Here is a 57671-nt window from a genome sequence, read left to right on the forward strand (position 1 = left end):
CCCATCCGGGTGGCCTGCCCGGCGGAACTGGCCATTCACGATTTTGTGCCCTAAAATCGAGTGGCCCTTCTCAACGCACTTTGTAGCCGATGCCCTCCAGAATTTGGCGGGCCTCTTCGCGCTCTTCAGGGGTGGCAAAGCCCATGCGGATGGCCCCCCCTTCGTCGCGGATGGCCAGAACCTCGAAATTTTTAATGTTGACCCCGGCGTTGCCCAGCGCCGTGGAGACCGTAGCAATCTGCCCTGGTTTATCGGGTACCTGAACCACCAGCTCATTCATCACCGGCAGCAGGCTGCGTTTGACGATGGGCAGCGAATCGCGGGTGCGTTTGGCCTCCAGGGCGGTCTCTAGCAAGGCTTCGGGGGCCTCGAGCTGGTTTTCCAGCTCCAGCATGACCGCCCGCAGGTCTTCGATGGCCTCGCGCAGGGCCTCTTTGTTGGCCACCACCATGTCCCGGCTCATGCGGGGAGAACCTGAGGCCACCCGGGTCAGGTCGCGAAAGCCGCCTGCGGCCAGGAACATGAGCAGGTCTTGATGCGGGTCCTGCGCAACCAGCCGGTTGAGCCCCACCGCCAGCAGATAGGGCAGGTGCGAGATGCGGGCCACCAGGCGGTCGTGCAACGCAGGGGCGATTTCCAGGGGGTAAGCGCCCAGGTTCTGCACCAACTCGCGCAGTTTGCACAGTGCAGTGGGGTCGGTGTTGCCATGAGGGGTTATGACCCAGACGGCATTCTGCAACAACCCCGCATGGGCCGCCTCCACGCCGGCTTTCTCGCTGCCCGCCATCGGGTGCGAACCTACAAAGTTGGGCAGCACGCCCGTAAGGGCCTCCACAACCGGCCCCTTGACGCTGCCCACATCGGTCCAGAGGGTGTGTGGGCCGGAAAAGCGAGCCAGCTTCTGGCCCTCGTTTACCAGTACCCCCACCGGGGCAGCCAGCACCCCCAGGTCAAGTTCGCTCACCCACTCACCCAGCGAGGCGTGAACCTTGTCCACCACCTGAAGAGCCAGGGCGTCCTCGAGCGCCCGGGGGTCGGGGTCGTAGGCATGAATCTCTTCGGCCAGGAAACGCTCGCGCATTCCCAAAGCCAGGCTGCCGCCCAACAAGCCGATGCCAAAAATACCGACTTTGCCAAACAGAGGCTTCATCATAAAAATGTCGCAAGTTCAGGGTCAGAGGACTGGGGGCAATGGGTAAATCGCTATTGGCGGCGGTTCAGGCGGGCTCGAGTTCCTGTGTCAACCGGCGCCCCAGGGCAGGCAGGAGGGCCCTGACCTTGCGCATCATATCGGCGAACTGGCTTTCGGTGAGTTGCTGGGCCGCGTCGGACTGGGCTTTTTCGGGCTCGGGGTGGGTTTCCACAATCAGCCCATCGGCCCCGGCGGCCAGGCCCGCCAGCGCCAGCGAAGTCACCCAGTCGCGCTTGCCGGCTGCGTGGGAGGGGTCTATCCAGACCGGAAGGTGCGTCCAGCTCTTAAGCACCGGCACCGCCGAGACGTCCAGGGTGAAGCGGGTGGACTTCTCGAAGGTGCGGATACCGCGCTCGACCAAGATGAGCTGCATGTTGCCCTGGGCCAGCACGTACTCTGCCGACATCAAGAACTCCTCCAGGGTCATGCTCATGCCTCGCTTGAGCATGACGGCCCGCCCCGACCTGCCCGCCGCTTGCAGCAGGGCGAAGTTCTGCGCGTTGCGGGCGCCAATTTGCAGCACATCGGCATAGGTGGCCACCAGCTCTACCTGCTCCGGCGAAACCACCTCGGTCACGATGGGCAGACCAGTCTGGCGACGGGCTTCAGCCAGGATTTCCAGCCCTTCTTGGCCCATGCCCTGAAAGCTGTAGGGCGAGGTGCGGGGCTTGAAAGCGCCGCCCCGGAGCATCTGGGCGCCGTGCTTCTTGACATAGCGGGCAGCGGTAAGGGTTTGCTCCAGGCTTTCCACCCCGCAGGGCCCGGCGGCTATGAGCACCTCGCCCCCGCCTGTAGCGCCGCTGTTCCAGCGCAAAACTGTGGGCCTGGGCGAGACCTCGAGCGAAGCCAGCTTGTAGGGCTTGGAGATGGGAATCACGTCCTGCACGGCAGAAAGTGCGCGAAAATGATCCAAGAGCTCCGGGGTAGGCCCCTTGCCGATGGCCCCAATCAGGGTGGTGTGCTCGCCCTCAGAGACGTGGGGCCGGTAGCCGACCCGTCGCACTTCTGCCACCACCGACTCGATCTCCTGAGGCCCCGAACCATGTTTCAGAATAATTAGCATTGCTTTTCCTCCTTGCACACAAAAAACTTCCGGGGATTTGGAACTCCCCGGAAGCATGGTGCGCTAAACGCCTACACAGACCCCACGGGGCGAATGGGCCAATAAAAATACCCAAAAAAGCAGGTATTTTGTCTGGCGAAACCCCTCGAGGTCTGCATATGCCGATGAGTGTAATGGGGTTCGCGCAAAACTGTCAATCCTCAGCGCATGGGTGTAATGGCCAGGGTGCAGCGCGAGATGCAGACCAGACGCCCCTCTTGGTCGCGGATTTCGATGCTCCAGACAGCGGTGGTGCGCCCCGAGTGAAGAGGGGTTCCGGTAGCCGTCACCTTGCCGGACTGCATCGAGCGCAGGTGATTGGCGTTGATTTCCAGCCCGAAGCTGGTGTAGCCCTCCGGTGCAGCCAGGTAGGCCCCAATGCTGGCGACGGTCTCGGCCAATGCCACCGAGGCCCCGCCATGCAGGTAGCCGAAGGGCTGGTGCAGCCGGGGGGTCACCTCCATTTCGGCCACCACTTTCTGTGACGATGCTTCTAGAATCTGAATGCCCAGGGTCTTGACCAGGGTGTCGCGCTCTAACCGGGTGGGGTCTATCTTGCTCATGGCCCTAGCCTACCCAAGAAGCTAAAAACCTGCTACAATAGCTAGTTGCCTGGGGGCGTTCCGGTTTCGACAGGGGCTCTTGAAGGCAGTACGGCGTGTCGAGGTAGCCCATGGCCTCGTAAAAATGGGCAAAGCCATAACTGGCAACGCTCGTAGCAACAGCTACGCCCTCGCTGCTTAAGTCAGCGACGTTCTTCAGAAGCCCAGCCGATGGCGTGCTGAACGAACGACCTAAAGTCGGCTAGCTCGAGGCAAGGCGCCGTAGCCAGGAGCGAAATCTATACGGTGCTGGGTTCAGGCCCGCTGTTGGTGGCGCAAGCCTGAGCGACAACCAACCACCAACTACACACGTAGAAGTCTGCTGGATGGGTCTTTGGACAGGGGTTCAACTCCCCTCGCCTCCACCAGAACCGCTCTGCCAACGGCAGGGCGGGTTTTTTTTGCCAAATCGTGTTCATGATTGTTGCAACAAACGGGCGTTATATCAAATCCACATGAACCCCTGGCCTTCCCGGAGGGAGAAGGTGGCGACACCCCGACCGCACTATTTACAAACAGCGATAGGAACACGCTCGACTGCACCTAGGGTGTCGGCGGTTGGGGGCGCTTGGGGCGAGCCTTAAAGCTAAGTGTCCAAGTAAAGTCGGTATTACACTTCCCGCTAGCGCATCTGCGGCGCTACTCGCATTTGTCTAACCGCGTACCTCCGATAATAGGTCTGTGCTACTCGGGTTGCGGGGTGCCATTATACTTCTCCTGCTGCTGGCTTTCTGGGGGCCCAGTATTCCCGTGCAGCCGGTTCGGACGGTGGTTCTGCTGGACCAGAGCCCATCGGCACGGGAGGCGGTGTGGAAAGCGGCGCCGCAACTTGTGCTGCCCGGCGCGCAATACATCGCTTTTGCCAGCGGCGCGGTTCAGGTGGCTTCTCCGACCGCGCGCAGGCTCGACTTGGGGGAGGGCACCCAGCTGCGCGAAGCCCTCCGCAAGGCCCAGGAACTGAACCCCGACCGGATTGTGCTGGTATCAGACGGTCTGTTTCAAGACCGGGCTGAGCCCATCGGGATTCCAATTTTTAGCCTCTACCGGCCCCCCAGCCCCAACCTGTCACTGTCGCTGGTGGCTCCTGCCTTACCAAGCAAGGGCGAGACCATTGAGGTGCGGGCGGTGCTGGAGTCTACAGCCAGCCTCAAGGCCAGACTGACCCTGAGTGGGCCCTCAGGGCGGCTCGAGCGCGAGTTGCAATTGGAGCCCGGTCGTAGCAGTGTGGGGTATCGTTTTCGCTTGGAGGAGCCCACTATGGTGACGGCACAGCTCGAGAGCACCCTGGGCGTTGAACAGGCCCGGCTCGAGCTCAGCCCCGCAGGCATCACCCGGGTCTGGGTGCTGGGCGACACATCCCTGGCCCGCTACCTCGAGGCCCAGGGCTTCGTGGTGGAGGAGCGTGCGGAAATTACCTTGCCCATCCGGGCCGAGGTGGTGGCCTTGGGGGTTGGGGCGCGGGATTTATCGGCGGCCGAACTCGACGCTCTACAAACCTTTTTGAACCAGGGGGGCAGCCTGCTCTGGACGGCCACGCCCAGAGGGTTGTTTTTTGGGGGCTGGGAACGCACCAGCCTGGAGGCCAGCCTGCCGGTGGAGCCGGTGGAGGAGCCGGGCGGGGTGGGCCTTGTGCTGGTGCTGGATGTCTCGGGCAGTATGATCGAGGCCGATAAGCTGGGCCTGGCGGTGGTGGGTTCGCTCGAGCTCATCCGCTCGGCGCGTCCGCAGGACTACATCGGGGTGGTGGTTTTCTCCGACCGCCCGCGCTGGCTCTTTCGTCCGCGCCCAATGACCGAGCAGGGCCGCAAGGAGGCCGAAAACCTGCTGCTCTCCACCACAGCGGGGGGCGGCACCATGATTCGCCGGGCCTACCTCGAGGCCCTGGACGCCTTGGAAAATGTCCCCACCGATTCCAAACAGGTGATCGCCCTGACCGACGGCCTGGCCGCCGATGTGACCCCCGGCCTGCTGGATGCGGCCCGCGATGCCAGCCCCAAAATCAAGACCAGTACGGTTGCCCTGGGCGCCGATGCCGACCGCCAGTTTTTGCGCGAGCTGGCCCAGGCCGGCGGGGGCACCTTCTGGGACGTCCCCAGCCCGCAGGATCTGCCCCGTTTTTTTCTAGAGGAAGCCCAGCGGGCCTTCCGGCGTGAGGCGCTCGAGGGCCGCTTTCCGGTCTCGGTGCGCCCCCACCCCATCACCCGGGCTACCAACCCCCCGCCCCTCTCGGTCATCCTGCCGGCCAAAAGCAAACCCTGGGCCCAGACCCCCATCAGCTCGGGTGACCTGGCTGTGCTCGCGGTAGGGGAGAGCGGGCGGGGCCGGGTGGCGGCTCTGGCCACCGACCTCTCGCGTTCCTGGCAGGGCTGGCAGGGCACGCCTGCACTGATGGCCGAGCTTACGCGCTGGCTTTCGCAGACGCCCGCGAGACCCAGGGTTCAGGCCATACGCGAGCCCGAGGCACTGCGGGTGCTGCTGGAGGGACAGTTTGAGCGCCCAAGTATACGGGTAGGTGGCCTGGAGCAAACCCTGGCCCCCACAGGCCCCCTGCGCTACGAGGCCCGACTGCCCAGAGAAACTGTGGGTCAGGCCGTAGTTCTGGAGAACGACCAACCCCGTCTGCGCTTGCAGTTGCCCACCCTGCCCGAGTGGCGCATGGAGGATGGTCGGGCCAACCTTAAAAGGCTGTCGGAAGCCAGTGGGGGCCGCCTGCTGGACAACGCCACCGAGCTGAAAAACCTTTCGGCCCGAAAAGCTCTACCTTTGCAATGGCCCCTAATTGCGCTGGCGGTGCTGCTGTTTTTGCTCGAGCGTTACCTCGAGCGCAGACGCGTTATGGCGGTTTTTGGGTCAAATCTGGCTTGACGAAAGCTGGAGCAGCGTTAGTGTGAGGAAGATGCGGCTATATCCCCTGTTGTTGGTTTGGCTGCTGATGGGCTGCTCGACCCACAGCACCCTGGCGCCTGGGTTTACCCACAGCATTCCGGGCGAGGTGGTGATGGAGGGCCTCGAGGGCACCCTTACCCTACGGGTCGGCTCTAATGTGGCCTGGCGTATTGACTCATATAGCAGTTGGCTCACCGCCAGCCCGCAGAGTGGGGTCGGGCCCAGGGTGGTAAGGCTCGAGGCTGATTTCAGCGGTGAGATTCTGAGCCAAGCAGAATATAGCGGCACCCTCAGCATTTCCGGGGATGTCGAGACGACTGTGGTGGTGCGCTTGCCGTTGGTGCGGGTAGTGGGCGCGGTAACGGATGCTAGCCTGACAACTGTTGCGAGCCTCGCCCAGACTGACTCACAGGGATTACGTTCAGACACGCTTAGCAAAGCCAGTGCGAAGCCCGTCGAAATCCTGGTCAAGTACCGCCGCGACCTGCGGAATGTGGCCTTGCCCCAGAGCAGTCGGGTGCTATCGTACGACCAGATTAGCCGTCTGACCAAGCTGCAGTCCACCAACCCCGAAGCCCTGCTGCAACGCCTGCGCCTCGACCCCAGCGTAGAGTGGGCCGAGATCAACGGCACCGTCAGCGCCCAGGGCGAGCCTACCGACCAGTTCTACCCCCAGCAGTGGTACCTGCGCAGCACCGGCGCCCGCTTTACCTATCTGCAAACCTACTCCACCCCCATCACGGTGGCCGTAGTGGACACCGGGGTGCGCTACGACCACCCCGACCTAGCCGGACGGCTCTGGCTGCCAGGCGAGGGCGCTTACGACTTTGTGGGCGACGCTGCCCCTCCCGCAGAATCCGGACAGCCTTACGATCCTTGCGGCGATGCGGCCCCGGGCACCCCTGGCGACCCCGACCCCACCGACCCCTGCGATCTGCTTTCGCGCACCGGCGGCAGCCACGGCACCCACGTGACCGGCATCGTTGTGGCGGGCAGCGGCACTTTCACGCCAGCCTGCCCCACCTGCACCAACTCCGGCATCGTCGGCATGGCCCACAACGCGCCCATCAAGGTACTGCCCCTGCGGGTGCTTGATTCAATGGGCAATGGAACTTTCGAGGACGTGGCCCTGGCCGTGCGCTACGCTGCTGGTATCCCGGTGCAGAAGGCTGGCCAGACCCTAAACAACCCAAGGCCAGCGCAGGTCATCAACCTGTCGCTCGGCTCGACGTCTTTTTCCAACCTGATGTGCGAAGCTGTTGCGGATGCTGCGGCCCGGGGTGTTCTGGTGGTGGCTGCGGCGGGCAACTTCCAGACCCGCAATCCCGGTGCAATGGTCTACCCGGCGGCCTGCCCGGGCGCCATTTCGGTAGCTGCCACCGACCAGAACAACCAGGTAGCCTTTTACAGCCAACAAAACAGTGAAGTAGACATTGCTGCCCCTGGGGGCAACACTTCGCAGACGGGCGGCGGGATTCTCTCGAGCACCTGGAACTACAGCTCCAACCTACCCAACTACACCTTTTACATGGGTACTTCCCAGGCCACCCCCCAGGTAGCTGCGGCGCTGGCCATGATGTTATCCGGGGGCCGTGCCTCCAATGGGGCCCAGGCTTGGGCCCTACTCCTATCCAACCTCACCGATTTGGGTGCTCCGGGCCGGGACGATGCCTACGGCCATGGCCTGCTTAACCTGCCGGGTGCTTTTGCCTGGACATTGCCCAGGGGTGATTTCCTGATGAGCTTTAGTGGCCCCAGCCCCCGTCAGGTGCGGGTATTGAATGGGCTGTTTGAGACCTACCTGATACCGGGTCGCTACGCCGTCACGGCCTGCCGCGACGACTCGGGCAACAACCTCTGTGACTTCGGGGAGCCGAAGCTGGAGCGCCTGTTACAGGTAGGCGGCAGAAATACACTGGATCTCGGCACCATGAGGGTGGGGCCGTAAATGAGGCCTTAACGTTATACCGGATTCTAAAAGATAATCATCCAAACCAAAGACCCCCAGAGGCTGTCTTTTTGAATCCTAGAGCGCACCCCTCCCGAACGGTCGGCGAAGAAAGCGTCTCCTTTCCAAGGGGCTTACGCCCTCCGCTACGCGGATAACTTCCAAGGGGCGGTATCGCCCTCCGCTACGCGGATAACTTCGGCCCTGTTAGTTCGCCGCCATCCGACGCCGAACTAGCCGAATCTGGTATTAGAGCCCATGATGACGAAATTTTTTATGCAGCGAGTGTGGGCCAATCCCTCGAGCTGCCCCTGGCTGGACGAGTCTATTCCCCCCCAAAATACTCTGGTAGCTGGTCGCGGGTAATCAGCACATCGCGGGGTTTGCTGCCCTGGTGCGGCCCCACAATGCCCATGGCCTCGAGGGCATCTACCAGCTTGCCCGCCCGGGCGTGGCCCACCGAAAGGCGACGCTGGAGCCGACTCACCGAGGCGTAGCCCTCCTCGATCACAATTTCAGCGGCTTTCTTCAGGAGAGGGTCGCCAAAGTCGATATCCCCGGCGTCGCCGCCTCCGCTGCCTCCTAGATTCAAGGGGCCTTCGAAGTCGGAGCCGTACTGCGCCACAAAGGCATCTTCGAAGCTCTGCTCGCGCAAAAACCCAGCAATGCGGTGAACCTCAGTTTCAGAAAGGAAAGGTCCTTGCAGGCGTACCGGCTTGGGCAGGCCGGGCTGGTGGAAGAGCATATCGCCCTGGCCCACCAGGCGCTCGGCTCCGTAGGTGTCCAGGATGGTGCGCGAGTCGAAGCCAGAAGAGACTGCGAAAGCCATACGGGCCGGGATGTTTACCTTGATCAGGCTGGTCAGGATGTCCACCGAGGGGCGCTGGGTGGCCAGAATCAGGTGCATCCCGGTAGCGCGGGCCATCTGGGCCAGGCGCAGAATGGCCTGCTCCACCTCTTTTGGCGCAGTAATCATTAGGTCGGCCAGCTCGTCAATCACGATGACCAGGTAGGGCAAGGTGGGGTCGCCGACGGCCCGCATCTTCTGGTTGAACTGCTCGAGGTTGCGCGCCCCCACCTGGCTCATCATCTTGTAACGCCGCTCCATGTGGGCCACCGCGCCCAGCAGTACCCCAGCAGCATCGGCGGGGTTGGTGACCACCGGGCGCACGAGGTGCGGGATGCCCTCGTAGGGGGTCAGCTCGACCATCTTGGGGTCAATCATCAGAAAGCGCAGCTCGGTGGGGAGATATTTGAACAGCAGACTGGTAATCAGGGTGTTCACCGCCACCGACTTGCCCGAGCCAGTGGAGCCAGCGATGAGCAGGTGGGGCATGCGGGCCAGATCCTTCACCCAGACTTCACCGTCGATGCTTTTGCCCAGCACCATGGGCAGGGTGTCCTTGCTGCGGGTAAAAGCGCTGGACTGAATGGCCTCGCTGTAGCGCACCAGTTCACGCTCGGCGTTGGGCACCTCGAGGCCAATAACGCTCTTGCCGGGAATGGGTGCCTCGATGCGCACCGACCCGGCGGCCAGGGCCAGGGCCAGGTCGTTGTGCAGGTTCTGCACCCGGCTGATTTTTTCGCCGGGGGCGGGCTCGAGCTCAAAGCGGGTAACGGTTGGGCCGCGCGACCAGCTCACCACCCGGGCTTCCACCCCGTGGTGTTGCAGGGTGTTGTTGATGAGCTCGACCTGTCGCTGGGTGATGATTTCCAGGGCCTTGGGGTCGTAGCGCGGTGCTTCGGGTTTGTCGAGCAAATCGAAGCTGGGGAGCTGCAGCGCAGTCGAGGGTTGGGCTGTGGAGCCGGGCTGGGGTGCGCTGCTCCTGGCAGGCTTGCCAGTTTTGGGTTTCTCGGGCGGCGGAACTGTTTTGTGAGCGGCCTCCACCTTGTCTGGCTCGGGAAATATAAAATCGAAGTCGAGCAACGGTTCGGTGGGCGGCTTGGCCGTTGCCACCGCAAAAGCAGGGGGCTCGGCCCGCAGGCCCTTCTCGAGCAGGGCCCGCAGCCCCGCCGGGTGGGCTTCTGCCGGAGCCGACTCCACCCACTCGGCCCAGCGCAGCCAGCCGTCTACCCGCTCCTCCAGGCCCAGCGTCAGCTCTTCCGACTCGCGCCAGCTCGCCAGGCGGTGCTGGTGCTCGTCCAGGGCGGCCAGCAAAGCCCGGGCGGTGGGGTTGCTCAGATTTTTGGCGGCAGTCTCGGCCTGGCGGGTAAGGGCCTGGGTTTTGGTCAGCAGGGTGCCGATTTCCAATACCAGCGCGGCGCGGCGCTCCTCGAGGGCCTGGGTTAGGCCGTCGCCCTGGAGGGGGGCTGCCAGGGCAGCCGCCAGACGTTCCAGGCGCGTCGGCAGGGGCCGGGGCTCGGCAGCCAGCTTTCCGGCGAGTTCCTTGGCCCTTTCACTTTGGAAATCGTCCAGCAGTCTGGCAAACTCGATAATGGCTTCGCCGTCCTGGGGGTTGCGCCGGAAGGCCTTGAGGTCCTCTTGCAGGGTATACAGAGCCTTGTGCTCGGGGTATCGCTCGGCCAGCGCCCGGGCTTCGTGCAGGAGCCGGGTGGCGGTTTGGGAAAGGGTATAGGCCCGGTACAGGCGCTGTGCGGCCAGCACCACCCGCCGGGTGCTTATGCCCAGCAGGAAACCAGGTCGCTGACGCAGGGCCAGGTCGGCTATAAAGCTAAGCACCAGCAAGGGAATCAGCAGGCCGAGGTTACCCAGGGGGCCTGTTAGCAAGGAATGGAGGGTTTGACCAAGGGCGCCACCCAGCGGTTTGGAGGCATGGGCGACCAGCGGTAAGCTGACCAGACCCCCCGACAGGGCGATGGCAGTAGCCCTGATAAAGCCCCCCAAAGGGCGATCCAGCAGCAGCCAGACGCCTAGGAACGCCAGCGTGGGCGGCACCAGCCAGGCCAGATACCCCAGGTTGCCCCAGAAAAAATTTTGCACCGCGCTGCCCAGCTGTCCGGCCAGGTTGGAGCCAAAATAGATGGCGGCAGCCAGTAGCACTGAGAGCCCCATAACGAGCAGAGAAAAAGCCTCGAGGTCGCGCTTTCGTTCTGTGGGGGACGCTTTTCTTGTTTTATCGCCTCTAGATTTGCCTCTGGCCATCGTTTACGATTCTAACATATCGGCAATTAAGCTTGACCCTGACAATAAACCAACCCAGCAAGAGTCCATAGTCTGTAGTCGATAGCCTAGTGTTAGGGTTTCGCTGAGAGTGTTGCTGCCATATCAGAGCGCTGAAGGTTGAGCATTTGTCAGAGCCGCTTCATACCAGATTCGGTTAGTTCGTCACTGAAGAGTGACGAACTAACCCGACTGAAAGGAGTGCTCTGGGATTCAAAAAGATAGCCTCTGGGGGTCTTTGGTTTGGATAATTATCTTTTAGAATCCGGTATCAATCAACCTTCGCAACAGAAAACAGGCGTGGGCTATTTACCCACGCCCAATATGGTTTGGTTTTTGACTACTTGGGCAGCGCCCGAACTACGGCGTCGGTGATCTCGAGCTCGTCGGCGGCATAGACCACCAGGCCACTGCTGGCGGCCACTTTCTTGTCCAGGACAATGGCAAAGCCTTGCTGCTGAGCCACCCGGGCAATTACCTGGTCAATCTCTTCGGTGATGGGTTTCAGGACTGCATTGCTGCGCTCGGTCCACTTGCGCCCGGCTTCTTGCAAGCTTTGTGCCAACACACGGTAATCCTGCTGCTCCTTCGCAGTGGCGTTTCCAGCCCGCAGTTTGGCTTCCAGGGGTTGAAGCTGGTCGCGGAGGGGCTTCAGCTCGCGCTCGGCCTGGGTGCGTACATCCTGTACCTTTTTGAAGTCCTTGTGCGCTTGCACCACTTTTTCGGCATCCACATAACCGATGCGGGTAGGGGTCGGGCGGTTCTGCGCGATGAGCGAACCCCCCAACAGCAGACCTGCCAGCATAACTACAAACAACCAGTTTCTGTTCATCCTTTCACTCCATAACTTGGCCATCACTTGGGCCATTACTTAGGCAAGCCCCGCAAGATGGCCTGGGTAATATCGAGCTCCTGTGCGGCGTAGACCACCAGACCGCTGCTGGCGGCGACTTCCTGATCAAGCACGATAGCAAAACCCTGTTCCCGGGCTACCCTGCTGACGAGTTTGTCGATGTCTTCTGTGATGGGACGCAGGGCTTCGTTCTGCTGGTCGGTCCACTTCTTGCCCGTTTCCTGCAGGTTTTGAGCCAGGGTACGGTAGCTTTGCTGCTCCTGGGCCGTAGCGCTTCCGGCGCGAATTTTGGCTTCCAGGGGTTGAAGCTGGTCGCGGAGGGGTTTGAGTTCAGCCTCGGCTTTAGCCTGGATCTCTTTTATCCTGGGAAACTGTGGATGGGCTTCTACCACGGCCCTGGCATTGAGGTAGCCAATTTTGGTAGCCGTGGGTTGGTTTTGTGCTACCAGCAGGCTGCTCAGCAGCAGCCCAGCCAGTATGGGCACAAATAGCGAAAAACGCTTCATACGCGCCATACTGTAAGGGCTAGCCCTTAGCATAGCGTGAGAGCCAAGCCACTGGCGATTTAGGCCGAGCTGGGCTATGGTATCGCCTGTGGGGTCTCTGACCTCAAAATCAGAGGTGTGTGTCATGAAACGTTTACCTGTCTTGATCTTTTTGTTGCTGCTTGCGTTTGCCTCGTCCGGTTTTGCCCAACGGGCCTTTCAGCTTCGCATCTCAGTGCCTGCGCCCAGCCTGGGGTTTGGCCTCGAGGCCAACCTTCAGCGTGATCTGGTGGCCCTGATTTATGGGGATGTACTGTTTACGGGCCCCCGTTTCCTGATTGGAGGTGAGGTGCTCTTCAAGCCCGACCTCGGTCAGTTCGATCGCGACCTGCGCGGTATTAAGCCCTACTTTGGCGGTGGTCTGGGCCTGGGGCTTCCCAACGCCAGTTTTGCCCTGACCCTGGATGCCGGAATCGAGTTTGCCCTCGACCGCGATACGGGGTTGTTTATTGGTGGGCAGAGCATCTTCCCCTTCAGCAGCTCACCTTCGGCCCGGCTGTTGTTTGGCGCCACCTTCCGATGAGCCCTGGTATATACCGGGTGCACTTTTTGTTAGCGTTAGACCCCCCTGCCGTGTGCGGGGGGTTTTATACCTGTCTGTGAAACTGTGCCACAAAAAATGTCGACCGTAGCCCTGCCGATCTGCATTTGTGCAAACTTCAGTGTAGCGTTCTGGTCAGGTTTCTTTGAGAAGACCCCAGCTTGTAACTGCGGGATATGAGCCCAGCACCTTTACAAACGAAGCCCGACGCAAGAGCGTCAGCAGGGCCTGAGAGGGACCAGGGTCTTCGGCGTGACCCTCGAAGTCGGCATAAAAAATAGGGGAGAAGGGGCGTTCGGGATCGCGGCGGGGACGGGACTCGAGTTTGGTCAGGTTAATGCCCTGGTCGGCAAAGGCTTGTAAAGCCGCCAGCAGTTCGCCGGGCCGGTGGCGGGTGGTAAAGACCACCGAGGTCTTGTAAGGGCCTTCCCGGCGGGGCAGATCCTCGCGCGAGAGTACAAAGAAGCGGGTGTAGTTGCCGCTGAAGTCCTGGATAGCTTCGGCCACAATACTCAGCCCATAGCGCTCGGCAGCGCGGCGGCTGGCAATGGCGGCCAGGCCGGGCTGGGGGTGCTCGGCCAGCTCGCGAGCGGCGCCGGCGGTGTCGTAGACGGGCTCGGCCTCGAGTTTGTACCGGGCGATAAAGCCATCGCACTGGGCCAGGCCCTGCGGATGGCTCTTGACCTTGCGGATGTCCTCCAGGCGGGTTCCGGGCGGGGCCAGCAAGCAGTGTTCGACCTTCAACACCAGCTCACCCACCACATGCAGGTCGGTTTCCAGGAGCAGGTCGTAGGTCTGGTTGATGATGCCGGCGGTGGTGTTTTCCACCGGAACCACCCCTAGATCTACCTCGTTGTTGGTCACCGCAGAAAAAACCTGATGAAAGGTGGGCAGCCCAATGGTTTGTGCGCCTGGGAAAGCTCGTAATGAGGCTTCCTCACTGTAGGCTCCCTCAGTTCCCTGGAAGGCAATTCGCATCACGCGGCCCAGTATAAGTTCTTCTAGTTTTCTCAGGTAGTCCAGCAAAAAATCCAGACCCGCCCAGCTTCGATACGGCATAATGGTAAAGCGTGTTGAGACTGGAACCCATTACTGACCCAGCGGCCTGGAATCAAATGGTTGCTTCATTGCCCATCACCAGCGCCTTGCAGTCGTGGGGCTGGGGTGAGGTTAAGAAGCTCTCCGGCTGGCAGCCGGAGCGCGTTGCGGCCTACGAGAACGGCGAGCTAATCGCAGCCGCACAGCTTTTCCGCCGCAAATTTGTGGGCCCAATCTCGATGCTCTATGCCTCCAGGGGCCCCGCACTACGCGATATACGGGATTTGCCCAGGGTGGTAGAGGCGCTCAAACAACAGGCTGGAGGTGCGGTCTATCTGAAGCTCGAGCCCGAGACCGGCCAACCTGCGCAGCAACCGGCTCCCGAATTTGTCCAAATGCAAATAGAGGAGACCATCCAGCCCGAGTACACCATCTGGCTCGACCTGACGCTGGGGCGCGACGGACTTCTGGCCAATATGGAAAATATGCACCGCCGCAATACCAGGCTGGCTGAAAAGCGTGTGGTGACGACCATAGAAGGTATGGAAGCCTTCGAGGAGTTCTGGCGGCTTTTTGAAGAAACTAATCGACGGGCCAGGCTATTGCAGCACGCCAAAGCCTATTACCAAACCGTACTCGAGCAGATGAATCAACCGCTGGGGCAGGCCTTTATCTCGGTTGCACGCCTGGACGGCAAGGCGCTGGCGGCAGGTCTATTTGTGGCTTTTGCCGGCAAAATAGACTACCTCTACGGCGGTAGCAGCCGCGAGAACTCCAATGCCAAAGCGCCCAACGGCATGCACTGGGGGGCCATTAACTGGGGTATCGAAAATGGCTACCGCATCTACGACCTGTGGGGCGTGCCCCGTCAAACCCAGGGCAGCCATGCGGCTGGGATTGATGCCTTCAAGGAAGGCTTTGGTGGCCAGCGGGTGCGCTTCCCGGCTTACGACGTCAGCCTCTCACCGCTTTACGGTGTAATCAAAAAAGCCCTGCGGCTTCGCAAGAACTGGGTCAACTACCGCACCCGCGGCACCACACGGGACGTCTTGTAAGCTGCTTAAAAATCGAATGATCTGGATTTGTCTTCCTGAACATCAGCGTTTTCGAAGTGGCGCGCTCGAGCTTCTGCTCCGGCTGGCCGAGCGGCTAAAGGACGACCTGCGGGTCTGGGAAGCCTTGCTGGCGCGCCTGCCCGAGCAAGACCCCCGCTACCCCGCGGCCCGATCCTGGGTCAAGAGGCTCAGCGCCCGGTACCGCTAGGCCCGCCTGAGCGCACCACCCCTGGGGGCAGGCAGTCGGGGCGGGTGCAGGCGTAGCCCAATTCCTTCCAACCCAAGGCCAGCACGAGCAGCAACAACAAAAACCACCTCACCCTGCGCATACCCTCACCCTAGCAAGGGTAAGGTAACCAAAACCGTCAAAAGGTAACCAATATGAGAGAGAAGGTAACCAAAATGAGTTAAGAAGGTAACCATTCTGAGAGGGGGTTTGGTTACCTGGGGGGTGCTAGGGTGGAAGTGCCCTAGGGACTTCAAGCGCAAGGGGGTGAAATCGTATAGTGCACAATAAATTATGACAAAGAGCATGGTGGCAAACGAGATACGACAGAGAGGTTTGGTGCATATGGAAACCGTAAAGGATCTCGAGGCTAAAATGGCGGTTGCGACTGACCCGGCGAAACGGGAGGCAGACGAGCTTTTAGTCGAGCGCCTGAAATTCGACCATGAGTTTGTTACACGCTTGCTTCTGAATGCTGATGTCAAGGGGCTTATCGCCGAGGCAGGCTTTGAGCCTTCGCCCAAGATGCTCGGCTATGTCGAAACGGCCATTAAGAAGATCCGCACCTACATCACCGATCAGGTTCACGGCCTGGAAACTAAGAAGGAACAAATCCATTCCACAGTAGCCGTAATTAACAGCGGCAACAGTGCTGTTGACTGGTGAAAAAAAGTGATGGTGTTTATGTAGTCCAAGAATAGGGCTCACCAACAGTCCATTCTTGGACTACATATTGGCTCCTTGGGAGCCAACGTCCGATGAACAAAGAGGTGGTCATGGACGAAGTGCTCTACTACCCCGAACTTGTGCGCCTAGATGCTACCTGGCGCTGCAACCTTCGCTGCAAGCACTGCCAAACTGGTATGTTCCGTGAGCCGGGAAGTCACTACAGCGACCTTTCAACTGAGGAACTAGAGGAATTATTCAAGCAACTAAGTCGACTGGGTACCAAACAGGTCGGATTCCTTGGCGGGGAACCCCTGCTTCGGCATGACCTGGTGAGCTTGGCGAGAACCCTTCACAGCTTAGGTATACGTCCTTCCATCACCTCTAACGGATGGTTGATCAATGATCGTATAGCGTACGTGCTAACGCAGGAGGTACCTGTAGACATAGCTGTGAGCCTGGACGGCCCTGACCACTCAAGGCACGATAACATTCGTGGTAAAGGAAGCTTTGAGAGAGCCGTCAAAGCGCTTCAACGATTGGTTAAGTACCGTGGGAGATCGCGTACGGTCTTAATCGGCATCAGTGCAGTTATCCATCGATATTGTCAAAGTAACGTCACCGGATATCTCGATCTAGCTAACGAACTCGGCGTGGACTACATGGTGATGGCTATTGTGCATCCAGTGGGTACTGCTAAGCAATACTGGGATGAGCTGAGTATCGACCAGGGACAGATTCTCCCTCTGACCCGCACTATTTTGAAGTACTTCCAGTCAGGCGAATTCAGCTTTTCACTGCGTCTTAACTTTCTTACCCCCGCTATGCGTGATGTGCTGAGCGGTGAAGGCTGGTCCTTGGGAGGTATTGCACCTTACTACGACCGCGCCGGCTTATATGAATGCTATGTTCAGTGTGACGGTCGGGTTTTCCCTTCACAGAAAATATCCGAGATGGTTCCAGAAGCACTAGCCTCTGCTGCTCATCTTGGCCTCGACTTTTCGGATAACTCGATTCGCAAAAAGTCTATGCAGGCTATCTGGTTCGGTCCTTCCTTTGAGGCTTACCGTCGACTGGTTCTAAGCAAGGTGCATATTGCCAACTATCAGTCCTGCCAGCGTTGTCCATTCTCGCAAAGTAGCTGTTTCCCCACAGCCGTGCCGTTTTTAGAAGGCGCCCCTCATGCGCAAGATTTTTGCGCATACCTCTATAACTCAGGTCTCGGTCCGTTTCGCTCAAAGGTTGCATGAACGGTGATCCTCGCTACCAGATAGCCTACTCATCAGGTATGGCTTTCCTCAACCCGCATGACCCGGATCTGTGGTTGCTGAGGCTGGCCAAAAGATTGCACCACGGAGCTACCGTGCTAGAGATTGGATGTGGTGAAGGGTTCGAGGCATCTGCGCTGGCTCTGCTGGGGCTGGAAGTTATCGCTATCGACGCGAGTCCCTGGGCAATCCGTCGTGCGCAAGAAGCTCACGGCAACAGCAGAGTGCGTTTCCAGGTCGGACTCTGGCCTGATGACCGATCAACCCTCGGTAAATCTTTTGACCTTGTAGTGGACATCGGCTGTCTACATACAGTCGAAGTCTCCCTAGAACGTGAGCGATACCTTAAGGCTGTCGGTGATGCACTCACACCTAAAGGCCAGTTCTACTTCCGCATCGGTACCGATGAACTTACTGCGAACGCGAACTCTGTTCGACGCCGCCCTCCCTCGCTGCCCGTATGGTGGGAACTGCCAACTGGAGAGACCTTTGTGCTGCCAGCGCCCGCTAGGGGCTGGCGTCCGTCCCAGCATGAGTTGGAGGCGGTCTTTGCGGATGCGGGTCTAAGGATTTTGAATTTTTCGCTTGTCCGGGGGATCACGTACCCCTGGGAATATGCCGGTATTGCGGTTAGAGAGCCTTTTAGCGAATCGGGGGTCTAACTTGAGAGCAAATCCCATCCGTGCCTGGTTAAACCGACACTACCCTGCGCTGGAGCATCCCCTGTACGTCCGGCTGCTCTGGGCCACCGCTTTCTCGAGCCTGGGCAGTCAGTTCACGGTACTGGCCCTGAGTGTGGCGGTTTTCACCGCCACCGGGTCGGTGGCCTCGCTGGCTGGCGTATGGGCGGTGCGGGTAGCCTCGAGGCTCCTGATCCAGCCTTTCACCGGCGCCCTGGCCGACCGCTGGGATCGGCGCCAAACCCTGGTGGGGGGCTACCTGCTGAGCGCGCTGCTCTCGGCCAGCCTGATCCTGGTGCTCATCGAGCCCCTGCTGGTCTATCCCCTGGTCTTCCTGATCCAGAGCGTGGAAGGCCTGGTGAGCCCCACCATGGCTGCCGTGGTACCCTCCTTGGTTCCCAAAGAGACCCTGGTCTCGGCCAACGCCCTTAGGGTGGTTCTAACCAAGGTTACCGCCTCGCTGGGCCCAGCCCTGGCCGGCCTGCTGTACGGCCTGGTGGGCCCGGTCTGGCTGTTCATCTTCGACGCCCTCACCTTTGCCGGTGTGGCCTACGCTGTGCTCGGCCTACCGTCGGCCCTGGTTACAGTTCCCAGCCGACGCGGCGCCTCCGTTTGGGCCGAAGCGGCCGAGGGGGTACGTTTTGCTGTGACCCGCCGAACAGTAGTCATAATTTTGGCGCTCTCCATGCTCACCTCCTTGTTCTGGCGGGTGGTGGAGATCGTGATGGTGCCCATCTCACTGGAGGTGGCCCAGATTGGGGCCGCGGGCCTGGGGCTCTTGTATACCAGCCTCACCCTGGGGGGCGTGGTCGGGGTGGCCACTCTGGGGGCCCTGAAGAAGGGCATACCCGGCCTTGCCTGGGTCGTCTTGCTCAACACCCTGCTGGCTGTACCCATGCTGCTGGGAGCGACCTTCCCCACGTTTCCGATGCTTCTGGCGGTTTTCTTTTTGAGCGGTATCCTGTTTGACATATCCGGCGTGGCCACCCAGTCGTTGTTGCAGGCGGTAGTGTCCAAGCATTTTCTGGGGCGGGTTTTCAGCCTGGTGAATGTGAGCCTGGCCCTGGGCGTGCTGCCGGTACTGGCGCTGGTAGATCCGCTGGTTCGTTGGCTGGGCTCTGCTGGGGCCTTGCAAATCACTTCGCTCGCTGTTTGCAGCCTGGGGGTTGTGCTGTACATTGCTGCAAAGGTTCGTGACGGTTCGGCAGAGAAAATGGAGGAGCCTGCATGATGATCACGACCCGCCAGAAGTGTGTGCAGCTGCGGCCCGTGGATCTCAGCGATGCCACTGCAATCCAGAGGTGGTACGCCGAGCCGCAGGTGGTGGAGTATGCCATCATACAGCCATTCCTGGGCTATTCCCTCAGTGAGGTACAGGATCTGATTAAGAAGTGGCTTGGTCGCGATGACCGCAAGCTATACGTGGTGCAAGCCTTGAAGCAAAATTGTGATGCAGGCCTGGTATTTCTAGAACATATTGACTGGAAAAACCGGGCTGCGAAAATTGCCTTGCTCATAGGCGAGCCCGAGCTGCGGGGGCTTGGCTTAGGCCAGGCCGCGCTTCGCTGCGTGGTTCAACTGGGTTGCCACGACTGGGGGCTCCATCGCTTGGGAGCTAACTGCCTAGCCACTAACCAAGCCATGATCCGTTGTCTCGAGCAGGTGGGTTTTGTTCAAGAGGGTGTGATGCGAGAGGCGGTATTCCGCCATGGGCGGTACCAGGATCTGCGAATATACAGCTACCTTCATCAATGAGCCTCACAGAAACTGGTGCCTTGTATGGTTCATCCGGCAGCATGGGGCATCACAGCACCAATGTTCCATACAGAGGTCTAGCGTTAGCAAAGTCGGGACAGGCTCTTCATACCAGATTCGGTTAGTTCGGCGCCGTATGGCGGCGAACTAACCCGACCGAAGTTATCCGCGTAGCGGAGGGCGATACCGCCCCTTGGAAGGGAGTGCTCTAGGATTCAAAAAGATAGCCTCTGGGGGTCTTTGGTTTGGATGATTATCTTTTTGAATCCGGTATCAGACCCTAATCACAAATCTTCCATACGGAGCTAGCGCCTCATCCACACTCATCAGCCTCAGCCCCTCGACGGTGGCCTGGGCCAGCAGGATGCGGTCGAAGGGGTCGCGGTGATGCCACGGCAGGCTTTGTACGGCCAGAGCGTGCAGCGGCGTAATGGGCAGGTGGGTGAACCCCTGCGCCTCCACCACCTCCAGGAAACCCTCCGGCATCCGCAACTTGCCCAGCGCAGCCTTCACCGCCAGCTCCCAAGTGGTTGCGGCACTCACAAAGACCTCGTCGGTCCGCTCAATCAACCGGCGGGCCTTGCGAGAGAGCCTTTGATCATCGGAAAGCCACCACAGCACGATGTGGCTATCGAGCAACAGGTTCAACCGGACCTTCCTCCACCCTCCGGGCAATCTCGGCGTTAGGTTCATCAAAGTCTGGGGCAATCCAGATCTTCCCCTTCCAGACCCCCGGCACCCGCCTGGGCTTGGGAGGGGCCTCGGGAGGTACCAGCATGGCCACCACCCGGCCATACCGCCCGATAAGTACCACCTCCCCCCGCTCGACCCGCTCCACCAACCGGGAGAGCTGGGCCTTGGCCTCGGCGATGTTGACCAGCTTTTTGTTCCAATCAGCAGCCTTGGGCATTGCGAACCCCTCTCTTGCTACGCAATGATAGAAGATATGACCATTATTGGTCAACAAATGTGGATACCGAAGCCCCAAATGACCGTAGACATTGCTCGGCCCTAGCCCTGATAACGAGTGGACTTACCATGCACCCACTTCCAGGCTGCTCCACTGCTCATCCCATACTTCCGGGCCAGGCTGCGAATGTAAGCCCAGACCTTCCTGTATTCCGCCATCAGCGCCTCCCGTACCGCCACCTTTCCTACCGGCCCCGGTTTTTGTCGAGGAAGAAAGTAGGTCATGTTACTTTGAAGACCCCGATTGCCCTGCACACGCCTGTGCGTGTGGAAGCCAGGTATGCTGGGCTAAGATGGAACAAAGCTACTTCTCACGTGATATTCAAACTAGCCCAACGGCCTTTAGCCCTCTGTTCACGCTTCTTAGCAACCTTGCTTCTACCCTCTAGCCGTGGTTCGACCTGCACTCATCGCTCTGGTTGTGATTGGTACGCTCTCGCTATTTTTGGTGAGCCGCCCGGTTCCAACACCCCCTACCCCCAACCGTGGGGTGAAACTCGAGAACGTCCGCCTGACCCTTTACCCCGAACAAGACCCCAAGGCCCGCTGGGAGTTCGCTGCCGCCCAGGTCGAGCAAGACCCCGGCTCCCGCGAGGCCAAGGTGACCGGGTTGCAGTCAGGGCAGCGTTTTGTGGAAAACCGTCTGGATATGCGGCTTTCTGCCCCAGAAGTGACCATCGACCGGGCCGACAACCTAAGGCTGCCCTACGCCCGGGTGGAAATTCTGAAGGGCTGCTATACGGTCAACCTGGGCAAACCAGGCGAAGTGCCGGTCACGATTGACCAGCGCGAGGGGTTCCGTGCGCCCAGCGTCTTCATCACCGCGCCCAGCCTGGAAGTGCAGGGTAAGGACTTCAAAAGCGATTTTGGTATCGAAAACCCCAGTTGGCGCGACCCCATCGAGAAGTTCATCTCCGGTGGGGAACAACCGCCCTGCCCTATCGAAGGGGGTAGCTCATGAAACGTCTGGCATCACTTCTTTTTCTCCTAACTTTGGCTGTACTGGCCCAGAGTAAAGAACAGCGCATCATAACCATCGAGGCTCCTGGTGGGCAGCGCTCGGGCAACCTGCGCAACGGCCCCTGGGTCTACGAGGCGGGCAAGCCCGGAGGGGTGATAGGGAAGGTAAAAGACCTGGAAATCAACGCTACCCGCGCTACGTTAGAGGCGCCCCAGGGCAAAACCATGCAAGAGGCAGAGGGGGAGCGGGTGGCCTCCTTTGAGGGGAGTGTGGTGGTCAAGCGTGACCGCATGACGGCCAGCGGGCCCAAGCTGATCTACCGCGAATCCAACGGGCGCGGTACCCTGGACGGCAACGCCCGCATGCGCCAGGAACCCAGGGACAAAAACAGCGACCCGGTGGAAGTCACCGCCCCCCGCATGACCTTCGAGGTGGACACCAATATCTCCACCAGCGAGGGCGGTGTGGTCCTCAAGAACGGCCGCCAGGAGGGGCGCTCGGAAGGAGTGTATTACGAGGAAGACCGCGGGCTGGCCGTCTTCAGCGACGCCAAGGAGGTGGTGCTGCTGCGCAAGCGCGAAGGCAAGGGCGACCTGGTGATTCGGGCTAAGGAAATCCGCAGCCTGACCGACGAAAAACGCTTGCTGGCCACCGGCGGGGTTACCCTGGTCGATGGCGACATCACAACCACCGGGGCCAGCCTGGTCTACAACGACAACACCGGCGAGGCCACCATTGTGGCGGGTCGGGTGGGCAACCAGAACGTGCCGGCCCGCAGCGTGAATGCCAAGGAAAAAGCCACCCTATCGGGCAACTCGCTCTTGCACAACGTCAACCGCTCCCAAGTGCGCGTGTTGGCCCAGGCACCCAGACTGCCGGTGAACGACTTTCGCAAGCTAAGCGAGCAATAATAAGAGTCATGCGCTGGCCCTGGCTGCTATCAGGACTGTTGCTGTTGGTAGCCCTGGCCCAGCAAGACCCCGAGCCCACCTTTCAAACCACCGCCGAAATTGAACGGCGCGGCAAGAAGATTGTGGTGGTTAAAACCGGGCCCGACAACCCTCCGGCCATCATCGAGCTGCGCGACCTGTATGGGGGGGTTATTGCTGCGCTGGATGTTGAAAAGAAGAGCCTGCGGGTGGGCGAGCAGGAGTTCACGACCGATAAGCTAACCCGCTTCTGGCACGAAGGTAAAGCGGTACAGTTTGGCGACCTGAAGGTTGGGCAACAGGTGCGCCTCGAGGCCGCCGAGCAAAACGACGGAAGCCTCAAGGCCTTCGACATTCAGATTGGGGGCAAGCGCGAGGGCCCTGCGCTGAGCCGCTCGCTTTTCGCCGATCCCCCGCCTTTTCGGGTGCAAATTACCTTTGGCGAAGACGCCCGGGCTTTTGGGGCCATTGCCCGTGTGGAACAAGTCCGCGAGGTCAACGACTACGTCTTCATGACCGGGGGCACCGCCCGGTACATCGAAGAAGAGGATCGCCTCGAGCTCGAGCTTAAACCCGGCCCCAGGGCGGTAGAGGTTCAGCAGGGCAAGAGCAAGGCCTGGGGCAGCCGCCTCGAGTACGACAACGAGAGCGGCGACGCGCGGGTGGCGGGGCCCATCGAACTCGAGCGCACCGGAGAAAAGCCCCTGCAAGGTAGTGCCGAACGCATGGTGTACAACGTAGATGACGAGATTCTTCGTTTATTCGGCGGGGTCAAGCTGGTGCAGGATGGCCGCACCTCTACCGCCGAAAGCGCGGTGGTGCGCGAGAAAGACAAGGTAGCCTATCTGTTCGGCAGCAAGGAAAAACCCGTGCGAAGCCAGAACAAAGACGGCTTTGTAGAGGGAACCCGGGTGCTTTATAACCTGGATACCAGCGATGTGGTGGTGCTGGAAGGGGTCAAGGGGGAGTTTCAAGACCCCTAGTCCACCTGGCCAGGAAACCTCGCCCCTACCAGCCCCTTTTCTGCATAACCGAGAGGCCCCCTGAGGCTGCCCGTAGCAGGCCCGACCGCGCCCGCCCTCAAGGGCTGTACTTGCGCAGGAAAGCGTCCGCACCGCCCAGATGGGTCTGGCTGGGCAGGGCGCCCTCGACCCGCACCGCCACCAGGACGTTCCCCTGGCCGTCCACCGCCAGGGCAGAGGCTTCGTCGCCGCTGCTGGTACTAAACTGCCTTGTCCAGGGCAGCGTTGCCGGAGGAAGGGCCACCCGCAGGGTGAGCGCGGTGGTCTGCACCTAGCCGCTGCTTTCGGCCTGGAGGGTGAGGTTGTAGGTGCCCGGGGCCACCCCGGCATCTACCCCCAGTGCCAGCCCCTGGGTGATGGGGCTGCTGCCGCCCACCTGCAGGCGGGTAACGGCGAAGCCCACCCCCGCCGGGGCGCCCACCAGCCGGAGGGTTACCGTGCCGGTAAACCCCCCTGGGGCAGAAGGGTCAGGGTGAAGGCGGTGTCGCCGCCCGGCGGAAGGGTCAGGGTGCTGCGGCTCAGGCGGATGCTGAAGCCCGGGCCCTGGGCCTGGGCAACTCCCAGCAGGAGCAGAATAGCAATCCATTTCATCTTGCTTGACATGGTATCTCAACCCCCGTCTAGCGCACCAGCCCCATACGGCACCTCCACCCCGCGCGGCCCTGTCGGGACAGACCTCGGTCCAAACGGGCTCAAGGCAGCGCGCAACCCACACCACAGCCCGGACTTGCCCTACACTGGTAGACGTGCGAAACCTGGTGCAGGTTCTGGTAGCAGTGGGGTTCATCGGCGCGCTGGCCTTTTTCTTTCTCTTTTACCCCACCCAGACTGTAGAAGTGCTGATCTGGACTTCGGGCGAGAAGCAAAACGTGCTCAAGCCAGCCCTGGAGGAATTCAACAAGCAGGGTAAAACCGTGTTGATTGGTTCTCGCCGCTACACCGTGCAGGCCAAAAGCGTCACGGTCAACTCTGGTGAGATGTACACCCACCTGGTTCGGCGGCTCAACCAGGGGGTGGCCTTCCCGGAGCGCACCGGGGGCGATCCCACGGTGGTCTCGCCCTCGACCTCGGACTGGCTGGCCCAGGTCAATCTGGACGCCCGCCGCGAGGTCTTCAACTTCGCCGAGATGCCCGCCATTGTGCGCACCCCGGTGGTGATTTTTACCTTCCGCGAGATGGCGGAGTGCCTGGGCTGGCCGGGCAAACCCATCGGCTGGTCTGATATCATCGCACTTAAGGAAAATTTACAGGGCTGGGCCACCTGCCCTGCGGCAAAAGCCGAGTGGGGACGCAAGCCCAGGGTAGCCTTTACCGACCCGGCGGTAAGCTCTACGGCCCGTTCAACCTTGCAACTTTTGTACCAGGCTGCTGCCGGAAAGTCGGGTTCAAACCTTACCCTGGAGGACGTGCGCTCGGCCAAGACCCAAAACTATGTGCGGCGCTTCCAGGCCACGGTAGACCATTACTACCCCGAAACCCTCAAGCTCCAGACCAAGATCTTCCAGGGGCCGCGCTTTGTACATTTTGCCCCGCTGGAGGAGTACAACCTGCCCTGGCTTTATCAGGGGCGGGTAAACGCCGAGAGTGTGCCGGGCGGCCAGGTGGTACAGCGGCCCATCACCGAAGCTGGCTACGAAGTAGTGGCGCTCTACCCCAAAGAGGGTACGGTCTGGCACGACAATCCTTTTGCCGTTCCAAACACTGAATGGGTCACGCCACAACAGCGGGCTGCGGCCCAGGTGGTCAAGGAGTATCTCCTGAGCGAGCCGGTGCAGAAGCAGTTCGTGGCCTGGGGGTTCCGCCCGGGTTCGAACCTGCCTTTTGCCGATGTGCTGGGCCCTGCTCTGGGCATCAACCCCAACGAGCCTAAAAAGCTGCTGGGAAGGTTGAATCCCGAGGTGGCCAGGGCCATTCAGAACAGCTGGGAGGATGTAAAGAAGCCTGGCGTGGCCGTCCTGGTGCTGGATACCTCAGGCTCGATGTCGGGTGAGCGCATTCAACAGGCCAAGGAAGGCGCCAAGCGTTTTCTGGATCGAGCGGCGCCCAGTACCCATGTGGGGCTGGTTACTTTTGCCAGCAGCGTGCAGGTGCGGGTTCCTATTGGTCCTTTGAACAAGACCCGGTTTGCCATTGTGGAGGCCATAGATTCCCTCACGGCCAGGGGCAACACGGCCATGTACGAAGCCATCAAGCGGGGCTTGGAACTGGCCGATAGCTACGAAGGGGTCTCGAGGGAGGCCATCCGGGGGGTGGTGCTGCTTTCCGATGGCATTGCCAATACCGGTTCTGTGGGCATTTCCGGCCTGCTTAAGCTAACCGACCTGCAGGAGCGAGAGGTTCGGCTCGAGTTTCCCGAGAGTGCCCAACTGCGGAATATCGTAGCCTCGGGTCTGGCCTTTACCCCTCAGAACACCGTGCACGTTTTTAGCGTCGGCATTGGCGAAGCCGACTGGGAAGCTTTGCGTCTGGTGGCCGAAGGAACGGGCGGGGTGGTGGTACGCGGCGACCAAAGCGACCTGGGGCCGGTGCTCGAGCGTTTTTCCAAGTATTTCTAGGGGTGATTTGGGTCAAAGCGAGCTTGAGCAACACAGTCGCGCAGCCTTCGTTCATGGTGTCCTGCATGAATATAGAAAAATTTGTTCCAGGCGAAATTTTTTCAGTTAATGCCCGAGCAGAAAACCAGCGGAGGACGTTTAGATCACCATAAGTTGTGTAAATGTTGTGTAAGTCGATGTTTATTTGTCACAACTGGCCGCCAATGCCCTATGGTAGATTTGACTAAGCTGCATTTGCGTCACTGAACGGGGTGGCCAGTTCGCAATGCGCTCTCAAGAAAGTCGAGGAGCGTCCGTGTTTTTTTGTTTAGCTGAAGCCCTAATCCCAGGAGGTATCGTGGTGATCTACAGTCACGTTAAGAACCTAGAGCAAATTAACACCACCTCATCGATTTGCGACGAAATCCTACAGACCGACATATTGGCTAGGCGGTTTGCGGGTGCTCTGGGGAGGGTTAGATGATGGGTAAGACGCTACGCGGCCTGGGCTTATTACCAGTGGGGTTAGTTTTCATTCTGGCTGGGATCGCCCAAGCTCAAATTCCTAGCCGTATTATTGTCAACCCCAGTTTTGAGATTCCAAACATTTCTGCAGCAGGTGTATGCGAAACATTTGGGGGAACCCTTCAGCGCTATCTGCCGGACAGCAGCTACACGGGCACCAACGAGGCCAACAAGGTACAGGGCTGGCGCACCACCGATGACCTTTACAACCGCACGAGCTTCAACTGCCCCACCTTCACCCTGCCCTATCGCCCGGTCGAATACTTTCGTACCCCCCAGCGCGGCAGCGCTGCCGATGGACAGCAGTGGGCCGAGCTCAATGCCGAGAACCCACGGCGGCTTTACCAGAATGTGTGTCTGGTAGCGGGTGAGTCGGTGCCTTATACCTTTAGCCACCGGGCGCGCTTCGATGCCGGAATCGAGACGGCTCGAGCGGCGATCTATGGCGCCGACGGCGTCACCTTGATCAGTGCAGGTTCCGACTTCACCGCCACCTCCACTAATACCTGGGATAACCGCTCGGGTGTATTGACCAACACTGGCCCCAGCGGGGTCTACCAGTACGGCTTTGAGGCCCGGATTGGGGCCGGGGGTACGGCGGGGGTCATTGGCAGCGGCCGGGCCAACGAAGGCAACTTCCTGGACAACATTCGCATTACCCTGCGCCCCCTGGCCGACGTGAACCGCTTCGTCGATGCCTCGGGCGCTACCATTACCAGCGTAGGGGAATCGGCGGGCACGGTTTTCCTGGAGGTGATTGTCAACGGTACCGTCACGGCCCCTGCTACCATCACCCTTACCCGCAGCGGTGCGGTCACTACCGCCGATTTCAGCATCGGCACCCCCAACCGGGGCAGTGCCAGCGCCAACGCCAACGGAGACATCAGCCTGAGCATTCCGGCAGGGGAGTATGACCCCAACGCCAGCACCGGCCCACAGATTGGGGCCATTCGCATTCCCATTACCATCACCGGTGATAGCCTGGTGGAGGGGGGAGAACCTCTAACCTATGCCATCACGGCGGTTAGCAATCCAGGTGCACCGGCCGGAACCGACCTGGTCACTAATATCGGCGGCCAGAGCGCCAAGTGTACCACGGCAGTGGGCAGCACCACCCTGACCATTCAGGATGAGGCCGACCTGGCCATACAGAAAACCGGGCCGGCCAGCGTGAATCAAGGCGATAGCGTCACGTACACCATCAAGGTCTGGAACCGTGGCCCCACATCTGTGGCCAGTGCAAACTTCAGCGACAACGTGCCTGCCACCCTGACGGGCGTGACCTGGACGTGCAGTGCCAGCGGTTCGGCTGTGTGCGGAACAAGTGCTGGCAGCGGCAACAACATTAGCGTGACCACCGGGGCGCTGCCGGTTAATAACGTGGCCTCGAATCCCACCTCGGGAAGCTACCTGACCTTTACCGTGACCGGCACGGCTGCCAATGCGGGTTCGCTGCCCAACACCGCCAGCATTGCCCCGCCGGTGGGGGTGATTGATCCGACCGGCGGCAACAACAGCTCAACCACGACCACCCAGGTCTTGCCGCCCCCGCCTAGTATTTCAGGCACGGTCTACAACGACAATAACGGCAACAGCAGCCTCGATAGCGGCGAGCCCCGCCTGGCTAATGTGCAGGTCGAGCTCCTGAGCGGAAGCACCGTGATTGCTACCCAGAGCACCGATGCCGCCGGTAACTATACCTTTACGGGCATAGCCCCCGGCACCTACACGGTGCGGGTCAGCACCACCGACCCCGACCTGCCTGCGGGCTCGAGCCTTACCACCCCCAATAACCTCTCGGTCACGGTGCCTTCGGGCAGCGCAGTAACGGGCCGGAACTTCGGCTTCCGCCGTTCGGCCCTGGACGTGATCAAGTCGGCGGGCGCGGCCCAGCAGATCAATGCCACCACCTACGTGGTGCCCTACACCATCGTGGTGGGCAACACCGGCCAGTTGGCCCTGCCCAACGTGCAGGTTACGGAAAACCTGAGCCAGACCTTCCCCGGTAGCTCGTCCATCGCCATTGTGGCTGGCTCCCTAAGCGCCACGGCAGGTGGGGGTGCTACCTGCACCCTCAACAACGCCTTCAACGGTACCAGCGATACCCGCTTGCTGAGCGGCTCCAACACCCTGAATGCGGGCCAGAGCTGCGCAATTAGCTTCTCGGTGCGGGTGGCCTACGCCAGCGCAGGTGCGGTGCCCAGCGTCCCGCAGAACAATACCGCCTACGGCTCGAGCCGCACTACCGGGCCCAACCCGGGCTATACCTTCCCCGGCGGGGTGCCCACCCCACCCACCGGGGCCATTGCCACCGACGCCAGTACCAACACCACGAACCCGGCCACCCCGGCAGGCTTGCCCAGTACCCCAGGCGGCGACAGCCCCAGCGCTACGCCGGTCTCGCTGACCCCCAACCCCGGCAGCATCCAGGGTACGCTTTACAACGACCTGAACAACAACGGCAGCTTTGACCCCACCTCTGACCCTCGCCTGCCGGCCGACATCGAGGTGCAACTGCTGGACAGCGGTGGCAACGTAATTGCCACCACCCAGACCGATGCCGATGGCAACTATACCTTTGCCAGTGTCAGCCCTGGCAGCTACAGTGTGCGGGTGGTCTCGAGCGACCCGCAGGTGCCCCGCTGGACTCGCGCCTAGCGCGCCCGCAACCGGTTCGGCGCCTGTCACAGTGACTGCGGGCACGCCCTCCACCCAGAACTTTGGCTTCCAGAAAGTGGCAGTCGACGTGATTAAGTCGGCGGGTACGCCGGTGCAGATTGGCCCCACCACCTACGAGGTGCCCTACGCAGTGGTGGTGGGCAATACCGGCAATGTGGCGGCGCCCAACGTTCAGGTTTCGGAGAACCTGAGTCGCACCTTTGGCGCGGGCAGCCCTGCCATCAGCCTGGTGGGTACCCCGGCCCTTACCGTGACGCCCTCTTCGGGGGCTACCTGCACCGCCAACCCTGGCTTCAACGGCACTACGGTCTTTGGCCTGCTGGCCGGAACCGACGACCTCGCCCCCGGCCAGAGCTGCACCATCAGCTTCCGGGTGCGGCTGGTTTACCCGAGCACCGCGGCTATTCCCAGCGCCCCCCAGAACAACCAGGTCTACGCCTCGAGCCTGCCCGGCAGCGGTCCCAACACCGGCCACACCTTCCCCGGTGGGGTGCCCACGCCTCCTCCGGGTTCCCTGGCCACCGATACCAGCAGCAACACCACCCACCCCGCCAGCCCGTCTGGCTTGCCAAGCAGCCCGGGCGGCGACACCCCCGGCAATACCCCGGTGACCTTCCCCAACCCCGGCAGCATCTCGGGTACGCTCTACCTTGACCAGAACAACAACGGGAGTTTCGATTCTGGCACCGACCCGCGCCTGCCCAACGTGTCGGTGGAGCTGGTAGACAGCGGCGGTAACGTGGTTGCCACCACGCAGTCCGACAGCGGCGGCAACTATACCTTCACCGGCGTGGCCCCCGGCAGGCTATACCGTGCGGGTGGTTGCCACCGATCCCGACTCTGGGCGGAGCTACCCCCAGCGCACCGGCCAGTGGAGCCCTGAGCGTGACGGTGAGCCCCGGCGCAGCCAGCAACAACCAGAACTTCGGTTTCAGCCGCACCGGGCTGGATGTGCTTAAGTCGGCAGGCCCGCCCACCCAGGTGGATGCCCGCACCTTTACCGTGCCCTACACGGTGGTAGCCGGGAATACCGGTACGCTGCCGCTGCCCAACGTGCAACTGACCGAGAACCTGGCCCAGACCTATGCCGACAATGCACCTACCATTACCGTTGTTTCCGGGCCGACCAAGACCACAGGGGCTGCGCCCTGCACCATCAACCCGGCCTTCAACGGCACCACCGATACCCGGCTTTTGACCGGCAGCGATACCTTCCAGGGCGGTCAGAACTGTACCCTGAGCTTTACCGTGCAGGTACAGTACCCCGACGCGGCCTCGGTACCCAGCACGCCGCAGAACAACTCGGTGTACGGCTCGAGCACCCCATCGGGCCCCAACCCCGGTCATAGCTTCCCGGGCGGCACCCCCACCCCACCGCCAGGCGCTACCGCCGCGGATACCAGCAGCAACACCACCCACCCCGCCAGCCCCGGTGCCCTCCCTGGTACGCCGAACGGGGACACCCCCAGCGCTACCCCGGTCAGCCTGGTGACCAACCTGGGCAGCATCTCCGGCACGCTCTACAACGACCTGAATGGCAACAAGAGCTTCGACGGCACCCCCGCCGATAGTCGCCTGGGGGCCGGTATCACCGTTGAACTGGTAGACGGCAGCGGCAACGTGGTGGCCTCCACCACCACCGATGCCAGCGGGAACTACAGCTTCAATGCGGTCCCGCCGGGCACCTACACCCTTCGTGTACCGACTGGGGCAGGTAATCCGGCCCTGGGCACCCTCCAACCCGTAGCCCCCGCCAGTGCGCAGATTACCGGGGTAACTATCGCCCCCGGTACGGTCAGCAACAACCGCAACTTTGGCTTCAACAACCCGCCGGTGGCTGCGAACGACAGCGCTACCACCCCCTTCAACACGCCCGTTACCTTCAGTGCGGTGGGCAACGACACCGACCCCGATGGGTTTGTTGACCCCAGCACCCTGGATCTTGACCCCAGCACACCGGGCGATCAGAAAACTCGAGCCATACCCGGCCAGGGCACCTTTACGGTGGACAGTAGCGGCAACGTGACCTTTACCCCGGAGCCCACCTTCAGCGGTACGGCCACCATCCCCTATACCCTGCGCGACAACACCGGCAATCCTTCGAATCAGGCCAACCTTTCAGTCACAGTTCAGCCGCCGCAGCCGCCGGTAGCCGTCAACGACGACTCGAGCACCTTACCCAACACCCCGGTCACCCTAGATCCCAAAATCAACGACACCACACCCAACCGGGGCGCCAGCATCGTGCCGGCTTCAGCTGGTCTTCCCGGCCTCCGGCCAGCCTGCGGGCAGCACCCGCTCGCCGGATGGCAAGACCCTCACGGTACCGGGCGAGGGCACCTACACCATCAACCCCGATGGCACCGTAACCTTTACCCCTCTGCCCACCTTCGTCGGGCCGGCGACTCCGGTCACCTATACTTTCCAGGACACCACCGGCCAGACCTCCAATCCGGCTACCATTAGCATTGATGTGAGCAGCCCGGCGGCGCTGGACGACACAGCCACCACCCCCTTCAACACCCCGGTCACCCTCGATCCCAAAACCAACGACCTGGTGGCCTCGGGGCGCAGCCTGGTGCCTGGTTCGGTGGTCTTCCCGGCCTCCGGCCAGCCTGCTGGCAGCACCCGCTCGCCGGATGGCAAGACCCTCACGGTACCGGGCGAGGGCACCTACGCCATCCAGCCCGATGGCACGGTCAGCTTCACCCCGGCTCCCACCTTTAGCGGTACCACCACCCCGGTGCAGTACACCATCGCCGACAACTCCGGCGCGGTTTCCAACCCGGCCAGCATTCGCGTGACAGTGGGGCCTCCCGCCGTTCCGGTAGCCACCCCGGACACAGCCACCACCCCCTTCGGGACGCCAGTTACCCTAAACCCACCCGCCAACGACACCGCCGGCCCCGGCACTACGCTGGTACCCGGCTCGATTGACCTTGACCCCAGCACGCCAGGCCAGCAGACCACCCGTACCGTACCGGGCCAGGGCCGCTTTCGATCTGAACCCCACCACCGGCCAGGTCACCTTTCACCCCCGACCCCGGCTTTGCTGGAACGGTGCAGATTCCCTATACCATTCAGGACAATCTGGGGCAGACCTCGGCGCCCAGCACCCTGACCGTAAATGTCACCCCGCCGCCCGCACCCGTGGCGCGCGACGACGCCAAAGCTGGCGACTTCAACCAGCCGGTGGTGGTACCGGCCCTGTTGAACGACACTGCCAGCCCCGGCACCACCCTGGTGCCTGGCTCAATTGACCTTGACCCCAGCACCCCCGGGCAAGAGACCACCCGCACCATCCCCGGCAAGGGCACCTTCACCGCTGCAGCCCGACGGCACGGTGCGCTTCGACCCGGTGCCGGGCTTTGAAGGTACGGCGGTGGTGCCCTACACCATCCGGGACAACCTGGGCCAGACCTCCAACCCCGCCAATATCGCCGTCACGATTCGCCCGCGCCCAGCTCCGCCTACGGCAGTGGACGACCAGGCCTCCACCCCCAGGGGCACGCCGGTCACGCTAAATGCTGCCGCCAACGATACGGCCAACCTGCCCAACGTGATTGACCCTGGCTTCCATTGACCTTGACCCCAGCACGCCAGGCCGGCAGTCCTCCCTTAACGTTCCGGGACGTGGCACCTTTGAGGCCCGCCCCGACGGTACGGTGGTCTTCACCCCGGAGCCGGGCTTTGTCGGCGTGGTGACCATCCCCTACACCATCAACGACCAGGACAACGACCCCAATACCGCGCCCCAGACCTCCAACCGGGCCAACCTGACCGTCACCGTAAGCGAACTGCCGGCGGCAGTCGACGACCGCGCCCAGACCCCGGTGAATACCCCGGTCAACGTGCCCGTTGCGGCCAACGACGTAACCAACCCCGGCCAGACCATCGTGCCCAGCACCATTGACCTCGACCCCGATACCCCCGGCCAGCAGACCACCCGCACCGTGCCGGGGCAGGGTACGTTCGCGCTACAGCCCGATGGCAGCGTGCGCTTCACCCCCGAGCCGGGCTTTGTGGGTACCGCTACCACGCCCTACACCGTGCAGGACAGCGCAGGGGTACGTACCAATCCGGCCAACCTGATCATCACCGTTACCCCACCGCCCCCCACCGCTGCCGACGATCAGGCCCGCACCCCCTTCCGAACCCCGGTTACGCTGTACCCCAGCACCAACGACACGCCGGGCGCGGGCGGGCAGTTGGTACCCAGCACCGTTGACCTTGACCCCAGCACGCCGGGCCAACAAACTGAACGGGTGGTGCCGGGCAAGGGCCGCTTCGTGCTCCTACCGGCCACCAACCTGAGCAATGAGTCGGTACAGTTTATCCCAGAAGAGGGTTTCACCGGCACGGTTAGCATTCCCTACACCATTCAGGACAACTTCGGCCAGACCTCGAGCCCGGCCAACCTGACCGTTACAGTAGACCCGCCCACCGCGCCCATCGCCAATAACGACCTGGCCAGCACCAAGCGGGACACCCCGGTCACCCTGAACCCGGCGGCCAACGACACCCCTGGCCTGGGCACCGGACTCGACCCCCGCACCATTGACCTGGACCCCAGCACCCCAGGCCAGCAGACCCGCTTTGAAGTGCCTGGACAAGGGGTTTTCGAACTTCAACCCGACGGCAAAGTGCTATTCACCCCGGCCCCAGGCTTCACCGGCACGGTACAGGCGCCCTATACCATTCAGGACCAAACCGGCCAGACCTCCAATACCGCCCGTCTGGTGGTGACGGTCAACCCGCTCCCAGCAGCCAGCAACGACAGCGCCACCACCCCCTTCAATACCCCGGTCACGCTGAACCCGCTCAACAACGACACCCCCAGCGATGGCGCCACCCTCGACCCCAGTACCCTCGACCTCGACCCCCTGACCCCAGGGGTGCAGGAGAGCTTCACCGTGCCGGGCAAGGGCACCTTCAGCCGCAATCCCGATGGCAGCGTGACCTTTACGCCCGCGCCGGGCTTCACCGGCACCGTGACCATTCCCTACACGGTTCAGGACACCAGCGGCAGCACCACCAACACCGCCAACATTGCCATTACGGTGCGGGCCCCTGCCGTACCGGTGGCCCGTGACGACAGCGCCACAACGCCCTACAACACGCCGGTCACGCTGAACCCCATTGCCAACGACTCTCCCGGCGCGGGCGCGACCCTGGATCCCGGCACCCTCGACCTCGACCCGGCCACCCCCGGCATCCAGAACCAGGTAATTGTGCCGGGCAAGGGTACCTTTGTGCGAAACCCCGACGGCAGTGTGACCTTCACCCCAGTCGAGGGCTTCACCGGCACGGTGGAGGTGCCCTATACCATTCGCGACAACGCTGGACAGGAGTCTAACCCCGCCACCATCCGGGTAGAGGTGCGGGGCCCCAACCTGGTGCTGGAGAAAACCGCCGTGCAGGGGGTGGCCCGGATTGGGGGAAGCCTCGAGTACATCCTCAAGGCCACCAACCAGGGTTCGGGCGCTTCCATGCGACAGGTCACCCTGAGCGACCTCTTGCCGGTGGGGCTGGAGTACCGCCCGGGCAGCTCGAGCCTCAACGGTGCAGCTTTCCCCGACCCCCAGATCACCAACGAAGGAGGTCGCCAGCGGCTGGTCTGGGTAGTAGGCGAGCTGGCCCCCGGCCAGTCGGCCAGCCTGCGCTTTGCCACCACCGTGACTGCAGCCGCCCCAACCAGCGGCCAGCTGGTCAACGCTGCCGAGGCCAGCGCCCTAGTGGGTAGCTCGCTCAACCCGGTGCGGGTCAACTCCAACGTGGCCACAGCCACCGTGCGAATCGAGGCCGGCGTCTTCAGCGACAAGGGCACCATTCTGGGCCGGGTTTACTTCGACAAGAACAACGACAACAACTACACCGCCGGGGTGGATGAACCCTTGCAAGGGGTGCGGGTCTACCTCTCCGATGGGCGCTACGCCGTTACCGACGAGCAGGGCCGCTATAGCCTGACCGAAGTGCTGCCGGGCCTGAACACCCTGCGGGTAGACCGCCTGACCGTGCCGTATGTGCCCAAGGCTATACCGGATGACCGGGGCCTGCGTGGCACCCGCCAGGTGCGGGTGGAGGGTGGTGGGCTCTACACCGAGGACTTCCTCTTCGAGAACCCCAGCAGCCAGACTGCCGTCACCCGCTCGACCCGCCTGACGGTGGATGGGCAGCGTCTGGAGAAGACCCTTACGCAGGTCTCGAGCAACACCTACACCGTCACCCTGACCCTGACCCTGAACAAGGCCGTAAACAACCTGCGTATTTCCGACCCGCTGCCCTCCGGTGGCAGCCGTGGGGCCATCACCGCGCCAAACCTGCAACCCAGCCTCCAGGGCAGTGAAATCCGCTTGGGCAACGTGCAACCTGGAACCTACATCCTGACCTACACCCTGAGCGGCAACATTCCCATAGACCGCCTGATTACCGACCCCGACCTGCTCTGGGAGGAGGTACGCTGATGAAAAGGCCAGTATTCTTCTCCATTCAAACAGGTTTACGGGCAGCAGTCCGTCCCGAAGGGAATCCAGCTTTAGTGAATGCCATGCAAAGCCACATCAAACTGGTACTGATTGCGCTGATGACCCTGCTCCCCTGGGTGGCAGCCCAGCCCGTTGCCCTGCCGCAGTCCAGCATCAACCTGCCGCTCTCGAGCGTGGGCAGCGAGGTGGGCTGGGACCAGCGGGCCGGAGGCCAGGACGACTACCGCCTGGCCGTCTTCGAACGGGCTGCGGGCCAGCCCTTGCGGGTGGAGCTCTTTAGCCCCGACATCAACCTGAACGATTACCGCAACAAGCGCGATGTGCAGAACTACTACGGCGACGAAATCTATGCCCCCAACGTCAAAATGCGGTCTGACTTTAAGCTGCTGGGACGGGGCACGTCCGCATTGCTGGCGGAGCGGAGCTACGGCAACGCCGAAACCCACCGCTACGATACCCTCTTCGAGGGTATCCTGGCCCAGGGCTACTACGCTCAGCCTGTGCGCACCTTCGGCAACGGCAAGAACGCCTTTGGCTTCCGCTTGAGCCCCGGTATTGCGGTGGAGGCCAGCCAGTTTACCGTGGTAACGCGGGGGCAGTTTGGCCGCGACCAAGTTGCGGCCCGCCTGACCCTGGGGCAAGCCGCGGTCGGCAAGGTATTCCGTATCGAAAACTTCGATGCCGACGGCCCCCAGGAGATGCGCATCTTTGTGCGCTTTCCCAACGGGCAGCGCCGCGAGCTTACCAGTTCGGGCGACGTGCAGTGGGCTAGCAACGAGTTCCGCGTGACCCCCGAGCTGCGGGGCGAGTGGGCCATCCTGGTGCGGATTCTGCCCACCACACGACAGTTCTCCAACTCGGTCAAGTTTCGCCTGCGCCTGGATAATCAGCCGTACTATGCCCGTGTGCCGGCTGAGCCCGGCCCGGCCCTGCCCCGCGTCGAGCCGCCACCCCCACCGCCGGCCCCCAAGATAGACCTGGTAGTAAGCAAGAGCGTGAACGTACCCCGTGCCAACCCTGGGGACGCTGTCCGGTATACCCTGACGGTGACCAATAACGGCCCCGATGCCGCCACCAGCGTGACCTTGACCGATGCCTTACCCAGTGGACTGGGGGAGGCTCGCAGCGAAGGGGCCCGCCTGGAGGGTAGTACCCTGACCTGGAACCTGGGCCGTATGGGGCCTGGGGAGCGCCGGACGGTGCAAGTAGAAGCCATCGCAGAGAGCCTGGGCACCTGGGTCAATACCGCCGAGGTACGGGCTGCCGAGGAAGACCCCACCCCTGAGAACAACCGCGCCCAGGCCCGCCTGGAAGTGGTGGCCCCAACCCCACCCCCGCGCCAGCCGGAAGTGGAGCTGGCCCTTACCAAGACGGTACAACCCGCCCGCCTCGAGCTCGGGCAAAACGCCACCTACACCCTGACCGTCCGCAACAACGGCCCCGATGGAGCCACCGGGGTGGTGCTCACGGATCGGCTACCGGTGGGGCTCGAGTTCATCTCGGCTACCCCTGCACCGGTGCGGGAAGGCAACACCCTGACCTGGAACATTGGTGGCCTTGCGAGTGGGGCAAGCCTGAGCTTTAGTGTGGTGGTGCGGGGCCAGGTAGCGGGCGAGCGCACCAACCAGGCCAGCGTTCGCTCGAGCGAGCGTGACCTTGACCCTGCCAACAACCAGGCCCAGGCTACTCTAGAAGTGGTGGCGTCGCCGCCTGCACCCCCACCTCCCCCTCCGCCGCCGGAGCCCAGGGCCGACCTGTCCATTAGCAAGACCGTGAGCCGCGCGCAGGCCAGCGTGGGTGACCGGGTGACCTACACCCTGACCCTGGTCAACAACGGCCCCGATGCGGCCACCAATGTCGTCCTGACCGATACCCTGCCCGCAGGCCTGGCCAGCATCACCGCCGAGGGGGCCACCCTGCAGGGCAACACCCTGACCTGGACGGTGGGCAGCCTGCCCAGCGGGGCCCGCCGCAACTTCACCGTGCAGGCCACCGCCACCCAGGCTGGAACCCTGGTCAATAGTGCCGAGGTGCGCCTCCGGGAGACCGACCCCGACCCCGCCAACAACCAGGCCCAGGCCCGCTTGAGCGTGGTTCAGCCGCCTGCGCCCCTGCCGCCGGTGGTGCGCGAGCCGGTGCGGGAGCGCGAGTCGGAAGTGACCCTGGCGGCCCGGCTGGCCTCGGCCCCGGCTGCGGGTGTGGTGATCCTCTCGGATCGGCTGCCGCAGGGTGCTCGCTATGTGCTGGGCAGCAGCCGACTTTTGCGGGGTGCACCGGCGGGGGTTCTCGAGCAGTCGGTGATTGCCAACCCCACCCGCGAGAACGCCGACCCCCTGGCCGATCCCCTCGTCTCGGGCGACCGGCTGTTCTGGGTGTTGCCTGGTTCGCTGCGGACAAACTACGTGTTGGGCTACCGGGTGAGCCATGCGGGGGCGCTCGAGTTCCCCCAGGATCGCCTGGGCGTGATTCTGCAAACCCCAGAAACCCGCTCGGCAGGCAAGCCCCGTACCCCCCAGGGCCAGCCCTTCCTGGGCAGCCTGGGCGATGTCCGGGTGGTGGTGGGTGAACCGGGTCTGCTGCAGGCGCTGGCCCAGGCCCAGCCCATCCAGCAAAGCGACCTGGCCGACTTCAGCCTGGTGCAGGGGGGTGGTGCACCGGCCACGGTTCAGATCTACCCCAGCCGCCCCCTTACCACCGATCGCGCCGATCAGCCCGAGCTCACCATTCTGGTGCGGGATGCCCAGGGCAACCCCGCCAACGTGGGCTATGTAAGTGTAAATGTTCGGCCCGAGCCGGAAGAGCCCGATGCCGAGACCGGCGTGCCCGGCTACCAGGTGCGGGTGGTGAACGGCGAGGCCCGTCTCCCCCTCTCCAACCTGGGCACCCGTCTGCAAGGCGGCAGCCCGGAACAGGTCGAAGTAGAGGTGATAGCGGGCGAGGTTCGCCGCCAGGCCCGCTTCCCGGTAGAGGCCGCCCTGCCGCGTCCCCTCGTTGTTTCCGGTGCCTTAGGCCTGCAGGCCAATCTGAACGGCAATGGTTTCAGCCTCGAGACCAGCCTGCGGGCCTTTGGGCGCGGAAGCGTGCTGGGCGAGGGCCTTTTCACCGGCGCGGTCAATACGGGGGCCGACTTTAGCGTGAATGGCTTCCTCTTCCGGAATGCAAACCTCCTACCCCCTGCCAACCCCTACCAGCGCTTCCCGCTTTTGGGCGACAGCTCGCAGATCGGCACCGACGCCAACTCCGCCGACAGCGTCTTCTTGCGCTTCGAGGTGGGGAAGAGCTACCTGCAATACGGCCAGCTCGGCACCGACTTCCAAGGTCTCCTGACCGGCTATAACGCAGGCTACAACGGCCTCAAGGGGGTGCTGCGTCAAGGTGACTTCAGTCTGAATGCCTTTGCGGCGCTGGTACCCAACGCCAACCGCCGCGAGGTGATACCGGGTGACGGCACCAGCTTCTACCGCCTGGGTCTCTTGCCCAGCGAGCGTCCGGTGGTCAGTAGCAGCGAGCTGGTGGTGCGGCTGGTGCGCGACCGTACCAATTCCAACCTGGTGCTGAGTCGCACCATCCTGCTGCGAAACGCCGACTACGACATAGACTATAGCGCAGGCATTCTGCAACTGCGGGCCCCCCTCCAGCCCACCGACCTGAACGGCAACCCCCAGAGCCTCGAGGTCGCCTACGCCGTCACCACCCCCAGCGGCATCGTGCGCGAGCTGCGCGGCGGGGTGCAAGCGGGCCTCGAGACGGAAAGCTTCGGCATCCGGGCTACTCTACTCTCGCTGGACAGCAGCGTCTCGGGCCTGGCCGGGCTGGGCTTGCGGCTGGGGGGCGAGAGCGCCCGCCTCGAGGCCGAGCTGGCCGCGCCCATCAACAACCTGAGTCAGGTAGCCGGCGCACTGAAGTTTGGTCTCAAAAGCGCGAACTTCGACCTGGAAGGCCGCTACCAGGATGTGCCGCCAGGCTTCCAGGACCCGCGAGGAGCGCCCGGTGCCGCCCGTGATATCACCCTAGGTGCGGCAGCCCGCTCTGGCTTGCTGGGCCTCTCCGGACGCTACAGCCTGAACCAGGACTACGTAGCCGGAACCACTACCCAGCAGGTGAGTGCGGAAGCCAGGGTAGGTGGCGAGAACCTGGCCCTCTTGCTGGGGGCCGGGGCCAGCTTTGGCCTCGACCCGCAGTCCATCAACAACTTCCAGTCTCAAACTGCCTTCCTCTCGCTGGGGGCAGAGGCCAGGGCCGGGCGCTTTGGCATTTCGCTGCGGCAACTGGTGGGCCTGGGCAATACCCCTGGGGCTACCGACCTCAGCCTGGATTACGCACTGACCCAAAGCTTCGGTTTACGCCTGCAAAACCGCCTCACCTACGCCGCCACCGGCCTGCGCCTGACCGGGGCGCTGGGGGTGCGGGGTAGCTTTGCCAACGACGAACTTCTGCGTACCCTGCTGGGCAACACCTCCGAGGCGCCCGACCCTGAAGGCCGTCAACTCGGCTCCACGAACATCTCGGCCACCTACGAGATGTCCAACCTGGACGGTGAGGCTGGACGCACCCGGTTGGGCCTGGACACCACCGTTCCGCTCACTAAGGAGCTGCAGCTAGGCCTTAGCACCAACGTTATCGTCGCCGACAACGCCCAGGGTGGGGCTAGTGCGGGCCTTGGGCTCCGCTACAACGATGAAAACCTGCAAGCTAGCGCTCGCGCAGAGTTCTCGGGTCAGGCCAGCAACCCGGGCATCAAGCAGGTCTACGAGTTTGGCCTGATCTACAAGCCCAGCAGCGACCTGATCCTCTCGCCCCAGGCCGCCTACGTGCGCGAGGCCAGCGGCACCGATGGCACCCGCTTTAGCCTGGCCGGAGCTTACCGGGGTGACCGCCTGAGTCTCCTGACCCAGAACACGCTGAAGGGGGGCTTCTACCGCGATGCCGACGGCGTGATCTTCGAAGGTGAGGTGCGCGGGGGCTACCAGGCCGACGAGCGCTGGTTCCTGCGCCTGGGCACCGCCTACCGGCTGGCCGACACGGGTATCTTTACCGGCCAGGTGGGCGGTGGCCTGACCTACTTCCTCACCGACACCTTTGGGCTAGGGGCCAGTGCCAGCTACTTATTCCAGCCCGCAACCCGCTCCGGCCAGCTTTCGCTGGGTGTGGAGGCCAGTCTGCGGGTAGCCACCGGCCTGACCTTCTCGGTAGGGGCTAACCTGCTGGGCACCGAGACCAGCCTGGGCGGCTTCCAGAGCCTGCCGGGGCTGTATTTGCGCCTGGACTGGCTTTTCGACGAGAGCCTCTTCGGGGTACCTGCCCGATAACCCTGTGTGTATGGGCTGTAGCCTGTCTTGAAGATAATCTGCCTCCGGGCGCACGGGTCTTGACCCGTCCAAAAGGGAATCTGTCCCAAGTCATACCGGATTCAAAAAGATAGTCATTCAAACAAAAAAATCCAGAGGCTATCTTTTTAAATCCTGGAGCACTCCTTTCAGTCGGGTTAGTTCGTCACTAAACAGTGACGAACTAACCGAATCTGGTATCACAGCGGGCCGAGCTTGTTTCGGCCCGGTTTTTTTCTCGCATGACCCAGCACCTCAGGAGCCGATTTGCTAGGCTGTACTTATGCTTTGGCGAATGCTGCGTGCAGGGGGTCGGCCCCCTGCCATCTGGATTCTGCTGCTGGGCCTGGGGGTGGTGGCTGCCCTGCTGTTGGTGCAGGGCCTCGAGCCCTACCGCACGGCCTGGCCGGTGCCCTTGTTCATTACCCTGGTGGCCTGGGTGGCTATGAGCGCAACCCAGCTCGAGCGCCGTCTGGCCTCAGCCATAGGGGACGACCCCCTGATGAAGAAAGCCCTGGAGCGCCGCAACGCCCTGGCCCGGGAGATTGGCTTGCTCGAGGCCCCCAGTTTTCGCCGCCAGGTTGAAGATGTCTTGCAGCAGGTAGACCAGGACATCCTGCCCGAGTTTGAGCGTCGCCTGGCCCGTTACCGCACCCTGGAATCTTCGCTGGCCGAGCAGCGCAAGGGCCGGGGGCCCCTGGTGGGGGCCAGCCCTGCCACCCTCAAAAACCTGCAGCAGCTTTCTGCGGCCCAGCAAGAAGCCCTACATGGGCTGCTCACCAAGCTTTCCGATATGGTCGCCAACCTGATAGGTCTTTCGCACAGCACCGAAGATCCCGAGACCCTACGCCGTGCCCGCTCACTGGCCGAGGATATGGCAACCTACTGGGAAGCCAGCGCCGAGGTTTTCAAAGATACGAATCCTGCTCCAAGTTCCAAATAGCCTGGGGCCACTTATTGGTTTGGTAACCAGGAACGATATATATGGCAGCCCCTCTCAATGAGCCGTAGATCGCAGTTTTGGGCAATCAACGTGCTTCAACACGTACTGCAAAACAAGTTACCTGTACACTTATGACACCGTCGTATTATCCCCCTCATACCAGATTCAAAAAGACAGTTTGCAAAAACCAAATACCCCATCGATTGTCTTTTTTGAATCCTGAATCAGTTGCCTCTTACCTGCAACCCGGTGCGCCCGATGGAGGCGTTCAGAACCACGCGTAAGAGCTTCACGTCCGTAACCCCGGCGGGCCGGTTGAGAGCGGGGCTGGTGTTTACGGTGCGCAGCGGCTCGAGTTGGGCCTTCACGAACTCGAGGTCGGGCTGGGCCCCCACAACCTTGTTGGTGAGCGCCGGGTAGTCACTCACAACCTGCGCAATCTGCCCGGCGGGGGCGGTGGTATCCCGCCAAAGCTGGTCTACTGGCTTGTTGGGGGCAGGGTCAGTGAAAAGCGGGTAGTGGTTACCGGCTCCCAAAACCTGGGTGTTTCTGCCGTCTCCGGTGAACTCGAGTCGGGAGGAATCGCGGTGGTCGAGCTGAGAAGAGATAATGCTCAAGCTCCCGGCGTAGCCGGAGGTGCGTACCAGCGGCTGACCGGGGAGGATTACCGACAACATCAAGCTGCCCAGCGCCAATCGCCCGCTGGACTGCGCCCCGAGGTCGATCAGCGGGGCCATGGCGGTGGGGTTACCTTCATACCACATGCCAGTCACGACCAGTCGTCCCCCCTGCCGCACCTCGAACAAGCTGGAGCCTTGCGAGGAAGCTCCCGTCAAAAAATCAACCCGCCCCCCGCCCCCAATAACCCGTACCCCCCCCAGAAAACTCGACATCCCGAAGGCGGTCATGGTTACCTCGGTCTGGCGCAGATTAAGCACCTCGAAGGCTAAGGCGGCGTTGTTGGGGCTGCCGGGCCCGTTGGAAAGCACCTGACTGCCGTAGACTCGCCCGCCCGGCCCGTCGGCCCCTTCGATCACCAGGGCATCAGCCCCGTTCATGCTGCCGCCCATCACCTCCAGGTCGCGCAGGGTGGCTCGGCTGGGTCCCGCAAGCCGCAACACCGGCCCAGACCCCGCTCCCTCCCAGGCCAGACTCGAGCCGCGATACCCGGCCCCGTCGCCCACCAGCGAGAGTTCAACTCCAGCGGGCACGGTGATGGTGCTACTGACCCGGTAGCGGCCTTTGGGCAGATGAACCACCGGTCGGCTGCCTGCGGGCAAGGTAGCAGCCTGGTTGATTGCCTGCTGCACGGCCTCCCCGGTGAAAGCTGTCACGGAAACTAGGGGTCGATCTTTACGGGGGACGAAGTCCCAGGGCTTGACCTCCGGAGGTGAGCCGGTGCTTTGGGGCGTCATGCTGTTGGGGTCGGCATAGAGTCGACCCCAATCCTCGTCCGCGCCCTGAACCAAACCGCCGACCTCAGCGGTGATCTGCTTTCCGGTCTCGTCCAGAAGCTCGAACTCGGCCAGGCTCACCCAGCCTCCCGGCTCCTGCCCAGGAACCTGGCCAAGGGTATTCTTAAGAACTCGCAGTTCGTAGAGGGCGAAAGCCTGGGGGGAGGCGAGGACGTACTCCTTGCGCTGCCCAGGGCTGAAGCGCTCTCCGGTGCGCAGGTCGAGCCGAACCCAGCTCGAGCCCCAATCGTTCGAGCCGAAGAGGGCGAAATCCTGGGGGTCGGGCCGGGCATCCGGCAGGCCCTGGGCTGAGCGCAGAGCATAACGCACGGCGGTGCGGCGGGTACCGGGCGGGGTGTTCCACTGGATACCTGCATCGTAGCGCCACATGCCCAGGGTGGTGTAGGTGGAGGGGCTACCGTCTACCGCGCGTTCGACAGGCTGGGCGATAGTGCCAAAGCCGTGGTTGAAGGGCTGCTCGGGAACGCGCACCGGCCAGTAGGTGGGGCCTGAGAAGGTGTTACCGATCAGGAGGGCGTTCTTGCCCGGCAGCCGCACAGCGGGCTGTCCGGCTGGTGCCTGCACCATGTTGTCCACGAGCACCACCGGGTCGGCGTCGGTGAGTTCAAGTGGGGTTTCGGTGGTGGCATAAACCCGGTTGCCTTGGAGGTAGACATTGGCCAGGAAGCCCCGGATGAAAGCTTTTGACCCCACCGAGAGGTTGTTCACCAGGGAACTTACCATGTTCACACCAGAGCGCAGATCGGCCTCCTTCGAGCGCACGAAGCGGCTCTCGTAAACGTGGAAGGCCCCGGCAGCGTTGAACATCGCGGTGGTGTTGTCCTCGAAATAGTTATACCAGGCGTAGATGTCGAGCGAGTTGTAGTTCTGGGTTGCCAACCCGATGCCACAGCGGTAGAAACGGCTGCGCAGCACGGCCTGCTCGGCCACCCCGTTCTCCTCACCATTACCGAAGTTGAGACAGGTGCCGCTGATGTCGCGAAAGATCAGGTCGCTCAGCTCCCCGTAGGTAGCGAACCCTCCGGCCCGCACCAGACCGTTCGCGGCCCGCCCCTGTCCGTCGAAGGTCAGGCGGCTGAGCTTGTCGTACCAGGCATCCCAGCGCATCATAGTGCCGCCAGAAGGGCCATCCCAGACGAGGAGGGTGCTCTCGGGGTGCTCGCCCACTATCTGGGCACCCAGGTAGTCGTCATGGGCGTTGCGCTGGGTGCGAAGGGTGGCAGTGATGCGGTAGCGCCCCGCCGGGAAGTAGAGCACGCTCCAGGGGTTATCCTTCACTGTCTTGAGGTTGTCAAGGGCCCGCTGGATGGCGGCGGTGTCGTCGCTCACCCCGTCCCCCTTAGCCCCGTAGTCCTTCACGCTTTTCCAGCTCGGGTAAGGGCCGCTGAACTCCTCGCCCCAGTCGGCGGCAGGGGGAGGTGGGGTGCCGGGCGGGGAAGGTGGAGTGCTGGGCGGGGGAGGTGGAGTGCCGGGCTTGGTCTGGGCGCAGCCACCTAGGAGTGCCGCCAGAGCCAGCAGGACGAGCAGGATACAACGAAGAGAGTTCACTTTGAACCTCCTAGGGCGGGGGTGTTGCATGAAACCATTCCACATAACCTCAAATCGAATCTATCACAAGGACGCTCAGGCAGCCCAGGAAGTGGTGTTAAGTTAATGTTTGATTAATACCGATTTACTCGGTCAGGCTGCGAGTTCTGGCAAAGGAGATAAATCAGGGGTATAGCGCCAGAGATAAGTTCTCGACGGCATTGGTAGAAGGTCATCTTGTGATTGATGTACTCAATCCGTGATGCCTGCCATCAGGAGCCCCAGCTTTTCCTCAGTGGCCTCGTTGGCTTTGAGTTCACCCATAATGCGGCCCTCAAACATGACCAGAATACGGTCGGACAGCGAGCGCACCTCGTTGAGGTCGGCAGAGACCAGCAATACGGCCATGCCCGCATCCCTGGCCTTGACTATATTTTCGTGGATGAACTCGATCGCGCCAATGTCCACCCCACGGGTAGGCTGGGCAGCCACCAGCACCCGGGGCTTGCGGCTTAACTCGCGTCCCACGATTATTTTTTGAGCATTGCCACCCGAGTAGCGGCGGGCGGCCAGCTCGGTGCTTCGGGGGCGTACATCAAACCGCTCCACAATTTCGCGGCCTTCCTGTTCAATGATGTCAGCATCAATGAAACCTAAGAAGCCTGCGTTGGGCCTCTTGTAGTGGTCGCCCAAAATCAGGTTCTCGCGGGTAGTAAAGTCCAGCACCAGACCCCTGGAGTTGCGGTCTTCGGGGATGTGCGATACGCCCCATTCACGCACGACTCGAGCGTTTGGCCGGAGGGTCTGCCCTTCGTACTCAATGGTGCCCTCATAAGGCCTCAAGCCCGTGATGGCCTCCACCAACTCGGTCTGGCCGTTGCCCTCCACACCTGCAATGCCCACAATCTCACCTGCCCGTACCTCAAACGAGACCCCATTAAGGCGGTGCTTTTTGTCTTTGCCGGGGATGGTCAGGTTGGAAACTTTCAGTACCGCCTCGCCGGGCTGGGCCTCGGTTTTGTCCACCGACAAAATCACCTCGCGCCCCACCATCATGCGGGCCAGTTGGGCCACATTGGTTTCGAGTGTGCTAACCGTACCGACTACCTTGCCATCCCGAATGACGGTCACACGGTTGGATAGCTTGATGACCTCGGCCAGCTTGTGGCTGATAAAAATGACGGCGTTGCCCTGGTTCACGAAGCGGTGTAAGAAGTCAAAAAGCTCGTCGGCTTCCTGGGGTGTAAGCACGGCCGTAGGTTCGTCCAGAATCAGGATTTTTGCTTTGCGGTATAGCGCTTTGAGGATTTCCACCCGCTGCTGCAAGCCCACCGGCAGTTCCTCTACAGGCGTATCGAGGGGCAGGTCGAACTCGAGGTCTTTCATCAAGCTCTCGACCTCAGCGCGGGCCTGGGCCAGGTTGAGCTGGGCCCCCTGGGTAGGCTCGGACCCCAGAATCACGTTTTCCAGCACGGTAAAAGGGTCTACCAGCATGAAGTGTTGGTGCACCATCCCAATGCCCTGGGCAATGGCATCGCCCGGTTCAGTGATGTTAACTTTCTGGCCATTAACCCAGATTTCACCCTGATCGGGTTTGACCAGGCCGTACACAATCTTCATCAGGGTGGACTTACCCGCTCCGTTTTCGCCCACTACCGCCAGCACCTCGCCCCAGCGCACATCCAGCGAGATATGGTCGTTGGCGAGCACCAGGGGGTAGCGTTTGGTGATGTTTTTGAGCTCGAGGGCCACCGCACCCTTTTCCTGCGGTTTGGGGTCGGAGACGGTATTGTTCATGCCCCTCATCATACAGTCAAGCCTTACGCTGTCACAGCCGAAGGCCAGTAATACCAAATTCACACGAACCCCTTGCCTTCTTCCCGGTGAGAGAAGGTGGCGACACCCCGACCACGCTATTTACAAACAGCGATAAGAACGTGATTGGCCGCATCTGGGGTGTCGCCCGATGAGGGAGCCTGGGACGCCCTCAAAGCTAACTGCCCAAGTTTGGTATAAACGAAAAGAGAGGAATTGAAAAACGCCCAGGGAGAATCCCTGGGCGCTATCTAGAGCCAGATTAGCGTTTGTCCGGCACCTTAATGGCGCCAGAGATGATCTGGCTGCGCAGCACAGCCAGGCGGTTGATGACCGCTTGAGGAATCAGGGCGCGGTTGTAGTCGTCGAGGGAGTAACCCACACCATTGTTGTTCAGGCCGAACTCGCGCACCCCACCCTTGAAGGTGTTCTCCTTGACCGCCTTGATTACATCATAGGTGGCCACATCCACCCGCTTGAGCATGGAGGTGAGCACATGGTTGAGGGTGCGGGGGTTGTTATCGGTGTCGCCCAGGTAGTTCTGGTTGGCATCTACCCCAATCATGAACATGGGGCGGGTGGTGGCAGCGGGGCAAGACTGGTTGTAGGCGGCGTAGCGGGGCACTGCCGAGCCGTTGTTGGAGATGAAACGCACGCCAGAGGGCAGCTCGTTTTGCTTCAAGCAACGTTGCTGCTTCACAAAGTCCAGCACGCCCAGGCCCGAAGCACCAGCGGCGGCATAGATAATGTCGGCACCCTGCTTGGACTGAGCGGTGGCGATTTCCTTAGCCTTACCGGGGTCGTTCCAGGCGGCAGGGGTGTTGCCCACATAGTTGATGAGCACGCGGGGGTTGGCGATGTTGCGCTCGCGCATACCCGCGATGGCCCCGGCCCGGTAGCCCTGCTCAAACTTGTGGATGAGCGGGATGTCCATGCCGCCCACAAAGCCCACCACGCCGGTGTTGGTGGTGCGGCCTGCGATGTAGCCTACCAGGTAGCTACCTTCGTGCTCGCGGAAGACCAGACCAACGGCGTTGTCGCACTTGCCTTCGCAAGGCACGGAGTCAATCACCGCGAACTTGATGTCCTTGAATTCCTGGGCATTTTTGGTAATCGAGGGCTCGTTGGCAAAACCCACTCCCACGATCAAGTCGAAGCCTTCCTCGGCAAAACGGCGGATGCCCTGGCCTACCTGGCCCGGGTCACCGGGCTCAAAGTCAAAGACCTTGACGCCTAGCTCCTTGGCAGCCCGCTGGGCACCCTCAAAGGTAGACTGGTTGAAGCTGCGGTCGTTTTTACCACCTGCGTCGAAAGCCATGCCCACACGGATTTCCTGGGCCAGGCCCAGCCCCAATGCGGTAGCCATGGCAACACCGAGCACTACGAGTTTCTTCATGCGATTCGCCTCCATCTACTTGTGAACAACACAAGTTCTGAACTGGCTGTTAGCCGAAGCGCATTATAGAGCAGAAATCATGAGGCTTGAAAGGGGCTTGACAAAAGAACAGGGCCGGTGCGTGAACCCTCGCAAACCTCAGCCAGGAGCACTTCAAGCGCTTAGTGTTGGAAAAAATGCTCGTAGGTAGGCTACCTGGCTAGGGGTTATACCCCCACCTGGCCTCCCCCGCTGGGGGAGGAATGCGTGGTTTTACTTTATGCACTGGCCCTGGACAAAAGAAGGAAGCATACCTCTGGCATTTTGAGACCGGCTACGACACCGATTTGAAGTGGCTTTGAGTTAAGATGGTAGCATCGCGTTATGTCTACGCCTAAACAGCGAGTTCAGGAACTACGGGAACAAATTCGCTACCACAACTATCGCTACTTTGTCCTTGACGACCCGGTTATTTCCGATGCCGAGTACGATCGCTTGATGCGCGAACTCAAGGCGTTGGAGGAAGCGCACCCCGAACTGGTTACACCCGACTCACCTACGCAAACCGTGGGCGCCCAGCTCTACGAGACCACTTTCGAAGCGGTGCCCCATCCAAGCCGCATGTTTTCGCTGGGCAATGCCTTTAGTCGCGAGGACATCGAAAATTTTGAGTCCAGCATTAACCGTGCTCTGGGCGCTGAAGAGCCGCGTGAGTATGTGCTGGAGTATAAAATTGACGGTTTGTCGGTCAATCTGATTTACCGCGATGGCGTGCTGCGTCGGGGCCTGACCCGGGGTGACGGCACGGTGGGGGAGGACATTACCCCCAACCTGCTCACCATTGACGATGTGCCGCGCCGACTGCAGGAGCCCTTAAGCCTCGAGGTGCGGGGTGAAATCTATCTACCCATTCAAGCCTTTCTGGAGTTGAATGCGAAGTTGGAAGAGGAGGGTGCGGCGCCCTTCAAGAATCCCCGCAACGCTGCAGCCGGTAGCTTGCGGCAAAAAGACCCCAGGGTAAGTGCCAGCCGGGGCTTGCGCGGCCTGTTTTATGGGGTGGGAAGGCCCGAAGCTTTTGGTGTGGCCACCCAGGTCGAGTTGCTGAAGAAGCTAGAGGAACTGGGGTTTTCGGTAGAGCCCCATTACCGTGTGGTACATGGTGTGGAGGGGGTTGAGGAGGGGTATCGGGCTATGCTGGCCCGTCGTCGGGCGCTGGCTTTTGAAGCCGATGGGGTGACGGTCAAACTCAATAACCTGGCCCTCTGGTCGGAACTCGGCTACACTGCCAAAACCCCCCGCTTTGCCATTGCGTACAAGTTTCCTGCCGAAGAGAAGCCCACGAGGGTATTGAATGTGGTGTTTCAGGTTGGGCGTACTGGACGGGTCACGCCGGTGGCTGAACTCGAGCCCATCACGCTGGATGGCTCCACCGTCAGCCGGGTTACCCTGCACAATGAAAGCTACGTGCAGGAGCTGGGCTTGCGGATTGGCGATACCGTACTGGTGCACAAATCCGGCGGGGTCATTCCCGAGGTGCTGCGTGTTTTGACCGATGCGCCCAGAGGCCACAAGCCCGTAGAATGGCCTCATCGTTGCCCAGAATGCAATACCGAGCTTGTACTGTCGGGCAAAATTCATCTCTGCCCCAACCCCTTGTGTCCAGCTAAAGCTTTTGAGTCTATCCGTCACTTTGCCAGCCGCCGGGCCATGGACATTCAAGGTCTGGGGGAAAAACTCATCGAGCAGCTTCTGGAGGCTGGTTTGGTCAAGGACGCCGCCGACCTCTACCGGCTCCGTAAAGAGGACGTAGCGGCCCTCGAGCGCATGGCCGAGAAGAGTGCCCAGAACCTGATCGAGCAGATAGAAAGCAGCAAAAGTCGCGGTCTTGAGCGGCTTTTATTTGCCCTGGGCATTCCGCAGGTAGGCGAGACCACTGCCAGGGCCCTAGCTAAGCGCTTTGGCCATCTGGACAATATCCTCTTGGCCACAGTGGACGAGCTTGATGCAGTACCGGACATTGCCGAAGTCACCGCCCAGGCTATCCACAATGCCCTTTCCAAACCCGAGATGCGCCGTTTTATAGAGCGCCTGCGGGCTGCCGGGGTTAGTTTTGAGGCCAGAGAGAGGCAAAAAAGCAACGTACTGGAAGGCCTTACCTTCGTGCTTACCGGAGAACTCTCCCGCCCCCGGGATGAGGTGGCGCGGGAACTCGAGGCCCTGGGGGCCAAAGTATCCGGCTCGGTCAGTAAGAAAACCAGTTACGTGGTCGCGGGGCCAGGTGCAGGCTCCAAACTGGCCAAAGCCCAGGAGCTGGGTGTTCCTGTGCTAGACGAGAACGGTTTGGCCCACTTGCTACGGACAAAAACTCAGCGGCATTGAATCCTCGAACTCATACCTCCAAGCGCGCCGAGGTTATACCGGATTCAAAAAGATAGTCATCAAACCAAAAAATCCAGAGGCTATCTTTTTGAATCCTAAGTACAACAACCTTAGGAATTTGCTCTACCCGAAAAGGGGAGCCCATAAGCTGCGCCGCTTTGAAGACCGGCCACTTCTTTCGCCGAAACCGTCACGACAAAAATCTAATGTGGGCGCACTTAGAGCACTCCTTTCAGTCGGGTTAGTTCGCCGCCGTATGGCGGCGAACTAACCGAATCTGGTATTACTTGCAAAGGTCGTTGCGGCAAATGTCTAGTACGGCCCAGTCGCGGCCTGGCTGATTGCGCACCACCAGCTTCACAAAAACACTGCCGCCTTCACTCCAGTAGCGGTCCCCTGAGCTGGCTTCGAAATCGCTCCGGGAAGCCGCACGCGGTAGTTTGTTGCGATTGTCGATCCAGTAGTCACGGTATATGAAGGGTTCCCCAGTGTAGGGTATAGCCAGGGTAATGAAGTCTTCCGGTGCACTATCATCAAAACGCAGCTTGAGTTTGTTGGGAACGGTTCCTGTCACGCCCAGGGTATAGGTACGGCCCTTGATGACGCTCGCGCCAAAATTGAGATTATCGCCGCTCCTGGGGGTACCCCACATTCGGAATACCGGATTGCTACCATCGTTGCGGGTCAGCGAGACTGGGGCGATATTGCCGCCGCTTTCGTTGTAGATGTAAAGCCGACCATAGCTGTAGTTGCAGATGCCCGCATTCCACTCGGCCTGCAATGTGCAGTTGGTGTCGAGCAGGAAGGGATTGTTGAGGACGATGGCACGACCCGGGCTCCCACTAACCGAGCCATCAACATCCACAAAAACCCCGCCCCGGTAGCCATCGGCGTTGTCGTCGTTGGCCACCTCCTCGGGGGTGGGCTCTGGTCTGGGAGGAAGGTAGACCGGCTTGGCGTTATTGAAACGCGCTCCCTGCGCAAAATTGCGGCTATCAATGGCAAAATCGGTAAAGCGCAGGTAGCTCATGGCCGCGGCCTCGCGCGTGGCGGTCTGGCCACCCTGGGCATTCTGGATTTGCAGGGGTTGGAAGTTGACAAACTGCACGTTGCGGAAGCCAATCTTGCCGTCGTAGAACTCAAAACCCCGGATGGGAAAGTTGTCCTGGATGGGGCCGCCATTGCTGGCTGCCCAGGGCCTGGGCAGACTGCGGCCATCCGCCCCACGAAACTCCCAGCTTTCGGGGAAGCCCCGGTTGGCACTATCGCCCACTATCAGCGAGTCTTCCAGGGTACTCTCCGAGGAGGCAAAGGTCACCCCTATGGCATTGTCGGCCAGTTTAGCTCCGACTACTTTATGATTAATACCCCTTAGCCAAGCGGCATTCCCGCGATTTTTGTAGGCGGTAAAGTTCTTGAACTCGGCCAAAACGGGCGGGTTCTTGGCGTCGTCGTACTGGTTCTGGCCGTCGGCGGGGTTGGTGCGGGGGTTGTAATAGGTGGGCTCGGATTCCAGGGTGTTTTTGTTGGGGCCGCGGTCTACCATCAGCCCGTCCCAGTTGGAGTGGGCGACATTGCCCGAGAACTCGCCGAGCGGGGTGCGGCGGGGCCAGATGGTAGTGGTGGCCGAAGGGCCGGTGGGGTTTTCGGGCAGGGCATACCAGAAGCCGGTGTGGTGCGAACCTGCGGCCACATTGTTGCGCACGATGTTGTCGGGGTGGCCGATCCAGAAGGTGGCGGGGTTGGTGTCGGTGGGAATGATCGGGCGTTCGCCCTGCTGGCTGTTGGGGCGCCGGGTCAGAATGCCCAGGTTGTTCTCGAGCAAGTTTTTGGTTTCGGCGCTGTCCTCGAGGAAATAACAGTGCCCCACAGCGTTGTAAGCCACGTTGCCCACCACTTCCACTCGGCTGGTGCCGTGAATGGTGACGCAACGGTTGAAGCTATTGTGGATGGAAGACTGCTTGAGGTACTGCCCCGGAGCGTCGCCCATCAGGTGCCAGTGGATGGGATAGCGGGCCAGTGTGTTGCGCTGGCCCATGCGCAGCAGCTCCACACCCGAAACACGCAGGGTGCCCCCCTGCATGGACATGATGTGACCTCCAAAACCGCTCTGGCTCGAGGCCTCGTCCCCCTGGATGGTGATGTTGCGGCTCAGCAAGCCCACCTCCCCGCGTTGATCCACCCCATAGGTAACCTCGCCAAAATGGGGGTATCGGAGGGCCGTGTCGAGGGTGATGGTGTTGCCTGCAATGGCGGTGATGGTTCTGACTTCTGCCTGTTCAGGGTTGAAATCGGTGGAGGCCAGCACGATGCGGTCTCCTACCCGCCATCCACTGGGATCCAGCACGGTTATGCGGTTAGAACCGGCAGCCACGCTCCCGCTCAGTTTGGTCCAGCCATTGCGGGGCTCCCCATGCAAATCCAGCACACCCCCCATTATCACGCCAATCACTTTGCTGCCCATGCCCATGATATTTTCGTTGGGGTTGTTGCCGGTAAGGGTCAGGACGGCTCGGTTGCGGAAGGGCTGGCTGGGGGTGCCGATCTCGAGCTTTCCGTGCACCATGATCCAGTCGGCGCTGAGCTGTAAATCCTTGTTGTCAAAGCGCAATACGCCGTAGATTTTAAGCCCCTTGAGTGCCGGCGGGTTGACATCAAGCGTCACGGCCAGGTCGGCGGGGATGTTCACCACCTCACCCTGACGGGGTACTTGTCCAGCGGGCCAGATTTTGGGATCCGACCATAGCCCCGACCGGGTGGGATTGGTGCCTGTATCTTGCAGCGAACATGCTGTAGCGCTCAGCAAGATTGTTAGCCAAAGCCAGTGTTTCACGGGTTCCTCCAGGTGTGGGTTATCGCGAAGAAATGCTGGTACAGCAGTAACATTCTAGACCGATGGTATGACAAATAGTGGTTGTAGTCCACTCGTTTGGCACTGATTAAGGCAGGGTTTAGCCTCTTAACGCCAGTATGAGAATTTTAGTAGTTTCTCAAGAGAGCAGTTTCGGCTTTCGCGGCCCTGGCCATAGGAAAAGCAGGTCGGTTCGAGCCACCTTATACCAGTTCTTTTGGGCGAGGCCACTGATTGGGGGAATGATGCCAGGCGCCTTTAAAGGTTGATTGCTCGTGTATTTCTCCATTTAGACCTTGACGCTAACGCCTGGTACTCGGTCAACCCCTAAAAGGCCTTGTGCATTTGCCAGCTCAAGGCTTACCTAGACAAAGCCTCGAGTCCACTCTATACTCATAAACTGCTGGTGCCGAGGAGTAGCGCAGCCTGGTAGCGCACCTGCTTCGGGAGCAGGGGGTCGCTGGTTCGAATCCAGTCTCCTCGACCAATAGACCCCACGATTCGTGGGGTTTTTTGACAAACCTTCCAAGGCTCTTCTCACGGGCTTCAAATAACGATTGGTGAAACTCAGTTCTGCGATAAACTGCTACCGGGTAGAAACTCCTGAAATGCAGCAGGGCCGGCAGCAGGTCATGGCCCCAGTACAACAGATAAGTCATGAAACGTTTGCTCGTCTTTTTGTGGGTTCTCACCATCGTCGGTCTGGTGGCGGGCCAGTCGAGCGTTTATCGCCTGCGGGTGGTTTCCTGGAGTTGTAAAGCCTTTGCTCGAGGGGTACTGGTGCAGGGTACGGTCAAGAATATTAGCTCCCGGTCTTTGCAAGACCTGAGGGCGAGCGTAAGGGTAATTGGGCCTGGGCTTCGCATGGCCAGCAATTCCGCTGCGTTGCAAGACCGCAACTTGATGCCTGGAGAAGTGGCCCCTTTTGAGGTGCGGATTCGTACTGGTTTTGACTCGGTCAATCGGTGTGAGTTGTGGTTTCGCAACCCTCGAGTGGTGCAAATTGCTTCCCTGGTTCCCAGCCCCCGCTGAGTATTTCCAAGGAATGCCGGACCCTGCAACCAGCCCGGCTCACATGGAGGTGTTGTATCTGTAAGCCCGCCGATGGGCCGATGGGTAGATGGGCCTCACGGCCTTCACATCCTCACAGGATCAGCCGGGAGGTGGACAGGAAGTATCGGATATGGGGCCTGGTTTTAGGAGTAACGTCGGTTCTTTGGTAGCATTGAGGTATGAACAAAGCCGTTATTTTTGTGGCGTTGACGTTGTTAATGGGACTGGGTCAGGCGCAGGGTACGGTCTACAAGCTTCGGGTCAGCGAGTGGAGTTGCGCCCTCAACACCAGCGGTGCCATGGTGGCACGAGGTACGGTGGTCAATCAGTCGGGGCAAACCCTGAACAATGTTCGAATCAACCTGCGCGTAACCGACAAGGAGGTTACCACGGTGAATGGGGTGCCCAATCGCCGGGTTTATGGCACTAATTCAGCCCCCATCGCGGTGCGCAGCCTGGCCAATGGGGCCAGCAGCCGGTTTGAAGTACAGGTCAAGCCCAGTCAAACGCGCAATGTGCAATGCCAGATCTGGTTCCGTAGTCCGGACATGGTGCAGATTCCGACTCGAGTTCCCGGGCAGTGATCCTGAGGGTGCTACGGTGCTGCGAATTCTGGGCGGAACGGCCAAAGGGGTTGTGCTAAAAGTACCGCAATCGGCGCGACCGAGTCCGGTACGGCTACGCAAGGCCCTGTTTGACTATTTGCGTTTTCGCTATCCACGCAGGGGTAGCTTTCTGGATTTGTATGCGGGCAGTGGCGCAATAGGGCTCGAGGCCGCCTCGGAGGGTTTTGAGACCACCTTGGTGGAAAAAGATCGTCTGGCCATTCAGTGTCTGCGTGAGAATGCTGCTAAAGCCCGCCTAAAGGTTCGGATTGAGGGGAAGGCTGTGGAGGATTATTTACTGGACGCGAAAAGGCGGGATTTGCGCTTTACCGTGGCCTTCATGGCCCCGCCCTACCCCCACAATCTGGTGCAGGATTTTGAGCGTTTGCTCGAGGCTGGAATTGTCGAACCGGGTGGTATTTATATTTTGCAGCATCCCACCGAACTGACCCTGCCAATGGGGGAGCGTAGAGAGTATGGCTTTAATACCATTAGTATCGTTGAAGCCAAAACGGTTGCAGATGAAATACAACCCACCACTCAGAAATAAATCCGTGCGTGGGGATTTGGCGGCCCTGCGGTCTCGGGTCAAGTACAATTGATGGGCATTATCCTGCAATAGACCTGTTTTAGTGAGACCCGGGCTCCGGCCCTGAATCCCCTTACGCTAGGTGCGTTTGACGCTTTGCGACCCGTTATGTGAAGATACTCCGCGAAAGCGAGGCTTTATGCATGTGGTTTATCCGGGGAGTTTTGACCCTTTGCACAACGGCCACTTCGATGTGATTCAGCGGGCCTCGAGGCATTTCGCCAAGGTAACCGTTGCAGTGCTCGAGAACCCCTCCAAACGCGGACTATGGCTTTTTACCCCACAAGAGCGGGTCGAGATTATCCGCCAGGCGGTAGCCAGCGCCCGCATGGCCAATGTGGAAGTGGATACCTTTAGCGGCCTGTTGGTAGATTACATGAAACGGATTAACTCCAAAGTGATTGTCAAAGGATTGCGGGCGGTGTCCGATTACGAAAACGAGCTGCAAATGGCTCACCTCAACCGCCAATACGGCAATCATCCCGAGACTTTGTTCATTATGGCGGCTACCCGCTGGTCATTTGTTTCTTCCACCATGATCAAGGAAATCGCCCGCTATGGGGGGGATGTGTCCAAGCTGGTACCGGCGGCTACTGTTGAGGCGCTTCGGGCCAAGCTCAACTCGGTAGAGAGGTGAACCGTGCAAACACATAAAAGCAGATATGGTAGTACCCTGGAGATTGGCCATATTATCGGTGGAGAGGAAGTCTTCGATGGCAGGCAGCTCGAGCGCCACAACCCTGCCGACCGGGCCGACCTTACAGCGCGCTTTCCCGAAGCTTCCAAAGAAACTGTGCGAAAAGCTACGTTAGCGGCCCAAAAAGCTTTCCAGGAGTGGTCGCGCACGCCCGCCCCTGTTCGTGGTGGGGTTTTAATGAACCTGGCTAGTGTGCTGACCCGTGAAAAAGACACCCTGGTGCGGCTGATGGTGCGCGAGGTGGGTAAGACCTTCAAAGAGGCCGGTGGCGATGTGCAAGAGGCCATCGATACGGCCATCTTCTTTGCCTCGGAAGGGCGCAGGCTCTACGGCCAGACGGTGCCCAGCGAGATGAAGAACAAAGAACTTTTTACCTTCCGCAGGCCCATTGGCGTGGTGGGCATGATCACGGCAGGCAACTTTCCCATTGCAGTACCGTCCTGGAAGCTAATTCCGGCTATCCTGACCGGCAACACCGTGGTCTGGAAGCCCTCCGACGACTCTCCCGCACTTTCCTATGTTTTTGTCAAGCTCTTCGAGGAAGCCGGACTGCCGCCTGGGGTTATCAATGTGGTGTTTGGCGAAGGCAAAGGATCTACGGGGCAGTGGCTGGTCGAACTGATGGACGAGGGCTTGCTCAACAAATTCGCCTTCACCGGCAGTACGGCGGTGGGGCGCTGGATTGGGGAGGTGGCGGGCCGCAATCTTCTGCGCCCGACACTGGAACTTGGCGGTAAAAACCCCCTGGTGGTGCTGCGTGACAGCGACCTCGAGCTAGCCGTGGAGGGGGCCTGGTGGAGCGCTTTTGCCACCGGCGGTCAACGCTGCACCAGCGCGGGCAACATTATTGTAGACGCGCCCATCTACGACGAGTTCAAAAAGCGCTTCCTAGAAAAGACTGAGGCGACGGTGGTGGGCAATCCCCTCGAGTTCCCCGAGGTGACCTATGGCCCCTTCATAAACACGCGCCTTTTTGAGCGTTGGATCGAACACTATTCCTGGGGTCGGGTGGATGGGGCCACACTCCTGTTTGGCAAGGCCCGTATTACCGGTTCCAACCCCTATCCCAGCTTCAAGGGCGACCCCGACGCTGGTACTTTTGGCTGGCCTACGGTATGGGAGGCCCGGCCCGGCATGAAGCAGTTTGAGCAGGAGATCTTTGGCCCTACCATCAACCTGGTGCGGGTAGAAGGGCTGGACGAAGCCATCTGGGCCGCCAATGCCCACCCTTATGGCCTTTCCAGTGCGGTCTACACCAACCGCCGCGACTGGGCCTACCGCTTTAAAAATGAAATCAAGGCCGGTATGACCAGCATCAACAATTCCACCGTGGGCGCCGAGGCCCACCTGCCTTTTGGTGGGGTGAGGGCAAGTGGGAATGGAGCACGTGAAAGCGGTATCTGGGTCATCGAGGAATATACCTACTGGCAGGCCGTCAACGAAGAGTACTCGG

Annotated in this window: 48 protein-coding genes, 1 tRNA gene and 1 other RNA gene (2 of these 50 cut by a window edge); 32 read left to right on the forward strand and 18 right to left on the reverse strand. The window is 61.1% G+C overall.

Translation table 11 applies throughout. The annotated features are described in order from the left end of the window. Positions 1 to 54, forward strand: the final stretch of a protein-coding gene (locus Q0X23_RS14090) for a metallophosphoesterase (RefSeq protein ID WP_297860867.1). The gene continues 756 nt to the left of window position 1, outside the view; 54 of the gene's 810 nt are visible here — the last part of the coding sequence; its start codon lies off the left edge, out of view; it ends in the stop codon at positions 52 to 54. Between the two features lie 16 nt (positions 55 to 70). Here the strand turns inward: Q0X23_RS14090 and Q0X23_RS14095 are convergent, their stop codons facing one another. From Q0X23_RS14095 to Q0X23_RS14105, 3 genes are all read right to left on the reverse strand, one after another. Beyond that, the gene (locus tag Q0X23_RS14095) at positions 71 to 1150 is read right to left on the reverse strand and encodes a prephenate dehydrogenase/arogenate dehydrogenase family protein (protein WP_297861235.1); all 1080 of its coding nucleotides are present in this window, start codon (positions 1148 to 1150) and stop codon (positions 71 to 73) included. Positions 1151 to 1217: 67 nt separating this feature from the next. Then, on the reverse strand, positions 1218 to 2255 hold the full coding sequence (gene aroF / locus Q0X23_RS14100) for a 3-deoxy-7-phosphoheptulonate synthase (protein ID WP_297860868.1): 1038 nt from the start codon (positions 2253 to 2255) through the stop codon (positions 1218 to 1220). A gap of 200 nt (positions 2256 to 2455) precedes the next feature. Then, on the reverse strand, positions 2456 to 2857 hold the full coding sequence (locus Q0X23_RS14105; protein WP_297860869.1) for a hotdog fold thioesterase: 402 nt from the start codon (positions 2855 to 2857) through the stop codon (positions 2456 to 2458). Between the two features lie 51 nt (positions 2858 to 2908). Between Q0X23_RS14105 and ssrA the strand changes: the two genes are divergently transcribed. From ssrA to Q0X23_RS14120, 3 genes are all read left to right on the forward strand, one after another. Further along, positions 2909 to 3264: a transfer-messenger RNA gene (gene ssrA, locus Q0X23_RS14110) on the forward strand. Between the two features lie 313 nt (positions 3265 to 3577). Beyond that, on the forward strand, positions 3578 to 5761 hold the full coding sequence (locus Q0X23_RS14115) for a VWA domain-containing protein (protein WP_297860870.1): 2184 nt from the start codon (positions 3578 to 3580) through the stop codon (positions 5759 to 5761). A gap of 31 nt (positions 5762 to 5792) precedes the next feature. After that, positions 5793 to 7730, forward strand: a complete 1938-nt coding sequence (locus tag Q0X23_RS14120) for a S8 family serine peptidase (RefSeq protein WP_297860871.1) — start codon at positions 5793 to 5795, stop codon at positions 7728 to 7730. Between the two features lie 325 nt (positions 7731 to 8055). Here the strand turns inward: Q0X23_RS14120 and Q0X23_RS14125 are convergent, their stop codons facing one another. From Q0X23_RS14125 to Q0X23_RS14135, 3 genes are all read right to left on the reverse strand, one after another. Further along, on the reverse strand, positions 8056 to 10833 hold the full coding sequence (locus Q0X23_RS14125) for a DNA translocase FtsK (RefSeq protein ID WP_297860872.1): 2778 nt from the start codon (positions 10831 to 10833) through the stop codon (positions 8056 to 8058). A gap of 358 nt (positions 10834 to 11191) precedes the next feature. Next, entirely contained in the window at positions 11192 to 11683 is a 492-nt protein-coding gene (locus Q0X23_RS14130) for an OmpH family outer membrane protein (RefSeq protein WP_297860873.1), read from the reverse strand. A 35-nt stretch (positions 11684 to 11718) separates the two neighbouring features. After that, complete coding sequence (locus Q0X23_RS14135; protein ID WP_297860874.1) at positions 11719 to 12210, reverse strand: OmpH family outer membrane protein; 492 nt, start codon at positions 12208 to 12210, stop codon at positions 11719 to 11721. Between the two features lie 124 nt (positions 12211 to 12334). Here Q0X23_RS14135 and Q0X23_RS14140 point away from each other — a divergent pair, with 124 nt between their 5' ends. Then, positions 12335 to 12772 (forward strand): hypothetical protein, encoded by a 438-nt coding sequence (locus Q0X23_RS14140; RefSeq protein WP_297860875.1) that lies wholly within the window; start codon positions 12335 to 12337, stop codon positions 12770 to 12772. Positions 12773 to 12925: 153 nt separating this feature from the next. Here the strand turns inward: Q0X23_RS14140 and pheA are convergent, their stop codons facing one another. Continuing rightward, complete coding sequence (pheA, locus tag Q0X23_RS14145) at positions 12926 to 13768, reverse strand: prephenate dehydratase (RefSeq protein WP_119339424.1); 843 nt, start codon at positions 13766 to 13768, stop codon at positions 12926 to 12928. Between the two features lie 92 nt (positions 13769 to 13860). Between pheA and Q0X23_RS14150 the strand changes: the two genes are divergently transcribed. Next, a complete protein-coding gene (locus Q0X23_RS14150) occupies positions 13861 to 14883 on the forward strand; it encodes a lipid II:glycine glycyltransferase FemX (RefSeq protein ID WP_374707461.1) in 1023 nt (340 codons plus the stop codon). A gap of 16 nt (positions 14884 to 14899) precedes the next feature. Further along, positions 14900 to 15091, forward strand: a complete 192-nt coding sequence (locus tag Q0X23_RS14155; RefSeq protein ID WP_297861251.1) for a hypothetical protein — start codon at positions 14900 to 14902, stop codon at positions 15089 to 15091. Here the strand turns inward: Q0X23_RS14155 and Q0X23_RS14160 are convergent. Further along, positions 15072 to 15212 (reverse strand): hypothetical protein, encoded by a 141-nt coding sequence (locus Q0X23_RS14160; RefSeq protein WP_297860876.1) that lies wholly within the window; start codon positions 15210 to 15212, stop codon positions 15072 to 15074. The two genes, Q0X23_RS14155 and Q0X23_RS14160, sit on opposite strands and share 20 nt — an antisense overlap. 191 nt (positions 15213 to 15403) lie before the next feature. On the opposite strand from Q0X23_RS14160, the gene Q0X23_RS14165 reads away from it, so the two are divergent. The 5 genes from Q0X23_RS14165 to Q0X23_RS14185 all read left to right on the forward strand — a co-directional run bounded on the left by Q0X23_RS14165 (position 15404) and on the right by Q0X23_RS14185 (position 19478). After that, positions 15404 to 15775: a hypothetical protein gene (locus tag Q0X23_RS14165; protein WP_297860877.1), complete on the forward strand. Its 372-nt coding sequence runs from the start codon at positions 15404 to 15406 to the stop codon at positions 15773 to 15775. Positions 15776 to 15885: 110 nt separating this feature from the next. Continuing rightward, positions 15886 to 17025, forward strand: a complete 1140-nt coding sequence (locus Q0X23_RS14170; RefSeq protein ID WP_297860878.1) for a radical SAM protein — start codon at positions 15886 to 15888, stop codon at positions 17023 to 17025. 38 nt (positions 17026 to 17063) lie between these two features. Next, positions 17064 to 17705: a bifunctional 2-polyprenyl-6-hydroxyphenol methylase/3-demethylubiquinol 3-O-methyltransferase UbiG gene (locus Q0X23_RS14175; protein ID WP_297860879.1), complete on the forward strand. Its 642-nt coding sequence runs from the start codon at positions 17064 to 17066 to the stop codon at positions 17703 to 17705. Position 17706: 1 nt separating this feature from the next. After that, complete coding sequence (locus tag Q0X23_RS14180) at positions 17707 to 18954, forward strand: MFS transporter (RefSeq protein WP_297860880.1); 1248 nt, start codon at positions 17707 to 17709, stop codon at positions 18952 to 18954. Then, positions 18951 to 19478 carry a GNAT family N-acetyltransferase gene (locus Q0X23_RS14185; protein ID WP_297860881.1) on the forward strand — a complete coding sequence of 176 codons (528 nt, stop codon included), beginning with the start codon at positions 18951 to 18953 and terminating at the stop codon, positions 19476 to 19478. Before Q0X23_RS14180 ends, Q0X23_RS14185 begins: the two co-directional genes overlap by 4 nt. 273 nt (positions 19479 to 19751) lie before the next feature. Here the strand turns inward: Q0X23_RS14185 and Q0X23_RS14190 are convergent, their stop codons facing one another. From Q0X23_RS14190 to Q0X23_RS14200, 3 genes are all read right to left on the reverse strand, one after another. Further along, positions 19752 to 20126: a type II toxin-antitoxin system VapC family toxin gene (locus Q0X23_RS14190; protein ID WP_297860882.1), complete on the reverse strand. Its 375-nt coding sequence runs from the start codon at positions 20124 to 20126 to the stop codon at positions 19752 to 19754. Beyond that, complete coding sequence (locus Q0X23_RS14195) at positions 20107 to 20388, reverse strand: type II toxin-antitoxin system Phd/YefM family antitoxin (RefSeq protein WP_297860883.1); 282 nt, start codon at positions 20386 to 20388, stop codon at positions 20107 to 20109. Before Q0X23_RS14195 ends, Q0X23_RS14190 begins: the two co-directional genes overlap by 20 nt. Positions 20389 to 20489: 101 nt before the next feature. Then, on the reverse strand, positions 20490 to 20672 hold the full coding sequence (locus Q0X23_RS14200) for a hypothetical protein (RefSeq protein ID WP_297860884.1): 183 nt from the start codon (positions 20670 to 20672) through the stop codon (positions 20490 to 20492). 166 nt (positions 20673 to 20838) lie between these two features. On the opposite strand from Q0X23_RS14200, the gene Q0X23_RS14205 reads away from it, so the two are divergent. Genes Q0X23_RS14205 through Q0X23_RS14215 form a run of 3 tightly spaced genes read left to right on the forward strand, consistent with a single transcriptional unit; the run spans position 20839 to position 23320 of the window. After that, positions 20839 to 21408 (forward strand): hypothetical protein, encoded by a 570-nt coding sequence (locus tag Q0X23_RS14205; RefSeq protein ID WP_297860885.1) that lies wholly within the window; start codon positions 20839 to 20841, stop codon positions 21406 to 21408. After that, entirely contained in the window at positions 21405 to 22319 is a 915-nt protein-coding gene (locus Q0X23_RS14210; protein ID WP_297860886.1) for an LptA/OstA family protein, read from the forward strand. The genes Q0X23_RS14205 and Q0X23_RS14210 overlap by 4 nt, the downstream gene beginning before the upstream one ends. 8 nt (positions 22320 to 22327) lie before the next feature. Beyond that, positions 22328 to 23320 carry a DUF5666 domain-containing protein gene (locus tag Q0X23_RS14215; protein ID WP_297860887.1) on the forward strand — a complete coding sequence of 331 codons (993 nt, stop codon included), beginning with the start codon at positions 22328 to 22330 and terminating at the stop codon, positions 23318 to 23320. A gap of 97 nt (positions 23321 to 23417) precedes the next feature. Here Q0X23_RS14215 and Q0X23_RS14220 read toward each other — a convergent pair whose 3' ends face one another. Genes Q0X23_RS14220 through Q0X23_RS14230 form a run of 3 tightly spaced genes read right to left on the reverse strand, consistent with a single transcriptional unit; the run spans position 23418 to position 23950 of the window. Continuing rightward, positions 23418 to 23630, reverse strand: a complete 213-nt coding sequence (locus Q0X23_RS14220; protein ID WP_297860888.1) for an SBBP repeat-containing protein — start codon at positions 23628 to 23630, stop codon at positions 23418 to 23420. Next, positions 23631 to 23780, reverse strand: coding sequence for a hypothetical protein (locus tag Q0X23_RS14225; protein WP_297860889.1), 150 nt, complete (start codon positions 23778 to 23780; stop codon positions 23631 to 23633). It lies immediately after the preceding gene. Between the two features lie 11 nt (positions 23781 to 23791). After that, on the reverse strand, positions 23792 to 23950 hold the full coding sequence (locus Q0X23_RS14230; protein ID WP_297860890.1) for a hypothetical protein: 159 nt from the start codon (positions 23948 to 23950) through the stop codon (positions 23792 to 23794). Positions 23951 to 24105: 155 nt separating this feature from the next. Between Q0X23_RS14230 and Q0X23_RS14235 the strand changes: the two genes are divergently transcribed. The 10 genes from Q0X23_RS14235 to Q0X23_RS14280 all read left to right on the forward strand — a co-directional run bounded on the left by Q0X23_RS14235 (position 24106) and on the right by Q0X23_RS14280 (position 41852). Next, on the forward strand, positions 24106 to 25914 hold the full coding sequence (locus Q0X23_RS14235) for a VWA domain-containing protein (protein ID WP_297860891.1): 1809 nt from the start codon (positions 24106 to 24108) through the stop codon (positions 25912 to 25914). A gap of 459 nt (positions 25915 to 26373) precedes the next feature. Beyond that, positions 26374 to 29076 carry an SdrD B-like domain-containing protein gene (locus tag Q0X23_RS14240; RefSeq protein ID WP_297860892.1) on the forward strand — a complete coding sequence of 901 codons (2703 nt, stop codon included), beginning with the start codon at positions 26374 to 26376 and terminating at the stop codon, positions 29074 to 29076. 31 nt (positions 29077 to 29107) lie between these two features. Continuing rightward, entirely contained in the window at positions 29108 to 29980 is an 873-nt protein-coding gene (locus Q0X23_RS14245) for an SdrD B-like domain-containing protein (protein ID WP_297860893.1), read from the forward strand. Next, positions 29920 to 31563 (forward strand): Ig-like domain-containing protein, encoded by a 1644-nt coding sequence (locus Q0X23_RS14250; protein WP_297860894.1) that lies wholly within the window; start codon positions 29920 to 29922, stop codon positions 31561 to 31563. Before Q0X23_RS14245 ends, Q0X23_RS14250 begins: the two co-directional genes overlap by 61 nt. After that, on the forward strand, positions 31445 to 32218 hold the full coding sequence (locus Q0X23_RS14255; RefSeq protein WP_374707481.1) for an Ig-like domain-containing protein: 774 nt from the start codon (positions 31445 to 31447) through the stop codon (positions 32216 to 32218). Before Q0X23_RS14250 ends, Q0X23_RS14255 begins: the two co-directional genes overlap by 119 nt. Further along, positions 32158 to 32469 (forward strand): hypothetical protein, encoded by a 312-nt coding sequence (locus tag Q0X23_RS14260; protein WP_297860896.1) that lies wholly within the window; start codon positions 32158 to 32160, stop codon positions 32467 to 32469. Before Q0X23_RS14255 ends, Q0X23_RS14260 begins: the two co-directional genes overlap by 61 nt. After that, a complete protein-coding gene (locus Q0X23_RS14265; RefSeq protein ID WP_297860897.1) occupies positions 32441 to 32680 on the forward strand; it encodes a hypothetical protein in 240 nt (79 codons plus the stop codon). The genes Q0X23_RS14260 and Q0X23_RS14265 overlap by 29 nt, the downstream gene beginning before the upstream one ends. Continuing rightward, complete coding sequence (locus Q0X23_RS14270) at positions 32661 to 35561, forward strand: Ig-like domain-containing protein (protein ID WP_297860898.1); 2901 nt, start codon at positions 32661 to 32663, stop codon at positions 35559 to 35561. The genes Q0X23_RS14265 and Q0X23_RS14270 overlap by 20 nt, the downstream gene beginning before the upstream one ends. Further along, positions 35561 to 40891, forward strand: a complete 5331-nt coding sequence (locus Q0X23_RS14275) for a hypothetical protein (protein WP_297860899.1) — start codon at positions 35561 to 35563, stop codon at positions 40889 to 40891. The genes Q0X23_RS14270 and Q0X23_RS14275 overlap by 1 nt, the downstream gene beginning before the upstream one ends. 301 nt (positions 40892 to 41192) lie before the next feature. Further along, positions 41193 to 41852: a hypothetical protein gene (locus tag Q0X23_RS14280; RefSeq protein WP_297860900.1), complete on the forward strand. Its 660-nt coding sequence runs from the start codon at positions 41193 to 41195 to the stop codon at positions 41850 to 41852. 224 nt (positions 41853 to 42076) lie between these two features. Here the strand turns inward: Q0X23_RS14280 and Q0X23_RS14285 are convergent, their stop codons facing one another. The 3 genes from Q0X23_RS14285 to Q0X23_RS14295 all read right to left on the reverse strand — a co-directional run bounded on the left by Q0X23_RS14285 (position 42077) and on the right by Q0X23_RS14295 (position 48065). Next, on the reverse strand, positions 42077 to 44875 hold the full coding sequence (locus tag Q0X23_RS14285; RefSeq protein WP_297860901.1) for a glycosyl hydrolase family 28-related protein: 2799 nt from the start codon (positions 44873 to 44875) through the stop codon (positions 42077 to 42079). Between the two features lie 231 nt (positions 44876 to 45106). Continuing rightward, positions 45107 to 46651 (reverse strand): ABC transporter ATP-binding protein, encoded by a 1545-nt coding sequence (locus tag Q0X23_RS14290; RefSeq protein ID WP_297860902.1) that lies wholly within the window; start codon positions 46649 to 46651, stop codon positions 45107 to 45109. A gap of 280 nt (positions 46652 to 46931) precedes the next feature. Beyond that, the gene (locus Q0X23_RS14295) at positions 46932 to 48065 is read right to left on the reverse strand and encodes a BMP family protein (protein ID WP_297860903.1); all 1134 of its coding nucleotides are present in this window, start codon (positions 48063 to 48065) and stop codon (positions 46932 to 46934) included. 363 nt (positions 48066 to 48428) lie between these two features. Between Q0X23_RS14295 and ligA the strand changes: the two genes are divergently transcribed. Further along, positions 48429 to 50423 (forward strand): NAD-dependent DNA ligase LigA, encoded by a 1995-nt coding sequence (gene ligA / locus Q0X23_RS14300; protein ID WP_297860904.1) that lies wholly within the window; start codon positions 48429 to 48431, stop codon positions 50421 to 50423. A 283-nt stretch (positions 50424 to 50706) separates the two neighbouring features. Here ligA and Q0X23_RS14305 read toward each other — a convergent pair whose 3' ends face one another. Next, a complete protein-coding gene (locus tag Q0X23_RS14305) occupies positions 50707 to 53256 on the reverse strand; it encodes a G8 domain-containing protein (RefSeq protein ID WP_297860905.1) in 2550 nt (849 codons plus the stop codon). A gap of 428 nt (positions 53257 to 53684) precedes the next feature. Between Q0X23_RS14305 and Q0X23_RS14310 the strand changes: the two genes are divergently transcribed. The 6 genes from Q0X23_RS14310 to Q0X23_RS14335 all read left to right on the forward strand — a co-directional run. After that, positions 53685 to 53761 (forward strand) — tRNA-Pro (locus Q0X23_RS14310). Between the two features lie 170 nt (positions 53762 to 53931). Then, complete coding sequence (locus Q0X23_RS14315; RefSeq protein WP_297860906.1) at positions 53932 to 54306, forward strand: hypothetical protein; 375 nt, start codon at positions 53932 to 53934, stop codon at positions 54304 to 54306. Between the two features lie 200 nt (positions 54307 to 54506). Beyond that, entirely contained in the window at positions 54507 to 54911 is a 405-nt protein-coding gene (locus Q0X23_RS14320; RefSeq protein WP_297860907.1) for a hypothetical protein, read from the forward strand. 16 nt (positions 54912 to 54927) lie between these two features. Further along, positions 54928 to 55482, forward strand: coding sequence for an RsmD family RNA methyltransferase (locus Q0X23_RS14325; RefSeq protein WP_297860908.1), 555 nt, complete (start codon positions 54928 to 54930; stop codon positions 55480 to 55482). A gap of 178 nt (positions 55483 to 55660) precedes the next feature. Further along, entirely contained in the window at positions 55661 to 56158 is a 498-nt protein-coding gene (gene coaD / locus Q0X23_RS14330) for a pantetheine-phosphate adenylyltransferase (RefSeq protein WP_297860909.1), read from the forward strand. A 3-nt stretch (positions 56159 to 56161) separates the two neighbouring features. Continuing rightward, a protein-coding gene (locus Q0X23_RS14335; protein ID WP_297860910.1) for an aldehyde dehydrogenase family protein crosses the window boundary here: on the forward strand, positions 56162 to 57671 show its 5' portion. The gene runs 92 nt beyond the window's last position; 1510 of the gene's 1602 nt are visible here — the first part of the coding sequence; its start codon is at positions 56162 to 56164; its stop codon lies off the right edge, out of view.

The sequence above is a fragment of the Meiothermus sp. genome, from assembly GCF_026004115.1.
Taxonomy (GTDB): Bacteria; Deinococcota; Deinococci; order Deinococcales; family Thermaceae; genus Meiothermus.

Bases quoted from the DNA above. Each gene is read 5' to 3' on its own strand.
- Q0X23_RS14095 (WP_297861235.1), bottom strand. From the start codon at position 1,150: ATGAAGCCTCTGTTTGGCAAAGTCGGTATTTTTGGCATCGGCTTGTTG.
- aroF (WP_297860868.1), bottom strand. From the start codon at position 2,255: ATGCTAATTATTCTGAAACATGGTTCGGGGCCTCAGGAGATCGAGTCG.
- Q0X23_RS14105 (WP_297860869.1), bottom strand. From the start codon at position 2,857: ATGAGCAAGATAGACCCCACCCGGTTAGAGCGCGACACCCTGGTCAAG.
- Q0X23_RS14120 (WP_297860871.1), top strand. From the start codon at position 5,793: ATGCGGCTATATCCCCTGTTGTTGGTTTGGCTGCTGATGGGCTGCTCG.
- Q0X23_RS14125 (WP_297860872.1), bottom strand. From the start codon at position 10,833: ATGGCCAGAGGCAAATCTAGAGGCGATAAAACAAGAAAAGCGTCCCCC.
- Q0X23_RS14130 (WP_297860873.1), bottom strand. From the start codon at position 11,683: ATGAACAGAAACTGGTTGTTTGTAGTTATGCTGGCAGGTCTGCTGTTG.
- Q0X23_RS14135 (WP_297860874.1), bottom strand. From the start codon at position 12,210: ATGAAGCGTTTTTCGCTATTTGTGCCCATACTGGCTGGGCTGCTGCTG.
- Q0X23_RS14140 (WP_297860875.1), top strand. From the start codon at position 12,335: ATGAAACGTTTACCTGTCTTGATCTTTTTGTTGCTGCTTGCGTTTGCC.
- pheA (WP_119339424.1), bottom strand. From the start codon at position 13,768: ATGCGAATTGCCTTCCAGGGAACTGAGGGAGCCTACAGTGAGGAAGCC.
- Q0X23_RS14155 (WP_297861251.1), top strand. From the start codon at position 14,900: ATGATCTGGATTTGTCTTCCTGAACATCAGCGTTTTCGAAGTGGCGCG.
- Q0X23_RS14160 (WP_297860876.1), bottom strand. From the start codon at position 15,212: ATGCGCAGGGTGAGGTGGTTTTTGTTGTTGCTGCTCGTGCTGGCCTTG.
- Q0X23_RS14165 (WP_297860877.1), top strand. From the start codon at position 15,404: ATGACAAAGAGCATGGTGGCAAACGAGATACGACAGAGAGGTTTGGTG.
- Q0X23_RS14170 (WP_297860878.1), top strand. From the start codon at position 15,886: ATGGACGAAGTGCTCTACTACCCCGAACTTGTGCGCCTAGATGCTACC.
- Q0X23_RS14175 (WP_297860879.1), top strand. From the start codon at position 17,064: ATGGCTTTCCTCAACCCGCATGACCCGGATCTGTGGTTGCTGAGGCTG.
- Q0X23_RS14185 (WP_297860881.1), top strand. From the start codon at position 18,951: ATGATGATCACGACCCGCCAGAAGTGTGTGCAGCTGCGGCCCGTGGAT.
- Q0X23_RS14195 (WP_297860883.1), bottom strand. From the start codon at position 20,388: ATGCCCAAGGCTGCTGATTGGAACAAAAAGCTGGTCAACATCGCCGAG.
- Q0X23_RS14200 (WP_297860884.1), bottom strand. From the start codon at position 20,672: ATGACCTACTTTCTTCCTCGACAAAAACCGGGGCCGGTAGGAAAGGTG.
- Q0X23_RS14210 (WP_297860886.1), top strand. From the start codon at position 21,405: ATGAAACGTCTGGCATCACTTCTTTTTCTCCTAACTTTGGCTGTACTG.
- Q0X23_RS14215 (WP_297860887.1), top strand. From the start codon at position 22,328: ATGCGCTGGCCCTGGCTGCTATCAGGACTGTTGCTGTTGGTAGCCCTG.
- Q0X23_RS14230 (WP_297860890.1), bottom strand. From the start codon at position 23,950: ATGAAATGGATTGCTATTCTGCTCCTGCTGGGAGTTGCCCAGGCCCAG.
- Q0X23_RS14240 (WP_297860892.1), top strand. From the start codon at position 26,374: ATGATGGGTAAGACGCTACGCGGCCTGGGCTTATTACCAGTGGGGTTA.
- Q0X23_RS14275 (WP_297860899.1), top strand. From the start codon at position 35,561: ATGAAAAGGCCAGTATTCTTCTCCATTCAAACAGGTTTACGGGCAGCA.
- Q0X23_RS14280 (WP_297860900.1), top strand. From the start codon at position 41,193: ATGCTTTGGCGAATGCTGCGTGCAGGGGGTCGGCCCCCTGCCATCTGG.
- Q0X23_RS14290 (WP_297860902.1), bottom strand. From the start codon at position 46,651: ATGAACAATACCGTCTCCGACCCCAAACCGCAGGAAAAGGGTGCGGTG.
- Q0X23_RS14295 (WP_297860903.1), bottom strand. From the start codon at position 48,065: ATGAAGAAACTCGTAGTGCTCGGTGTTGCCATGGCTACCGCATTGGGG.
- ligA (WP_297860904.1), top strand. From the start codon at position 48,429: ATGTCTACGCCTAAACAGCGAGTTCAGGAACTACGGGAACAAATTCGC.
- Q0X23_RS14315 (WP_297860906.1), top strand. From the start codon at position 53,932: ATGAAACGTTTGCTCGTCTTTTTGTGGGTTCTCACCATCGTCGGTCTG.
- Q0X23_RS14320 (WP_297860907.1), top strand. From the start codon at position 54,507: ATGAACAAAGCCGTTATTTTTGTGGCGTTGACGTTGTTAATGGGACTG.
- coaD (WP_297860909.1), top strand. From the start codon at position 55,661: ATGCATGTGGTTTATCCGGGGAGTTTTGACCCTTTGCACAACGGCCAC.